The sequence below is a fragment of the Micromonospora sp. NPDC050200 genome (assembly GCF_040656135.1).
GTDB lineage: Bacteria > Actinomycetota > Actinomycetes > Mycobacteriales > Micromonosporaceae > Micromonospora.
Genome location: NZ_JBFALG010000036.1, coordinates 1 through 53,981 on the forward strand (window position 1 = coordinate 1; position 53,981 = coordinate 53,981).

Here is a 53,981-nt window from a genome sequence, read left to right on the forward strand (position 1 = left end):
GGCCGAGGTGTTCGTTGAGTACACCGAGCCGATCAAGCCTGACCGCCCGGAGCGGGTCGGGCTCCGGCGAAAACCCACCACAGATCAGCCGGTCGGGCTCCGGCGAAAACCCACCACAGATCAGAGAACCAGACGAGCCTTCTCGAAGGCTTCCTGCTCCTCGTCGCTGCCGACCTTGCCGTACATACCGACCATCAGCAGGACGAGGCTGAGCGTCAGCACCACGATGACGGTGATGATGGTGAAGTTGAGGATGTTGGCGTCGGTCTGCAGGAACGCCAGTTCGGCCAGGCCGAGCACCATCAGGCCGTACGCCAGGAACTGGTTGATCGCCACGTCGAGGTTGCGGCCGATCGCGGTGCCGGCCAGCACGACGATGCCGAGCAGGATGCTGAGCAGCGAGAATCCGAGGTTCGTCCCCTGACCCAGGACCTTGGTGCCATCCTGGGCGAGGATGTCGTTGCCGGCGTTCGCGATGATGCCGAGCACACCGAAGACCACCAGGTACAGACCAACGAGCCCGCCGATCGCCCGGTAGATCGGCCGCGCGGGGTGGTTGACGGGGGTATGGGCCATGTCTGAGTCTCCAACGCCGTGGGGATGAGAGAGGTCGACGACGATTGTCCCGCACGCCGGGATGTGACGCCGCACACGGCCCCCGTCCGCGGGTCGGACGGCGGCGCGGCGGCGGTCAGACCGGCGGGATCTCGTCGGCCAGGGTGAGCCAGGTCTCCTCGGTCCGCTCGCGCTCGGCGCGTACCTCCTTGAGCTGAGCGTCGAGTTCGGCGACCTTGGCGTAGTCGGTGGCGTGCGCGGCGAGCTGGTCGAGCAGCCCGCTCTCCTTCTGTTCCAGCTTGGCGATCTGCCGTTCCAGCCGGCTCAGCTCCTTGCGGGCCTGCCGGGCCTCGGCGGCCGACATGCCGGTGGTGGTGGGGGCGCCCGCCGGGGCGGGGCCGGTCCCGGTGCGCGCCGGGGCGGGGGCGCCGGCGGCGCGGGCGAGGTACTCGTCGACGCCGCCGGGCAGGTGCACCAGCCGGCCGTCGCCGAACATCCCGTACGCGACGTCGGTGACCCGCTCGATCAGGTAGCGGTCGTGGCTGGCCACGACGATCGTCCCGGGCCAGGAGTCGAGCAGGTCCTCCAACGCGGCGAGGGTGTCGGTGTCCAGGTCGTTGGTGGGCTCGTCGAAGAGGAGCACGTTGGGTTCGCCGGCGAGCAGCCGGAGCATCTGCAACCGGCGGCGTTCCCCGCCGGAGAGGTCGCTGACCGGGGTCCAGAGCCGCCGGTCGTCGAAGCCGAAGATCTCGGCGAGTTGGGCGGCCGAGACCTCCCGGTCGCCGAGCTGGACCCGGCGGGCGACCTCCTCGACGGCTTCCAGGACCCGCAGGTGACCGGGAAGTTCGGCCAGTTCCTGCGACAGGAACGCGGGCCGGACGGTCGAGCCGGTGTGGAAGCGGCCGCCGTCGGGGCGGGTGACGCCGGCGAGCATCCGCAGCAGGGTGGTCTTGCCGGCGCCGTTGCGGCCGAGGACGGCGATCCGGTCGCCGGGGCCGACCTGCCAGGTGGCGTCGTGCAGGATCTCCTTCGGGCCGGCGTGCAGCCGGACGTGCTCCAGGTCGTACACCTGCTTGCCGAGCCGGGCGGTGGCGAGCCGTTGCAGCGACATGGTGTCGCGCGGCGGCGGGACGTCGGCGATGAGGGCGTTGGCCGCGTCGATGCGGAAGCGCGGCTTGGAGGTGCGGGCGGGCGGGCCGCGACGCAGCCAGGCGATCTCCTTGCGGAGCAGGTTCTGCCGGCGGGCCTCGGTGGCCGCGGCGACCCGCTCGCGCTCGACGCGGGCCAGGGTCCAGGCGGCGAAGCCACCCTCGTAGGCGCGGACGGCCTGGTCGGCGACCTCCCAGGTGGTGGTGCAGACCGCGTCGAGGAACCACCGGTCGTGGGTGACCACGACCAGCGCGCCCTTGCGGCCGACCAGGTGCCGGGCCAGCCAGTCGACGCCGCCGACGTCGAGGTGGTTGGTGGGCTCGTCGAGGATGAGCAGGTCGGCGTCGCGGACCAGCAGCGCGGCGAGGGCCACCCGGCGCCGCTCGCCGCCGGACATCGGGCCGACGGGCTGGTCGAGGCCGAGGTGCGGCATGCCGAGGCCGTCGAGGATGGCCCGGACGCCGGCGTCGCCGGCCCACTCGTGCTCGGCGCCCATGCTCTGGCCGAGCCAGGCGGTGCCGAGCACCACGTCCCGGACGGTGGCGTCGGGGGCGAGGGTGAGGTTCTGCGGCAGCCAGAGGACGCGCAGGTCACGGCGGTGGGTGACCCGGCCGTCGTCCGGCTCCTCCTGCTTGGTGAGCAGCCGCAGCAGGGTGGACTTGCCGGCGCCGTTGAGGCCGACCACACCGATCCGGTCGGCGTCGTCGAGGCCGAGCGAGACGTCGGTGAGCAGCGGCCCGGCGGCGCCGTACCCCTTGGACACCCGGTCCAGGTTGACGATGTTGGCCACGACCTCACCTACCTCTCATGATGAAGGCGTCCCGGTGCCAGCGGGGCACGTGGGACGCCTGCGACGTTTCAGGGTACGCGGGCGCCGTGGCCGTGCGGCCGGGCACCGGGCCCCTGGGGGTCAACCGGCCCCGACGCCCGCTTGTTCCGTCCCGGGCCGCAGCCCGGCGTACCCGCCGGTGGGCGGCGGCCGTCCCAGGCGGGCCCGCTGACGCGGGGACGGGGGGGTGGGCCGGCCGGCTCAGGTGATGCGGGCGCCGGCGACCGGGCCGTGGGCGACCCGGGCCTCCCGGCACACCTCGGCCGCCTCCAGCTCGGCGGCGATCCGCTCGGCGTCGCCGGCGTCGGCGGCGAGGAAGACGCAGGTGGGCCCGGAGCCGGAGACGATGCCGGCGAGCGCGCCGGCCGCCTCGCCGGCCTTGAGGGTGTCGGCCAGCGACGGGCGCATCGCCAGGGCGGCGTCCTGGAGGTCGTTGCCGAGGGTGGCGGCGAGCACCCGGGGGTCGCGCTGGCGCAGCGCGGCGAGCAGCGCGTCGGTGCTGCCCAGCGGCTCACCGGCGGTGCTGGCGTCGCGGAGCCGGTCCAGCTCCCGGTAGGCCGCCGGAGTGGAGAGGCCGCCGTCGGCGACGGCGACCACCCAGTGCCAGGAGGTGGGGCGGGCCAGGACCGGGCTGACCGCCTCGCCCCGGCCGGTGCCGAGGGCGGTGCCGCCGTGAATCAGGAAGGGTACGTCCGAGCCGAGGTCGGCAGCGATGCCGGCCAGCTCGTCGCGGGACAGGCCGGTACCCCAGAGCGCGTCGCAGGCGACCAGGGCGGCGGCGGCGTCGGCGCTGCCGCCGGCCAGCCCACCGGCGAGCGGGATCTGCTTGCGCAGGTGCAGCCGGGCGTGCGGCAGCACCCCGGCGTACCCGGCGAGGGCGTGGGCGGCCCGGATGACGAGGTTGCTGTCGTCCAGGGCCAGTTCCCCGGTGCCCTCGCCCTCCATGGTCAGGGTGAGCGTGTCGCCGCGGCGGGCGGTGAGCTCGTCGTGGATGGAGATGGCGTGGTAGACGGTGTTCAGCTCGTGGTAGCCGTCGCGGCGCAGCGGCCCCACCCCGAGGTGCAGGTTGACCTTGGCCGGCACCCGGACCCGGACCGGTCCGCTGGCGCCGCGCCGCTGCTGCTCGTCGTCTTCGTCCGGTCGCCAGGCCTCGGTCACGGGGCGAGGTCCCGCAGGCGCAGGCGAATGTCGAACGGCTTCTCCACGATCAGCTCCTCGGCGGAGTCGGCGACCAGCTCGTACCGGCCGTCGACCAGGTCGTACGCGTACACGTGCACCGGATTCTGCTCGATCCGCCAGTAGTGCGGGATGCCGGCGTCGGCGTAGTCCGCCGGCATCTCCAGCCGGTCCCGGCGCCGGGTGCCGGGCGAGACCACCTCGACGGCGAGCACGACCTGCTCGGCATCGAAGTAGTGATTCTCGCCCACCACGGGACGACGAAGCAGCACCACGTCCGGTTCCAGGGTGTTTCGATGGTTGATCGCCACCCCGACGGCGGTGGCCGGCGTCAGATCGAACGGGGCGTGCTGCCGAAGCCACAGCCACAGCAGATTGCCGATGGTCTGATGGCCGAAGGTGGGGGAAGGGACCACGACGAGGACTCCGTCACCCAGCTCGACGCGGGGCGCGTCGTCGGGCAGGGCCAGCACGTCCTCGATGGTGTAGCTGGCCAGGCGCTGGCGGATCGGATCGGGGGTCCACATCCCTGCGGCGGCGGGGTCGATCGGCTGCGCGGTCACTCGTACACCTCCTCGGCGGGCACGGCGCCAGCCTACTGCGCGGCGGGCGCGGCGGCCGGAGCCGACGCGGCGATGGCGGCGAACTGCTCGACGGTGAGTGACTCCCCCCGTGCGCCGGGATCGACGCCGGCGGCGGTGAGCGCGGCGGCGGCCCGGTCGGCGCCGCCGGCCCAGCCGGCCAGCGCGGCCCGCAGGGTCTTGCGGCGCTGCGCGAACGCGGCGTCCACCACGGCGAAGACCCGCTTCCGGGTGACGTCGTCGCGGGGCGGTTCACGGCGGGTGAAGGCGACCAGGCCGGAGTCGACGTTCGGCACCGGCCAGAACACGTTCGGCGGCACCCGGCCGGCGGCGCGGGCGCGGGAGTACCAGGCCAGCTTCACCGACGGGACGCCGTACACCTTGGAGCCGGGACCGGCGACGAGCCGGTCGGCGACCTCCTTCTGCACCATCACCAGGCCGTGCCGCAGGGTGGGCAGCTCGGCCAGCAGGTGCAGCACCACCGGCACCGCGACGTTGTAGGGCAGGTTCGCCACCAGCGCGGTCGGGGCCGGGTCGGCCAGCTCGGCGGCGCGGACCCGCAGCGCGTCGGCGTGGTGCACGGTGAGCCGGGCGGCGTCCGGGCCGGCGTGCCGGGCGGCGGTCTCCGGCAGCGCGCCGGCCAACGTCCGGTCGATCTCCACAGCGTGCACGTGGGCGGCCACCGGCAGCAGGGCCAGGGTGAGCGAGCCGAGCCCCGGCCCGACCTCCAGCGCCACGTCGTCCGGGGCCAGCCCGGCGGCGGTGACGATCCGACGGACCGTGTTCGGGTCGTGCACGAAGTTCTGGCCGAGCTTCTTGGTGGGGGCGACGCCCAGGCGGGCGGCCAGTTCCCGGATCTCCGCCGGGCCGAGGAGACCGGTCACGCCCGTAGCGTAGCGGCGGGACCGCGCCCGCTCACCACGGGCCGAAGACCCGGTCGCCGGTGGCGGAGATGGCCGCGCAGAGCTCGTCGAGGTCGGCGCCGGTCGTCGCGGCCAGCGACCGGACCGTCAACGGGATCAGGTACGACGCGTTCGGCCGCCCCCGGTGCGGCATCGGGGTGAGGTACGGCGCGTCGGTCTCCACCAGGATCTGGTCGAGCGGGGTCAGCGCGGCGGCCTCGCGCAGGGCGCCGGCACTGCCGAAGGTGACGGTGCCGGCGAAGCTGAGCAGGTAGCCCCGGCGGACGCACTCGGCGGCGAACTCGGCGTCGCCGGAGAAGCAGTGCAGCACCACGATGTCCGGCGCGCCCTCGTCGTCGAGGACGCGCAGCACGTCGGCGTGCGCGTCCCGGTCGTGGATGACCAGCGCCTTGCCGTACCGCTTGGCGATGGCGATGTGCGCCCGGAAGCTCTCCTCCTGCGCGGCCCGCCCCTCGTCCCCGGTACGGAAGAAGTCCATCCCGGTCTCGCCGACGCCCCGGACCCGGTCGCGGGCGGCGAGCGCCTCGATCTCGCGCAGCGCGGCGTCCAGGTCGGCCAGCCGGGGCGCCTCGTTGGGGTGCAGCGCGACGGTGGCCAGCACCGCCGGGTACTTGTCGGCGACGTCCGCGCCCCAGCGGGAGGAGCCCACGTCGACGCCGACCTGGACCAGCCGGTCCACGCCGACCGCGGCGGCCACCTCGACCGCCGCGGCGACCGGGTCGTCGGCGGGGCCGCCGCCGGGCACCCCGGCCTCGCTGACGGTGATGTCCAGGTGGGTGTGGCTGTCGAGCACGGGGTGGGGCAGCGCCTCCGGTGCGGGCGGGAACTCCCCGGCCCGCCGGGCGGCGCGCTGCTTGCGGGTTTCGGTCGGCTCACTCATCGCGGCCAGCATCACACACCGACGGCGCGCCACGTCGCCGGGACGCCATCGACTGTTCACCGGGCTGGCATCCCGCGCGCTTAGCGTTTCCGGAATGACCCTCACCCCTCAGGCCAGCGGCACCGTTCTGCGCGTCGGGTACGAGGGCGCGGTGTACCCGGCGGAGGAGATCGCCCGGGGCGCGGCGTACGAGTTGTTCAGCGCCGACGAGGCGCGCGGCTTCGAGTGGTCGCCCCGGCCCGGGACGGCGCTGCCGTGGCGGAAGTTCGTGCACGTGACCGAGGTCGGCGCCGTGCACGGGGCGGTGGAGCCGGCCGAGGAGCCGGAGGCGCCGCTGCGGATGCCGCTGCACCGGGAGCGGGGCTGGGCGTACGTGCACCAGCTCAGCCAGCAGCCGGCGGCGGCCGGGGACCCGACGCTGACCGCGGTCCGCGCCTCGGCGGTGGTCCGGCGGGGCACCCGGATGGTGAAGGTGCTCTCCGCCCAGCAGCTCGCCGGGTACGTGCGGGGTTGGCTGCCGCACGGCTTCTGCTACCGGGAGCACGACGTGGCGCACCTGCGTACGCCGGGGGCGCTGGCGGTGCTGCGCGGTGACGGCGCGGGCGGCGGTGACGACGTGGCGTACGTGCTGCGTTGGCGGGCCGTCGACCCGGTCGACTTCGACGTGCCGGCCGGCCCGGCGCACCGGGGCCTGCTGGCGCTGCCGCCGCGGGACCGGCTCGGCCCGCCGGTGCTGGGCACCGGTTTCGTGCCGAGCAACGCGCAGCTGATCCCGGAGTTCGTCACCCGGGACTGCGCCGACCTGCCCATGCCGGCCAACGCCACCCTGCTCGCGTACACCGCGGAGGGGGTGGAGGTGGTGCTCTACAGCTACCAGGCGGAGCAGCGGGGCTGGCTGCGGATGGTCGGCCCGCAGTGGCGGCACCTGCTCGCCGCGGTGCCGGGGCTCTCCCCCGACCAGGAGTACCTGCCCACCGGCGACGCGCCCCGCTCCACCCAGTTGGTCGGCGGCTACGCCGGCACCGACTACGAGGCGGTGGCCGACCTGCCGGGCGGGTTCCGGGTGCTGGCGATGACCCGGGCCGCCCGCTATCCGGTGGAGTCGGTGGCCCGCCGGCTGCGGTACGCGCGCTGGCGGGACGTGCCGTGCCTGGTGTTGCGGGAGGAGGCGGGGTGGCTGCGGTTGCGGCTGTGCCGTCCGGATCCGGACGCGGTGGTCGGGACGGGGGCGCAGTGCCAGGAACGGGGCGTCTACGAGGCGTGGGCGCCGGGGGCCGAGGTCACCGACGACCAGGTGGTGGAGGTGCCGTACGTGCTCTGACCGGGCGCGCATAACGGGCAGCGGCCCGGGAAAGCGCGGGCGTCCGACATCCACGGATCAGGAGACCCGCATGCCTTTCATCACCGTCGGAGCGGAGAATTTCGCCCCCGTCGACCTGTACTACGAAGATCACGGCTCGGGCCAGCCGGTGGTGCTGATCCACGGCTTCCCGTTCAACGGCGCGACCTGGGAGAAGGTGTCCATCCCGCTGCTGAACGCCGGCTACCGGGTGATCACGTACGACCGGCGGGGCTTCGGCGCGTCCAGCCAGCCGACGACGGGGTACGACTACGACACCTTCGCCGCCGACCTCGACGTGATCATGACGGAGCTGGACCTGCGGGACGCGATGCTGGTGGGCCACTCGATGGGTACCGGTGAGGTGACCCGCTACCTGGGCACGTACGGGTCGAGCCGGGTGAGCAGGGCGGTGCTGCTGGCCCCGCTGGCGCCGTTCCTGCTGAAGACGGCGGACAACCCGGAGGGGGTCGACAAGAAGCTCTTCGAGGGCTTCCAGCAGGCCATCCTGGCCGATCGGTTCGCCTACCTGAGCACCTTCTGCGACGCGTTCTTCAACTACTCGGAGAACAAGGGCAGGTGGGTCAGCGAGGAGGCGTACCGGGGGCACTGGAACATCGGGGCGATGGCCTCGGCGAAGGGCACCCACGACTGCGTGGACGCGTGGCAGACCGACTTCCGGGGTGACCTGCCCCGGATCGACGTGCCGGTGCTGATCGTGCAGGGCGACAAGGACAACGTGCTGCCGTACCCGGTGACCGGGCAGCGGCTGCAGCCGATGCTGCCGAACAGCCAACTGATCACGTTGCCGGGCGCCCCGCACGGCACGCCCTGGACGCACGCCGACGAGGTCAGCAAGTCGATCTTGAACTTCTTCGGCCAGCCCAGCATGGCCCCCGCCTGACGCGACGGGCCGACGGATCGGCGACGCGGCCCCGGGGACGTTCCCGGGCCGCGCCGCCGTGCGTACGTGCGGTCAGCCGGCCAGGCGGGCCAGTTCCTCCTCGACGATGGAGGGGTCGAGCTTGCGGAAGACCGGCTTCGGCGCCGCGAGCGGCCGGCCGGCCTCCACCGGTACGGACTCCCAGCGCGCCCCGACCGTGTAGTCGCCGGTCAGCACCGGGTACGCCGGGCCGCCGTCGAGGTCGTCGACCTCCTCGATGACCGGCATCGGCGCGTGCACGCCGGTGCCGCCGAGCAGCTCGTGCACCTTCTGCGCGGAGTGCGGCAGGAACGGGGTGAGCAGCGTGTTGGCGTCGCTGACCACCTGGAGGGCGACGTGCAGGATGGTGCCCATCCGCGGCTTGTCCGCCTCGTCCTTCAGTTTCCACGGGGCTTGGTCGGAGAGGTACTTGTTGGCCTCGGCGACCACCTTCATCGCCTCGCCGATGGCCTGCTTCTGCCGGTGCCGGGCGATCAGGTCGCCCACCGTGGCGAAGCCGGCCCGGGCGGTGGCGAGCAGCGCCTCGTCGGCCTCGGTGAGCCCGGCCGGGTCGACCGGCGGGATCGCGCCGAAGTTCTTCGCCGCCATCGACACGGACCGGTTGACCAGGTTGCCCCAGCCGGCGACCAGTTCGTCGTTGTTGCGGCGGAGGAACTCAGACCAGGTGAAGTCGGTGTCGTTGCTCTCCGGGCCGGCGGCGGCGATGAAGTAGCGCAGCGCGTCGGCGTCGTAGCGCTCCAGGAAGTCCCGGACGTAGATGACGACCTTGCGGGACGAGGAGAACTTGCGTCCCTCGATGGTCAGGTATTCGCTGGAGACGACCTCGGTGGGGAGGTTGAGCCGGCCCAGCTCGCCCGGCTCGCCGTCGCTGGCGCCCTCGCCCGAGTAGCCGGAGAGCAGCGCCGGCCAGATCACCGAGTGGAAGACGATGTTGTCCTTGCCCATGAAGTAGTAGCCGCGGGCGTCCTTCCCCTCGGCGTCGGCCGACCACCACTTCCGCCAGGCCTCCGGGTCGCCGGTGCGGCGGGCCCACTCGATGGAGGCGGACAGGTAGCCGATCACCGCGTCGAACCAGACGTAGATCCGCTTGTCGCCGCGGTCGCGCCAGCCGTCGAGCGGGATCGGCACGCCCCACTCCAGGTCCCGGGTGATGGCCCGGGGCTGGAGGTCGTCGAGCAGGTTCCGGGAGAAGCGCAGCACGTTGGGGCGCCAGCCCTCCCGGGTGTCCAGCCACCGCCGCAGCACGTCGGCCAGGGCGGGCAGGTCCAGGAAGAAGTGCTCGGTCTCGACGAACTTCGGCGTCTCGCCGTTGATCTTCGACCGGGGGTCGATCAGGTCGACCGGGTCGAGCTGGTTGCCGCAGTTGTCGCACTGGTCGCCGCGGGCGCTGTCGTAGCCGCAGATCGGGCAGGTGCCCTCGATGTAGCGGTCCGGCAGGGTCCGGCCGGTGGACGGGGAGATCGCGCCGGTGGTCACCTTGGGCACGATGTAGCCGTTGCGGTGCAGCCCCTGGAAGAGGTCCTGCACCACCGCGTAGTGGTTGCGGGTCGTGGTGCGGGTGAACAGGTCGTAGGAGAGCCCCAGCGCCCGCAGGTCCTCGGCGATCACCCGGTTGTACCGGTCGGCCAGCTCGCGGGGGGTGACCCCCTCGGCGTCGGCCTGCACCTGGATCGGGGTGCCGTGCTCGTCGGTGCCGGAGACCATGAGCACGTCGTGGCCGGCCATCCGCATGTACCGGGCGAAGACGTCGGAGGGAACGCCGAAACCGGAGACGTGGCCGATGTGGCGCGGGCCGTTGGCGTACGGCCAGGCGACCGCCGCGAGAACGTGACTCATGACCAGCAAGCGTAGTGACCGCTGCCGGGTGACCGCGAACCAATAGGCCTCCCCGGGTCCGGGCCGACCCGGTTGACGGTTCCACCCACCCTCACAGTTCGTCCGATTTGTCGCCGACACGCGGCCTGAGCTGCCCGCTGCCCCCTCCGGCACGGTGTCAAATGAACGCCGTGACTGGCAGACGAGCGGCACCCGGGCACGGCGACCCGTCCCCGGGCACCAGGACGGATCCGCCGGGCGGCCCGGCCGCGCCGGCCCGGGGCGGCGCGGTCGCACCTCAGCCGCGGGTGGTGCCCGGACCGGACGGGACGCCCGTCGAGGTGGAGCCGACCACCGGGGCGCCGGTCGACGCGGTGCCGCGCCGGGTCCCGGTCCGCCAGCCGTCGGGCGGCCGCGCCGCCGACACGGGTACGGCGGACGGGGAGAACTTCTCCTGGCGGCCGATCGAGGAGGTGCACTGGGACGGCACGCCGCTGCGCGAGGAGCCGAAGCGCGGCGGGCGCCCGCCCGCCGTACCCGCCCGGCCGCGCGCGTCGCGTGCCCCGCACCCGCCGGACCCGGTGCGGGGGCTGGCCGTGCTGGTGGCGCTGAGCCTGGTCGCCGCCTTCTTCGCCTGGGTGAGCGCCGGGCCGTTCTGGCTCGCGGTGGGCCACGCCACCACCGGGACGGTGGTGATCACCGACTGCACCGGGGGCGGGGTGACCCAGCGGTGCCGGGGCATCTTCGCCGCCGACCGGGGCCGGTTCCTCGCCCACGGCGTCCGGGTCAGCGGGGTGCCGGGCGAGCGCCGCGCCACCGGTACGGCGCTGCCGGCGCGGATGACCGGGGCGGGCGACGACACCGCGTACGTCGACACCGGGGTGGGCCGGCACCTGCGCTGGCTGCTCGGGCTGCTGGTGGTGGCCGGCTGCGGCGCCGGCATCGCCCGGGGGACCGGGGCGGCGAGGCTGGCCGACAGCCGGCACCGCCGGTGGGCGACGGCCGGCGCATACGGCGGGCCGCTGCTGATCACCCTGGGCTTCCTGCTCGCCGCCTGGTGAGCGGCCGACGCCTCAGCTGTGCACGACGGTGTAGACGTCCCGGCGGCGCAGCCCGTAGCCGGCGGCGACCTCGCTGATCGCGTCCCGGCGGGACAGCCCGGCGGCCTCCCGCTCGGCGACCGCGGCGCGCAGCGTGTCGTCGTCGGGGCGTTCCGCGGGCCGCTCCGGGGCCCCGGCGACCACCAGGGTGATCTCCCCGCGCGGTTCGCCCTCGGCGGCCCACTCCGCCAGCTCGCCGAGCGGCCGGCGGACGATCTCCTCGTACGTCTTGGTCAGCTCGCGGCAGAGCGCGGCCGGGCGGTCGGCGCCGAAGGTGGCGGCGAGGTCGGCCAGCGCGCCGGCGATCCGGTGCGGGGCCTCGAAGAGGACCAGGGTCCGTTCCTCGGTCGCCAGGGCGCGCAGCCGGGACCGCCGGCCGCCGGGCGAGCGGGGCAGGAAGCCTTCGAAGCAGAACCGGTCGCAGGGCAGGCCGGAAAGTGCCAGGGCGGTGGTCACCGCGCTGGGGCCGGGCGCGGCGGTGACCGGCACGCCGGCGTCGAGCGCCGCCCGGACCAGCCGGTAGCCGGGGTCGGAGACGCTGGGCATGCCGCCGTCGGTGACCAGCGCGACCTGGTAGCCGGCGGTCAGCACCTCGACCAGCTCCGGGGTGCGCCGTTCCTCGTTGCCCTCGAAGTAGGAGACGATCCGGCCGCCGACGGTGACGTCGAGGTCACGGGCCAGCCGGGTGAGGCGGCGGGTGTCCTCGGCGGCGACCACGTCGGCGGTGGAGAGCACCTCGCGGAACCGCGCGGAGGCGTCGGCGGGGTTGCCCAGCGGCGCGCCGAGCAGGACCAGGCGCCCGAGCTCGGACATTTCACCCACGAGATGCGCTCCTTCATCGATGAGCGTGCCGAGGTCGGAGACGATGGGCGCCACCGGGCACCTTCAGAGCCTACGATCGCCGGGTGACGAGTGCGTCGACAGCACAGAGCGTGAACGCGGACCGACCCGACCAGGGGAGCCCGTCCACCGACGGTGGCGGCGTCCCGGCCGTCGTGCGTCGCCGGCTCGCCACCGTCGAGGCCCGGCTGGACGTGAACTCCTGGATCGCCACCGCCGTGGTGGTGGCGATCGCCGCGATCCTGCGCCTGCTCGGCCTGAGCGGCCCCAAAGGCAAGATCTTCGACGAGATCTACTACGCCCGCGACGCCTACGGCCTGATCGACAAGGGCGTCGAGTGGAACTACAAGGACAACGGCGCGTCGTACGTGGTGCACCCACCGCTGGGCAAGTGGCTGATCGGGCTCGGGGAGTGGGCCTTCGGCTACTCCGACCAGGAGCACAACATCTCGGTGCCGGGGCACCTGATGACCACCGCCCCGGAGTTCGGCTGGCGGATCTCCGCGGCACTGGCCGGCATCCTGTCGGTGCTGATGCTGACCCGGATCGCGCGCCGGCTGTTCCGCTCCACCACGCTCGGCTGCGCCGCCGGCCTGCTGCTCGCGCTGGACGGCTTCCACCTGGTGCTCTCCCGCACCGCGCTGCTCGACATCTTCCTGCTGCTGTTCGTGCTGGCCGCCTTCGGCGCCCTGGTGCTGGACCGGGACTCCCGGCGACGGCGCTGGGCCCGGGCGCTGGAGGGCGGGCTGGACCCGGCCGCGCCGGGGCGGGCCGGCCGACCGGCGGGCGGTTGGCGGACCTGGCCCTGGTGGCGGCTGGTCGCCGGGGTGCTGCTCGGCTGCGCGGTGGCGGTGAAGTGGAGCGCGCTGTACTTCGTGCCGGCGTTCGGGCTGCTGGCGCTCCTCTGGGAGGTCGGCGTCCGCCGCTCCGCCGGGGTACGCCGCCCGTGGCGGGACGCGCTCCTCGACGAGCTGCCCTGGCTGGTGCTCGCCGGGGTGCTGCTGGTCGTGACCTACGTGGCCACCTGGTCCGGCTGGCTGCTCGGCGACGACGGCTACTACCGGCTGGCCGAGCGCTACCCGAACACGCCCGGCCTGAGCGACACCCCGATCATCGGGGCGCTGAACAACCTGTACCAGTACCACCGGGCGGCGTTCGAGTTCCACACCGGGCTGGAGACCCCGCACAAGTACCAGTCGTGGCCGTGGCAGTGGCTGCTGCTCGGCCGGCCGGTGGCCTTCTACTGGTCGGGTGACGGGGCGTGTGGGGCGCCGAGCTGCGCCTCGGAGATCCTGCTGCTGGGCACGCCGCTGCTGTGGTGGTCGTTCCTGCCGGCGTTGGCGGCGACGGCCTGGCTGGGCCTGGCCCGGCGGGACTGGCGGGCCGGGGCGATCCTGCTCAGCGTCGCCGCCGGCCTGCTGCCCTGGTTCTGGTTCGCCCTGGACGGCCGGACGATGTTCTCGTTCTACGCCGCCCCGGCGCTGCCGTTCCTGGTGCTGGCGGTGGTCTACGTGCTGGGCGCGATCGTCACCCCGACCGGCCGGCAGGGCGCCCCGGCCACCGACGCCGACGTGGAGCGGGGCAGGGACCAACGCCTGATCGGCGGGGTGATCGTCGGCGCGTACGTGCTGCTGGTGGCGCTCTGTTTCGCGTACTTCTATCCGATCTTCGTGGGCAACCTGCTGCCGTACGACGACTGGTCGGCCCGGATGTGGCTGGACGGCCGCTGGATCTGACCCGGCGCACCGGAGGCGGGCACGATCGACTGGCGGTGTGCGGGGTGATCCGGACGCCGCCACGTTCGTCGGCAGTGGCGTAACTCCTGGGAGTTGCGGCGCGGGCCGGGCGGGAAACACCGGACGGAGGGCAGCGCACAAATAGCGCGCGCCCCGATCGCCTGCCACGGGGGAAGCGGGCGATTGGGGCGCGCAAGACAAAGCTTAACCACCCTTCGTCACCGACACAACGGGTCGAGTTGGGTCAGATTTCCGAGGGATGCCTGGCCGGGCGAAAGGTTTACATCCGGCAGTTAACGGATGGTCACCCGGCGATCGACGATCCGCCGGGGCTGCCGGGCCGGTCCGTACCGGTTCCTGCCCGATCACCGGGATCGCGACCGGGACGGACGGTGGAGGAGGCGGCACCGGGACGGCTCGGGGAATCGCACGGAAGATCACCAGATCCCACCCGGACGGGACCGGGCGATTCACCGGCGGCTCACCGCCCTGCCGCCGGTGGCGACCCGGGGCCCGCACGGGACACCCTATGCCCCGGACGATCATCCAGAGTGGACCGCAGTACACTCCGCCCGATGATCAACAAGAGACGACCGACGGCCGTCCTGATCGGACTGCTGGCGGCCACCGTGCTGACCGGTCCGGCACCGGCCCTGGCCGACGACGAGACCCCCGCCGAGCCGCCGAAGGTCGAGCTGGTGCTCGACGTCAGCGGCTCGATGCGGGCCCGGGACATCGACGGCCGCAGCCGGATCTCGGTGGCCCAGCAGGCGTTCAACGAGGTGGTCGACGCCCTGCCCGAGGAGACCCAGCTGGGCATCCGGGTGCTCGGCGCGACCTACCGGGGCAAGGACAAGAAGCAGGGCTGCCTGGACACCCAGCAGATCGTGCCGGTCGGGCCGGTCGACCGGGCGCAGGCGAAGGCGGCCGTGGCGACCCTGCGGCCGACCGGCTTCACCCCGGTCGGGCTGGCCCTGCGCTCGGCCGCCCAGGACCTCGGCACCGGCGCCACCGCCCGCCGAATCGTGCTGATCACCGACGGCGAGGACACCTGCGCCCCACCGGACCCCTGCGAGGTGGCCCGCGAACTGGCCGCCCAGGGCACGAAGCTGGTGGTCGACACCCTCGGCCTAGCCCCCGACGAGAAGGTGCGCAAGCAACTGCTCTGCATCGCCGGCGCGACCGGCGGGACGTACACCGCGGCGCAGAGCGCCGACGAGCTGACCGGCCGGATCAAGCAGCTGGTGGACCGGGCGAAGGAGACGTACACCGCCACGCCCACCGTGGTCGACGGCACGGCGGAGTGCGCGAACGCACCGCTGCTCGCCCCCGGCGTCTACAGCGACCGGGAGGCGTTCTCCGAGCACCGCTGGTACCGGGTGCCGGTCCGGCCGGGGCAGGAGCTGCGCGCCTCGGTCAGCTTGGCGCTGGACCGGCCGGTGAACCCGGACTACGGGGTGCTGCTGCGGGCCACCGCCACCGACGGCCGGGAACTGGTGCGCGGGGTGGACGCCGGCAGCGGGCGTACCGACGTGGTCTCGGCCGGCCTGCGCTGGTCGGCGACGGAGGACGGGGCCACGCCGACGCCCGAGGCCAGCGCCGCGCCCGTCCCCGCCACAACGGTGTGCCTGGTGGTGAGCAACTCCTTCGCACCCCGGCCGGGCACCCAGGCCGCACCGGGGATGCCGGTCGAGCTGACCGTCGACGTGGTGGCCTCCTCCCCCGCCCCGGCCGCGCCCGACCTCGGTCGGGGCTGGGTGCTGCTCGCCCTGCTCACCCTGGCCGGCCTGCTCACCGGCCTGGTCGCCGGGCTGCTCACCCGCTGGTGGGTCGCCACCTGGAGGGAGAACTGAGATGCGTACCCCGATGATCCTGGCGGGTGGGGCGCTCGCCGCCGGGCTGGCCCTGCCGGCCGTCCCCGCCGCGGCGGCCGCCCCCACCCCGTCCCCCGGCGCCACCCCGGTCACCCGGGCCGGCACGTCCTTCCTCACCGCCACCGGCATCGCCGCCGGCCAGCCGGTACGGATGAGCGCCTCCACCGGCGACCACCTCTACTGGTCGTTCCCCGCCTCGGCCGGGCAGCGGCACGAGATCAGCGCGACGGTGTCCTTGCCGAAGGCCCGCACCGGGGCGTCCACCTGGACGGTCGAGGTCTTCGACGGGCTGCGCCGCCGGCAGTCCTGCACCGCCGGGGCGCAGACCCCGACGGTCGACGCCTCCGCCGGCAGCGTGTCGCTCGGCTGCACCCTGCGCCAGGTGCGCTCCTGGGCCGAGCCCTGGTCGGCCGACCCGCTGCCCGGCACCTACTACGTCCGGCTGTCGGTGACCGAGCTGCCCGAGCCCGACCTCGGGCTCCCGGTCGACGTCGACCTTCTGGTCAGCGCGGACGGCGAGGGCTCCCGCGACGACGGCGAGCTGAAGGCGCCCCTGGTGCCGAACACGAAGGCCGGCGCGGTGCTCACCGGGGAGCCGGCGGCGGCCCCGGCCGAGGAGGAGGACGCCGGGTTCGGCGACTGGCTGCCCGATCTCGGCTCGCGGTGGATCTGGAGCACGGTCGGCGGGGTCCTCGCCGCCGTGGCCGGCGTGGTCGGCTTCGCGCTGACCCGCCGCCCCCGCCGGCCCTGACTCCGAGACGGTGGCCGCCCCGACCGGGCGGCCACCGCCGGGCTCAGGGCGTCACCGGTCCCCGGGGGACCCAGCCGATGAACCGGTCCCGCAGGGACGCCACCGGCGAGGCGCGCAGGTCGACGGTGGCGGCGGCGAGACACGAGCCCAGGTAGACGCTGAGCGAGGCGCGGTCCACCTGGTACTCCCTCAGCAGCCGGACGCGTTTGGTCGGACACGGCCACTCCTCCCCGCAGGAGTCGCAGGTCCACGCCGGTGTCACCGGTACGTGTTCGTCCGGCCGGGAACCCGAGGGCGTCGGGACACCGGTCATCGCCACTTCCTCTCCGGATGGTCGTACCTGGTCACCGGCCTGCGGCGTCGACGGCACGGACGCCGGGTGATCCCCCGCGACGCTCCAACAGCGACACGGGACTCTCCGGCGTTACATGGTTGCGGTACGTTCACCGTCGATGGCCGTCACGAACCTATCCGCCGATCGGGTGCGGGCCCGGCGGGCGCGCCGGCACCTGCCGCACCGCCCGGCAGGGCACGACGCGGTCGCCGTGGTCGGCCGCCTGACCGGGGTGCAGGCTCAGGTGGCCTCCGCCGCCGAGCAGGCCGTCGCCGACCGGCCAGACTGTCGTCGTCCCTGAAGGGGGTGGGTGGTGATGCGTGACCTGCTGCCGCCGACCGTCTCGGTCGTGGTGGCCGGGCCGGCGGACTGGGCGGGCGAGCTGCTCCCCGCCGAGCGGACCGGCCTCGGCGCGCGGGCCGTGGAGAGCCGGCGGCGGGACTTCACCGCCGGCCGGGTCTGCGCCCGGCGGGCGATGGCCGGGCTGGGGCTGCCCGAGCTGGCGGTCCCGGCGGCGGCCGACCGCTCCCCCGCCTGGCCGGCGGGGGTGGTCGGCACCATCACCCACACCCGCGGCTACTGCGCCGCCGCGGTCGCCCGGGCGACCGACGTGCGGTCCGTCGGCATGGACGCCGAGCGGCTCCGGGAGCTCAACGCGGGGGTACGCCGATTGATCTGCCGCCCCGAGGAGGAGGAGCGCTGCGCCCGGCTGCCGGCCGGCACGTCCTGGTCGCTGGTGCTGTTCAGCGCGAAGGAGACCGTCTACAAGGTCTGGCACCCGGTGGTCGGGTCGTGGCTGGACTTCCAGGACGCCACGGTCGAACTGGACCCGGACGCCGGGACGTTCACCGCGCGGATCGATCCCGCCCGGCTGCGGGCGGCGACCGTGGCCGACCCGCCCTCCGTCGTCACCGGGCGCTTCGTCGTCGAAGGCGACCTGGTCCGCACGGCGGCCGTGCTGACGTATTGACCGTTCGGTCCGCCCGGAGCACCGAACGGCGGGTCGGACCCGAGACAATTCCACGTTGCCGGCACCGACTAGCGTCGAAGAGTTCGCGACGCAGCCGAAGTGCCGAGGAGTACGGTGAGCCAGCCCCAGCCCCCTTACGGGCCGCAGGACCCCAACCAGCCGCCCGTGGACCCGTTCCCCACGGCGCCGGTGCCGCAGTACCCCGCCGACCCGACCGCGCCGCTGCCGCCGGTCTCCGGGGCGCCGCACTACCCGACCGCACCCCAGCCGCCGTACGCGCCGATCGACCCGACCGCCGCGCAGCCGCCGACCTCGGGTGCGCCGTACCCGCCGGTGTCCGGCGCGCCGTACCCGCCGGTGTCCGGCACCCCGTACCCGCCGTACGACCCGAACGCGTCGATGCCGCCGGTCTCCGGCGCGCCGTACCCGCCGGTCTCCGGCGGTGGCTACCCGCCGGCGCCGGGCCAGCCGCTCGGCCCGCCGGTGCAGTCCGGCTCGAAGAAGAAGACCTGGGTCATCGTCGGCATCATCGTGGCGGTGCTGCTGCTGCTCTGCTGCGGTGGAGGCATCGTCGCCCTGGTGGCGGGCGGCAAGAGGGCCGCCGACAAGGCGGAGGAGATCGAGCGGTCGCTGCCCACCCCGCGGACCACCGCCGCCCCGGCCCTCCCCGGCGGCAAGCCGTCGGCCACCGCCACAAACGGCGAGACGTTCAACATGGAGCCCGGCGACACCCTGGTGATCGAGGACGACGAGGGCACCATCGAGATCACCATCCGCAAGTTCTCCACCTCCACCAAGGGCTGCCGCTCGTACGCCCCCGCCCCGGACAAGGGCCTCTACCTGATCGCCGACGTGACCGCGACGGTCACCAAGGGCAAGGCGTCGATCAACCCGTTCTACTTCGAGTGGGTGGCCGAGGACGGCACCACCGTCAACGGCCTGGCCGGCGCGCTCTCCGGCTGCGGCGGCGACAGCCTCGACTCCGGCAGCGGCATCCGGGCGGGCAGCAAGCGGTCCGGTGCGGTGGTCTTCGACGTCAAGGACAAGAACGGCGTCGTGGAGTACCAGCACAAGTTCGAGGCCGCCGGCTCCTGGAAGCCGTGACCTCTCTGGTCTTTTGGCGGGCCGGCTCCCTCGGTGGGGCCGGCCCGTCTCTTTGTTGACGACGCTTCCTGGCCTGACCGCGGCGGGAAATGGTGCTGCACCGGCCGTGGAGAATTGGCATCCTCGGCGGATGCCACCGATCGATGATCTCGCCGCATCCCGCTACGCCCGCATGCGGTGGAACACCCCGCTGTCGGAGGAGCACGCCGACCTGCTCCTGCGACGGCTCGACGTGCACCCCGGCACACACGTGCTCGACGTCGGCTGCGGTTGGGGCGAGTTGCTGCTCCGGGCGGTCGCTGTCGGTGGCGTCGGCACGACGGGTGTCGGGGTCGACACGGACGACGCCGCGCTCGCCCGCGCCCGGACGCTGGCCGCGGACCGGTCGCTGGACGAGCGGGTCACCTTCGCCCACGGGGAAGCGGCGGACTGGCGGGAGACCGCCGACCGGGTCCTGTGCGTCGGCTCCACGCATGCCTACGGTGGCACGACCGAGGCCCTGACAGCGCTCGCCGACCTGGTCCGCCCCGGTGGCCGCCTCCTCCTCGGTGACGGCTACTGGGAGCGTCCACCCACGCGTGAGGCGCTGGACGTCTTCGGGGAAGGGACCATGCCTCTCGCGGATCTCGTCGAGCGGGCGCAGGCGCTGGGCTGGCGGGTGCTGCACCTCAGCACAGCCGACCAGCGGGAGTGGGACGACTTCGAATCCACCTGGCTCGCCGGCCGGCAGGAGTGGCTGTTGGCCAATCCGGAGGATCCCCGCGCCGCAGAGGTCCGCAAGGAACTCGACGGCCGGCTGCGCGAGTACGTGGAGGTCTACCGCGGGGTGCTCGGTCTCGGATACCTCGTACTCGGTCGCTGACGGCTTGCCGGTGGAGATGAGCTTCTTCCTTCGACGTAGCGACTGATCGGCGTCGGGCGGCCGACGGGTCATGCCGGCCGGCCCGGCGGATCCCTCCGCTGGTGACTCGGGCAGCTTCTCCTGGTCGAACTGCGGCGCCCTTCCTGATGAGGCGGGCCCGGCACAGCGAACCGGGCCAGATGCTGTCGGAGTTTCTGGAGAGCGCCTACGTGGCAGCGGCGGAGCTGGGAGGCTGGGACCGCGCGGCGTTGAAACCGGTGGTTACCACCCGCGTCGGCAGGACCGGACAACCGTGAGGAGACACCGATGGTGGACCGCGACGACCTTCCCGCGCCACAGCATGGGCTGGTTGTCACGCATTTCCTGACTGTGCGCGACATCGCGGTCTCGCGGAAGTTCTACGCCGACATCTTCGGCGGGCAGGTCGTCTTGGCCGAAAACCCCACGATCGTCCGGATCGCCAATAGCTGGATCATCATGAACCCCGGCGGGGGACCCACCCCCGACAAGCCCGACATCACCCTGACCCCACCCGAGCCGGGTGACCCGGTGTCTGCATTCCTGAATGTTCGGGTTGCCGATATCGCTGCGTTCTACGCCGACGCCCAGGCGAAAGGCGGGCACTTTCTGACCGAACCCCTCGACCGCAAGGCCGAGCTGCGCTGCTACCTACGCGACCCGGACGGCTATCTCGTCGAAGTCGGGCAGGCCACCGGAATGCTGCAGGGCGTCTTCGCCAACCCGCCCGCCAGTTCGAGCTGATTCCCTTCCCACCCGGCGGCCCGCACGGTAGCCGCTCCGGCGCCGTCGTCCGTCGAGCCCGCAAGCGTCCATGACACCTGCGGGTGTCGCACGGTGGAGGTGAGTGGACTGAGCCGGCTTGCCGAACTCGGCGCGGATCGGAAATCGAAAGTTGGGCGAGGCCTCCGCCAGGTGGTTGATCGATCAGGAAGAACCTGACACCGGAGACGCCTAGCGGTAACGCGGAACCAGAGGGTGTGCCGTTCGTCAGAATCAGGGCATGAGCGATGAGTCCGCCGGCGCCGGCCCACGGCAGCGCCCCGACGTCCACCAGCGCCGTGAGCGTACGCTGCAGCGGATCACCGCGTTCACCGACGCGGGTGTTGCGATCGCCCTGACCCTGCTGGTGCTTCCGCTGGTCGACTTCGCCGATCAGAGCACGGCCGGGCAGTCGGTGGCGCAACTGTTCGCCGAGCACCTCGGGGATGTTCTCTCCTTCGCGGTGTCATTCCTGGTCATCGCGTTGTTCTGGCGAACACACCGGCACCTCTACGAACAGCTCATCGATTACGACGAGCGCCTCCTCATCCTCAACACGATGTGGCTGATGGCGGTGGTCTTCCTGCCGTTTCCCACCGCGCGGCTCTTCGTCGAGACGCACCTGCGTACCGACTCCGCGGTCCTCTATCTCGGCAACATGCTGGTCATCAGCCTCCTTGCGCTCGCTCAGGCCTGGTGGGTCGTCCGCCGTCCCGAACTGCGTGCGCCGCCGATTCCGGGAACGTCCTGGGCGCTGGTGCCGCCGGTCGCGCTGTCAGTGACCTTTGCCGTCGCAACCCTGGCCGCGCTCGCATCGCCGGCCGCTGGGCTGCTGGTACTCGTCTGCCTGCCGCCGGCGCAATTCCTCGCTGTCCGACTCACCAGATCGCCCAGCCAGTAACTGCCGGCCCCCGTCACCTTTTGATCGTCTCCAGCCGGGGACGCCACGAACGTTACCGGGCGATATCCCAGCGCGTCAGCCGTCCAGGGTGGGCTGTTCACAGAGCGCTCATAGCTTTGGCGAGTCAGCCTCACGATCACCCATAGGAGACCATGCATGCGCCGCACCCTGAGTGCTGCTTTCGCGCTGGGCCTGGGCCTGCCCCTCGGCCTGGCCGCCGCCGCTCCGGCCGTCGCCGCCACCGGACCGATGGCGTTCGAGCCGATCGCGGGCTCGGCCTACAGCCAGATGTCGACCAACTGGAGTGAGCCGCTCGTCGCTCCTGAGGGCTTCACCCAGGACCTCGTCGCCGACGAGACCGTGCTCAACATCTACGGCGGCACCACCGACGACCTCACCGACATGAACACCGTCAATGAGACCGGACCGCAGGCTGGCCGGTACCTCTACCGCACCCAAGAGGTCGGATCAAACGGATCTCTGTCGGTCATCGACCTCAAAACCGGCGAGGCGAAGGTCATCGCCCAGCGTGCGGACTGGCGCCGGCTCGACGGCCTACGCTGGACCTCCTGGGGCACCCTCCTCTTCGCCGAGGAGACCGGCGGTGGCCGCCTCTTCGAGGCGTTCCTCGACCCGAAGGACCTCACGACCGTCACCCGGATCGAGGAGCGCCGCGAGGTCGGCATCCTGGCTCACGAGGGCATCGAAGCGCTCGCCGACGGCACCGTCTTCGTCATCGACGAGCTCAACGGCGGCTCGATCTACAAGTTCGAGCCGACCACCCGCGGGGATCTTTCTGACGGTCAGCTCTATGCGCTCAAGCTCACCGGCCTCACCGACGCCGAGCAGAAGTGGAACCAGGCGACCTACAGCAGCAAGGTCGGCGCCTTCGAATGGGTCGCGCTCGACATGAACCAGGTCGTCGTTGACGCCGACGCCGCATCCAACGCAGTGAACGCCACCGAATTCGGCCGCCCCGAGGACGTCGAGGTCATCGGCAGCACGCTCTACGTGGCCAACACCAGCGAGGACCGCGTCGTCGCGATCGACCTGAACAAGGACGTTCTTACGAGCTTCGTCGAGGCCGGCGTGAACGTGCCCGTCGAGAGCCGCAGCGCCGGTGTCACCGGCTTCAACAGCCCGGACAACCTCGCCCAGGGCCCTGACGGCCGGCTGTGGATGGTTGAGGACAACTTCGCCAGCGACATCTTCGTTGCCGGCAACGACACCGACCAGGACGGAACCGCGGACAAGGTCGAGCTTTTCGCCTCGCTCAAGGACCCGGGCGCGGAGATCAGCGGCATCTACTTCGGCAAGGACCCGAGGACCCTCTTCTTCAACGTCCAGCACCCCGACAAGCCGTACGCGGACGGCACGTGGATGATCAGCCAGCGCTGATGCGTCGATAATGCCGCCCGTGAGGGGCCCCGTCCACGCGGCGGGGCCCCTCACTACATCTACCGCGAGGCGCCGTCGGAGGCGACCCAGACCGCACTCAAGCGCCTCGGTGACCAGTTCGGGAGTTCAGCGGGGTTTTATCCACGGACGGGCGGGGACGCGGGCCAGGAGGGGCGGACAGCGCCCAGGTCCGCGAACGACAGGGAGGCGACATGAGCTTGGAGAGGGCGAAGGACAAGGTCGAGCGGGTGGCCGGTGCTGCCAGGGCGCGGATGGGCGACATGGCCCAGAACGAGCGGTCGCAGTCGGAGCGGGTGATGCAGCGGGATGAGGCCCAGGGCAGGCAGCCCGGCGAGCACGTCCAGGAGGACGCTCGGAACGCGGGGGAGAACTTCACGACCTGACCCGGCACGTCGCGGCGCCCCCGGCCTTCGTGCCGGGGGCGGTGCTGAACTTCCGCTGCTGCACAAGATCGAAAAAGGCCGTCTCCCACTGGGAAACGGCCTTTGACCTGAGGTGGAGCTGAGGGGATTTGAACCCCTGACCCCCTCGATGCGAACGAGGTGCGCTACCGGTCTGCGCCACAGCCCCTCCGCCGGCGAACCGGCTTCGGTCCCACCTGGCTTTCACCAGGCGGGCCGGCGACAAGGCTAACAGGTAGACCGCCTCCGCCGCGAATCACCCCCGGCGCTCCCGCGTCAGCCCCTCGAAGATCGACTCGGGATGCGGCATGTCGGGGTGTCCGGGCGGCGGGCCGCCACGACATGCCGCACAGTGCCGACCCCGACGGACTCAGGCGGGATGGGAGCCGCGGCCGGACTGGTACGCCCGGCCGCGCAGCCCTCCGGCGCGCCGGTAGGAGACCGAGCCGCCCCCGCTGGACGCCGCCGGCAGGTCGCCCGACCGGTCCAGGCCCATCGCGCTGCGGCGTACCGCCTCGCGCTGGGCCGCCAGGCGGCGCTGCGCCTCCCGGCGGGCCGCCGCCCGGCGGGCCTGCTCCCGCCGCACCTCGGCCTGCCGGGCGGCCAGCCACGCCGCCTCGCGGGCCTGGATCCGCCGCCGCCGGCGCTCCGCCACCGCCCGCTTCCGCAGGTGTACGACGTACGCCACGAGCAGCGTCGCGGTGACCGAGAAGCTGATCCAGAACCCGGGGCTGACCACGATCACGCCGACCAGTTCGACGAAGTTGAGCAGCAGCAGCGCGGCGAGCACCCGGCGACGCCGGTAGACGGCCGGGGTGTGGCGGCGCCGGGGCGGGGGTCGACGGCGGGCTCGGCGCGGGGCCGGCGGGACGGCGCGCAGCCGGCCCGACCGGCGGGACGGCGCGGGGGGCGCGGAGATCGGGGCGCTCAGACCTCCCGTGTTCGCATCTTCACTGAGGGTGACCATAAGGGTGCGGGACGGGTTGACGGGCCGCCGTCCCGGGACAGTACGACGCCGCCGGCGGCGCTGGAGCACCCGCGCCGTCGACTGCGCCCGCTCCGCCACCAGCCGCTCGGTGGCGTCGTACCGGCGGACCAGCGCCGGCGCGAGGGCGAGCAGGCCGGCGGCGGCGAGGACGGCGAGGAGCACCGAGGTCGGCACCCTCACCCCTCCCGTCACCGAATTCGGGGCAACCGCACGACGACCGCAGGATCTTCCCCGGATGGTCGTCCACGGCGCAGATCGTACGGGCGGGCAGCGCTTGCCACAGCTTGCAGTTACTTGAGGTTACGGGCCGTCGACCGTGATGCCGGCACGCCGCGCCGATCCCACCCGTGGGACGGCTCACCCGTTGCGGTCGCGCACCTGGTGCCAGCGGGCCAGCAGACCGCCCTCGGCGGCCACCTCCTCGCTGGTCATCGCGTATCCGATGTGGTCGCGCCACGCCCCGTCGATGTGCATGTAGCGCACGTGGTACGCCTCCTCGCGGAAGCCCAGCTTCTCCACCACCCGCCGGGACGGCCGGTTCTCCGGCCGGATGTTCACCTCGACCCGGTGCAGCCCGCCCGGACCGAACGCGTGGTCCACGGCGAGCGCCATCGCGGTGGGGATCACCCCGCGGCCGGCCACCCGGGAGTCCACCCAGTACCCGACGTACCCTGAGCAGAAGGCCCGCCGGACGATGCTGCCCACGTTGAGGTGCCCGACCAGCCGGTCCCGGCCGTCCTCGCGGAGGCAGACCGCGAACGGCATCCCCTCGCCGGTCCGCGCCGAGCGTCGCAGGTCCCGGTGGACGAAGCGGAACGCCGCCGGCGAGTTGGTCTCGTCCCAACTTCCCGGCAGGTGCGACTCCCACGGTGCCAGCCAGGCCCGGTTGGCGCGCCGCACCTCGGACCAGGCGGCCGCGTCCGAGCGCCGGTACGGCCGCAGCACCACCGGTCCGTCGGCCAGCACCACCGGCCAGCCGGGCGTCCGACCGAAGCCGAAAAGACTCACCGGCGCCGATCCAGCAGGAGCACGTCGACGGTGGAGCCGGCGGCGGCGGTGGTGACCCGCTCGCCGAGCACCATCAGTCCGTTCGCCTCGGCCAGCCCGGACAGCGTGAACGGCCCGCCCGGCAGCGGCTGGACGGTGTAGCCGCCGCCGCGCCGCTCGGCGACGTGCGCGGGCCGGAACTCGCGCAGCCCGCCCGGCGAGGTGATGGTCTCCAGCAGGTGCGCGCGGACGCTCGGCCGGAACACCGGCTCCGCCCCGGCCAGCAGGTTGATGGCGGGGCGGGCCAGCACCTCGAAGCCGATCAGCGCGGCGCCGGGGTCACCGGGAAGACACACCACGGGCACCTCCTCGGCGCCGACCGTACCGAATCCGAGTGCGGTGCCGGGATAGAGCGCCACCTCGGTGAAGGTGACCGGCCCGGCCCGGCCACCCTCCCTCCTGGACAGGATGCGGCGGACCATGTCGCCGGGGCCGGTGCCGGTGCCGCCGGTGGTGATGATCAGGTCGGCCCGCAGGGTCTGGTCCTCCAGCAGGCCGCGCAACCCCTCCGGGTCGTCGTCGCAGATGCCCACCCGGTACGCCAGCGCGCCCACCTCGGCCGCGGCGGCGGTCAGCGCGTGCGAGTTGGCGTCCACCACCTGGCCGGGCTGGCTGCCGCGGCCGACGTCGACGAGTTCGTCGCCGGTGGCCACGATGACCACCCGGGGGCTGGGCCGGACCACCACGTGCCCGATCCCGGTGGCGGCGAGGACGGCGACCAGCGCCGGCGAGACGTACGTGCCGGCGCGGGCGAGCAGGGTGCCGGCGGGCAGTTCCTCACCGGCGCGGCGGAGGCCGTACCCGCGCTTGGGGGTCCGGAAGACCTCCACCGCGGCCATGCCCTGGTCGGTCCACTCCACGGGGACGACCACGTCCGCGGCCACCGGCAGGGGCGCCCCGGCGGCGACGGAGAAGCACGAGCCGGGGGTGAGCCGGACCGGCCGCCAGCTCGCCGCCCCCAGGTCGCCGACCACGTTGAGCCGCACGGTACGGCCCGACCCCCCGGAGGGGGCCGGGCCGTAGCCGACGAGGTCCTCCCAGCGGGCCGCGTACCCGTCCACCGCCGCCTGGTCGAAGGCGGGGAAGGAGTGCGGCGCGACGACGTCCTCGGCGAGGACGTTGCCGTACGCCTGGGTGAGGTCGAGGTCGAGCGGAGGCAGCGCGCGCAACCTGCGCAGCACACTGCCCAGGTAGTCGGCGAGCGGCGTCAACTCGTTCGCGGCCGCCTCGGCGTCGGCCGTCGCTGTCATGTATTAGGACCGCCCGACGCGTCGGAGTTGACGAACTCGGCCAGCCACTTGCGGAACTCACCGCCGAGGTCGTCGCGCTCGGCGGCGATCTGCACCACGGTCTGGAGGTAGCCCAGGGGCATGCCGGTGTCGTAGCGGGTGCCCCGGTAGACGATCGCGTGCACCGGCACGCCCTCGTTGCGCAGCAGTTCCATGGCGTCGGTCAGCTGGATCTCGCCGCCGCTGCCCGGCTCCGTCCGGCGGATCGCGTCGAAGATCCGGCCCGGCAGCACGTACCGGCCGAGGACGGCGAGGTTGCTCGGCGCGTCCTCCGGCTTCGGCTTCTCCACCAGGCCGGTGACCTTGACGACCTCGCCGATGTCGGTCAGCTCCGGCTCGGCCGGATCGACCGAGGCGATGCCGTACCGCTTGGTATCCGCGGGGTCGACCTCGAAGAAGGCGAGCACCACGCCGCCGGTGCGGGCCTGGAGTTCCAGCATGGCCGGCAGCAGCGGCTGGTCGAGCTTGACGAACTCGTCGCCGAGCAGCACCGCGAAGGGCTGGTCGCCGACGTGCGACTCGGCGTACCCGACGGCGTGACCGAGGCCGAGCTGCTCGGGCTGGCGGCAGGTGTAGATCTCGGCGAGCTCGCTGGGGCGGCGCACGGCGGCGAGGGTCTTCTCGTCGCCCTTCTCCTCCAGCCGGGCCTCCAGGTCGGGACGGCGGTCGAAGTGGTCCACCATCGACGTCTTGCCGCGCCCGGTGATCAGCAGGACGTCACCGATGCCGGCCTGGGTGGCCTCCTCGACGATGTACTGCAGGACCGGACGGTCGACCACCGGCAGCAGCTCCTTGGGCACCGCCTTCGTCGCGGGCAAAAACCGGGTGGCCAGGCCGGCGGCCGGGATGACAGCCTTGACCGCACGGGGACGGCCGGTTGCGGCGGCCGTTGAGGGGTTCGCTGAGTGCTCCGACATGTCGCGAGACTATCGGCCACGGCTCTGCCGCGGCGGGTGAGGACCGGAAGACGCGCCGCCCGTAGCCGGCTGTGTCACACCCGCAGCGGGCCCCGACAGGCTGGCGGGGTGCCGGCCGGAGCCCTCCGCCGCCCTGGTTGCCGCCGGGCCGGCACGTGGCAGCCCGTCGTCCGGGCTGACCGCCCCGGCCGGCACCGGGATCTCCTCCGCCACCGCGTCGGCACGCTGCCCGGTCACCCGGTACCCGTCGCGCCCGGCCGCCTTGGCCGCGTAGAGCGCCTCGTCCGCGGCGTCGAGCACCTGCTGGCCGGTGGTGGCGTGGTCGGGGTAGACGGCGATGCCGATGGAAACGGTCACCGGGATCGCCACGTGCTCGTCCACCACCATCGGGGTGTCCCGCACGGCCGCGCCGAGCCGCTCGGCGACGATCGCGGCACCCCGGGCATCGGTCTCCGGCAGCAGCACCACGAACTCCTCGCCGCCCTGCCGGAACGCCAGGTCGACCTCGCGGATCTCGCCGCGTACCCGGCGGGCGAACTCGGCCAGCACGACGTCCCCGGCGCTGTGGCCGTACGTGTCGTTGACCCGCTTGAACCGGTCCACATCCAGGGCGAGGATGCTCAGCATCCGCCCGAACCGGCTGGCCCGCTCCACCTCGCGGCGCAGCGACTCACGCAGGTAGCGATAGTTCCACAGCCCGGTCAGCGGGTCGGTCAGCGAGAGCCGTTGCGCCTCCTCGTGCACCCGTACGTTCTCCACCGCCACTGCCGCGTGCCCGGCGAAGGTGCGCAGGGTGGCCAGGTCGTCGTCGTCGAACTCCTCGCCGCCCGGCCGGTCGTAGAGGGCCAGCACCCCGACCGCCGGGTCGCGTCCGGCCGGGTCGGCGCCGGCGGGTGCCGCGAAGGGCACCGCCACGTACGTCTCGCAGCGCGGCTCCCCCGCCGGCGTCTCGGCCGGGTCGACCCGGCCGCGCTGCGGCTCCCCGGTGGCCGCGACCGCGCCGATCACCCCGGCCCCGACCGGCACCCGCAGCGGCTCGGCCTCGGGCACCCGGCCCGCCAGGCCTTCGGCGCACTGCCCGACCAGCACGCCGTCGGGGTCGAGCAGCAGCACCGCGCCGGCCCGCGCCCCGGTCGCCGCGAGGGCGCTGCGCAGGATCACCCGCAGGATGCGTTGCAGATCATGGGTACTGGCCAGGGTGTCGCCGAGCACCGCGAGGTGCCCCCGCAGCTGGTCCCGGCTGCTGGTCAGCGCCGCCACGTAGCTGGCGGTCTCCCGGGTCATCCGGTTGAACGCGCCGGCCAGCCGGCCGATCTCGTCCCGGCTGCGCACCGGCACCCGGGCGGTCAGGTCACCGCGGGCCACCCGGTCCACCGCGCCGGCCAGCTCGACCAGCGGCCGGGTGGTCACCCGGGCCAGCCGCCAGGCCGCGAGCACGGCCAGCACGGCGGCGAAGAGCACCGCGCCGACCAGCACGGCGGGCAGCCCGGCCGGCTGCTCCCCGGGAACGGAGAGGACCAGCGGCAGGGGCTGCCCCGGCCCCGGGCCGAGGCGGCGCACGTACCGGCCGTCGGGGGTCTGGGTGACCCGGTCGCCGTCGGCGCTGCTCGCGGCGGCGAGCACCGCCTCGCGTACCCGGTTGGACTCGGTGGTGTGGGCGACCCGGCCGGGGGCGGCGGGACCGTCGAGCAGGGTGACCGCGACGCCGGTGGCGGCGGCCAGCCGGGCCACGAACGCCGGGTCGACCACCTGGGCGGCGGCGACGGTGCCGAGCGCGACGCCGGCCGGGTCGCGCAGGTCGACCCGGGCGCTGAGCGCCCGCACCGGCCCGACGACGGCCCGGTCGCCGGAGCAGTCCTGCCAGGGCGTCGGGGGCGCGCCGGGGGTGGCGTACGTCGTCGTGCCGGCCACGTCGGTGACCAGCACCGCCCCGGCCAGGCCCCGGCTGACCACCTGGGCGGCCGCGCCGGCGCGGGCGGCGGGGTCGGTGCGCAGCGCGACCGCGTCGGCGGCGGCCCGCAGCTGCTGACAGAGGGCGTCCACCGAGGTGCGGACGGTCGAGGCGGCGAGCCCGAGCCGTTCGGTGGAGCGACTGCGGTCGACGGCCGCGAGGGTGGTGCCGACGAAGACCGCCCCGAGCAGCACCGGGCCGAGCACCACCGCGAGGAAGGCTGCCGTCAACCGCCCGCGTAGCGTCAAGCTTCCCCCCGGAAGTTCCGCACCCGTTCCTGCGATGCTGACACAGAGCGACCGGTAGACGAGGTTTGCGTCAGGGAGTGTTGCGTGCCGGAATTTTCTGATGAAGCCCACGAGGCGAAACGCGAAAGGCGAGCCGCGCTGCTCGCCCACCGCCGGGCGCTGACCGCGCCGCGGCGGGCCGAAGCCGCGGCGCGCGTCCGGGCCGAGCTGGTCGAGCTGGTACGCCGGCTGCGCCCGCGCCGGATGACCGGGTACGTGCCGGTGGGCTCCGAGCCGGGCGGGCCGGAACTGCCGGACGCGCTCCGCGCGGCACTGCCCCGCCGGGCCGAGCTGCTGCTGCCGGTGCTCGGGGACGACCTGGACCTCGACTGGGCGGCGTACGACGGGCCGGGCTCGCTGGTGGCGGCCGGGCGCGGGATGCGGGAGCCGGACAGACCCCGGCTGGGCCGGGCGGCGATCGGCGACGCGGAGCTGGTGGTGGTGCCGGCGCTGGCGGTGGACCGGCGTGGCCTGCGCCTGGGGCGCGGCGGCGGCTCGTACGACCGGGCGCTGGCCCGGGTGCCGGAGACGGTGTTGACCGTGGCGCTGCTGCACGACGGTGAGCTGGTCGAGGCGCTGCCCGCCCAGCCGCACGATCGCCCGGTACGCGCCGTCATCACCCCGTCGGGCGGTCTGCGTACGCTGACCGGCGCGCCCGGTGTCGATCCCCCCACGTCCGCTGGACGAACCCGGGTCCCATGACGCACCATTGGCACTCGAAACCGTCGAGTGCCAACCGGCCGTGCCAGATCCGGAGGAGAACGTGCCCACGTACCAGTACGCCTGCACCGCGTGCGGCCACCAACTCGAGGCGGTGCAGTCCTTCTCCGACGAGCCGCTGACCGAGTGCCCCACGTGCGAGGGGCGGCTGCGCAAGGTCTTCAACTCGGTCGGCATCGTGTTCAAGGGTTCCGGCTTCTACCGCACCGACTCCCGCTCCTCCGGCTCGGAGAGCACGACCGGCGGCACCACCCCGAAGCCGGCGAAGTCGGACAGCGGCTCCTCTTCTGGCGAGTCGTCTTCTGGCGAGTCGTCGTCGACGAGCTCGTCGGCTAGCGGCAGCACGTCCGGCTCGTCCAACGGCGGGTCGGCCAAGGCCCCGGCCGCCAGCACCTCCGCCTCCTCCTGATCTCGAACGCCACCGCCCCCGCCGCCCCATCAGGCTGCGGGGGCGTTCGGCGTACCCGCCGTCCGGGCCTTGGCTTTCGTGCCCCGACTTCCGTGCCCGGGCTTCCGTGCCCCGGCTTTCGGGCTTTGTGCCGCTCGGGCCGGCGCGGGATCGACCGGGCCTCGGGGGCGGGTTCTGCCGGGGTGGGGTGGTCGCGAGTCCCGGGTTGATCTGGCGGGTCTGCCGACCCTGGTGGGTGGCGCTTTGGAGCTGATGGCGTGAACGATTCAGTCGGGCGGCGCCGCGACGTCGGTGACGAGGTGGATTCAGCCGCCCGGACCGTCGGGCCCGGCCGCCCGTCTGGGGCTGATCTTCGATAGCAGGTCGGGCGCCACTTCGGGCGTTGTCCACAGGCCCGCCGGTTGTCCACAGGCTGGTGCGCACGGCGCCCCGCGGCCGACCCCGCCGCCTAGCGTGCTGTCGACCGCCACGACGGCGGCCGGAGGGCGAGGGCGGGGGTGGGCGGCATGGCGGGTGGTGGCCCGGACGGGACGGGCTCGCTGCGCCCGGTGCGCTGGCTACACCGGCCCGGTGGCGGCACGCTGCTGCGCCTCGGGCTGGTCGCCGCCCTGCTGGGCCTCGCGGTGGTGGTCCTCGACTCGTCCGGCGGCTGCCCCACGCCGGTGCCGTCGTCGCCGGGTGCCTCGGCTGGGGGCGCGACCGCCGGGGGCACCCCGGCCACAGCAGCGGCCGGGGTCGGGCCGGCAGGTGGCCCGTCGGCCGGGAGCCGATCGGACGACGGGCCGCCAGGTGCGGGGCCTTCGGCCGGAGGTGGTCGGCCGGGAGCGCTGCCGCTGCCGAACGGGGCGGTGGGCGTACCGGTGCGGTTGGCCGAGCCCGCCGCGCTCGCCGTGCTCCGGCCGGGAGCCCGGGTCGACCTGCTGGTCGTACCGGCCGGCCGGGCACCGGCCGAAGCCGGCCTGCTGGCCCCAGGGGCGCTGGTGCTCGACGTGCTGGGCGGCGACGCCACCGACGGATCCTCGGCGCTCTACCTGGCGCTCCGGCCGGACCAGGCGCAACGCGCCGTCGGCCAGCCGGAGGGGAGCCGCTTCGCCGTCGTGGTACGCGGCTGACCCCGGCCCGCTACCGCGCGCCCACCACCGACCCCGCCGACGTCCCCACTTGCCCCTCTCCGCCGCCGCTGAGGCGTTACCGGACGAGTGCCGCTCCACCGGGCGGCCGCCGTGATCGCGGCTCGGCGCTCGGCGTCCAAGCCCGTGACGGGGCGGGACTGGACGGGGGAGGATTGGTCAGTCCCAGTGCGGCGGGCGCTCGGCGAGCAGCCAGTCGTCGTTGCCGCCGGTGCGTTCACCCCAGCCGTGGTCGGTGTCGTCCACTGTCTGCTCGGGCAGCACCACGAAATCCTCGCTGAGATCGACGGCGCGGTCGTCGTCGCGCACGCCCGGGTCCTCGATGCTCACGAGCGGCAACACTAGCCCAGCCCGGACCCATCCTGACGGCACCGCACCCAGCCACCGCACCCCGCGCCCCACCCGACGGCACGCCCAGCCCACCGCAGCCCGTACCCCGTCCGACGGCACGGCGAACCCGGCTGGGCGGTAGGGGGCACCTCGACGGCGGCGACCCGACCGGGGCGACCGATCTGACCGGAGACGGCGGGCCGCCGCGTCGGGCGGCCGACCGCTCGCGGCGTTGGTAGCGTCGGACGGCGTGACGACGCCCAGCGGTGCCAGCTCTGAGGACGAGTTCTGGCGACGGCCGCCCGAGCACACCGGCCCGACGGCGCCCGACGGCGCCCGCACGGCCCCCGACGCCGAAGCTGCGATGGTCGCCGAGCCAGCACCCGGTGCCACGTCGACAGCCGGGCCACACCCCGGCGGGCAGGCGACCGCCGGCCCGACGGCGACGACCAGGACGGCCCCGGGCGGGGTGGCGGGTGCGGTCACCCCCATCGCGCCGACCTCCCCGTCACCGTGGGCGGCTCCGACGGACGTACCGCCGGCACCGGTCCCTCGGCCGGCGGCCACGCGGCCCGGCGGTGGCTACGCCGGGCCGCCGCCGACCACTCCGCCGCCGCCCGGTTGGCGGCCGCCGGTGCGTCTCCGGGCCACCCCGCCCCGGGCGCTGCCGCCGCAGGACATGGAGGCCATCGACGCGGCGGAGCAGCGCGCGCAGCGGGTCACCTACGCGGTCGGCGGGGTGGCCGGGGCGGTGTTGCTGGTGCTGCTCTGCCTGCTCTGCTCCCGGGCGATCTTCTGAGTCGGCTGACCGGTCAGAGGGTGTTGCCCCAGACGGACGCGGCACCCGAGTCACCGGTCAGGTAGATGTAGATCAGCACGAACACCGCCAGCACCACGATGATGGCCGTGAGCAGCCAGTTGACCCAGGACGGCAGGCGCGGGGTACGCACCCGGCCGCTGGTCAGCGCCAGCAGCACCAGGGCCGCCACGGCGATCCCCACGGTGAGCCGGAACGTCGTCTCGCCGTACTCGGAATGCTCCTTGATCTTGGCGAGCAGCTCGGGCGGGTAGTGCTTGCCCTCCAGGAACTCCTGGAACGCCTCGCCGGACTCGGTCGCCATCCAGGCGATCACCGGCGTCACCACGGCGAGGATCGCCACCGCCCAGTCGAGCCGGGGACGCCACCGGGGCACCAACCCGTACGCGGAGGCCAGCAGCGCCAGCAGCGGGACGAGCACCACCGCGGCGTGGATCACCAGAATGTGGCCCGGCAGGCCATTGATCTCCTTGAACACCGACACCTCCGACGATGGATGCGGTTCGCCGCAGAAGCGTACGACGGTCCATACGTCGCGGCACGTCCGTCGATCGGTCACACGCGGCGCCGGCCGGCACGGTTCAACCTGCTCGACAACCGTCCTGAGCTGTGGCCGGGGCCACGTGCCCGCCGGGTTCGCTTGTCGACCCGGTGACCCCGTGCTGTCATTGCCTCATGTCCAGTGGCGAGGAGTTGCTCCGGTCGAGGGGCCTGCGGGTCACCCGGCCGCGCCTCGCCGTCCTGGACGTGCTGGCCGCCGGCGGCCACCTGGAGGTCGACGAGATCACCCGCCGGGTACGCGAACGCCTCGACTCCGTCTCCACCCAGGCGGTGTACGACGTCCTCGGCGCGCTCTCCCGCGCCGGCCTGTCCCGCCGGATCGAGCCGGCCGGCAGCCCGGCCCGGTACGAGGCCCGGGCCGGCGACAACCACCACCACGTGGTGTGCCGGGGCTGCGGTGAGATCGCCGACATCGACTGCGCCGTCGGTGGCGCCCCCTGCCTCGACCCGAGCACCGCCCACGGCTACGAGGTCGACGAGGCGGAAGTGACCTTCTGGGGGCTCTGCCCCACCTGCCAGGCCCGCCGCTCCGTCGACGAGTGAGCGGGGTCGGTGATCCGACGACCGGGTCGAGCCGGCGGGGCCCGTGGCACTCTTGGGCGGTGGACTCCGACGACATCGGCCTCTTCGGTCCGGGATCGGTCACCTGGAAGGTGCACGACGAGCCGGTCCTGATCGTCGCCGGCCTGCGTTCCCTCTACCTCCAGGCGCTGCACCCCCGGGCGATGGCCGGGGTGGCGCAGAACAGCAACTACCGCACCGACGCCTGGGGCCGGCTGGTCCGGACCGCCACGTACGTCGGCACCGTCGTCTACGGCACGACCGCCGAGGCGGAGGCGGCCGGTCGGCGGCTGTGCGGCCTGCACGCCCGGATGCGGGCCACCGACCCGTCCACCGGCGAGGAGTTCCGGATCGACGATCCGGAGCTGCTGCGCTGGGTGCACGTCACCGAGGTCGAGTCGTTCGTCAGCACCGCCCGCCGGGCCGGGCTGTCGCTGACCGACACCGAGGTGGACGGCTACTACGCCGAGCAGCGGCGCGCCGCCGCGCTGGTCGGGCTCGACCCGGCCGAGGTGCCGGGCAGCGCCGCCGAGGTGGCCGCCTACTACCGGGCGGTCCGGCCCGAGCTGCGGATGACGAAGGAGGCGGCCGAGACGGCCCTCTTCCTGACCGCGCCGCCGATCCCGTGGAAGCTGAGCCTGCCGGCCCGGCTGGGGCTGAATCTCGGACCGCCCCGCTGGGCGTACCTGGGGATCGCCGGCACCGCGCTCGGGCTGCTGCCGCCCTGGGCGCTACGGCTGTACGGCGGGCTGGGGCTGCCCACCACCGCGCTCTCGGCCGACCTGAGCGTCCGCGCGCTGCGCCTCGCTCTGGCCGCGCTGCCCCGCAACTGGCGGGAGGGGCCGATGCAGCAGGCGGCCAAGGAACGGGCCACCCGGCTCACCGCGCCGGCCGTCTGACCCGCCAGGCCGCGGCCGACGGGCCGTCGCCCAAGCCGACACAGGGCACCTGATCCGCCACGCCGTGCCTGGCCGCCGCGCGTCGCCCGAGCCGGCCCCGAGCGCCTGATCCGCGATGCCGTGCCCGCGGCGTCACACCCGCGACGCCGTGCCCGCCTGCGGCGAAGCCGGCACCCGCCCTCGTCGGCGATATTCCTGGCAGGAATATTCATGCCTGGCAGGCATATCACTCGTTCCCATACCCGTGGCCACGGGCGTCACGCTGGGTGAACAGGTGGAAGCCAGACGGGCGCCGGCGGGTTCAGCTTCCGCTGCCGGCGACGGCGGAGGAGTCGGCGTCGGGTGCGGCGGGGCGGTCCATCGCGGCCCAGGGGTCGCGGCCGGGGGTCTGCGCGCCGACCGGGCAGGTGCGGCGGTAGTCGCACCAGCCGCAGCGCGGCCCGGCCACCGGCGGGAACGCCTCGTCGGGGTCGGCCCCGTCGGCGACGGCCCGCTCGGCGACCATGATGTCGCGCGCGGTGTCCTCAGCACGGGAGAGCTGCCGGGCCAGCGACTCGGTGGTGTGGTCGTGCGCGGCGACCGTCCCGGTGGGCAGGTGGTGCAGCTCCACCCGGCGGCACGGCCGGCGGAACGTCCGCTCGGCGGCGTACGCGTACAGCGCCAGGGCCTGCGAGCCCCGGGCGTCGTCGCCGTCCAGGCCGGTGCGGCCGGTCTTGTAGTCGACGATGACCAGCTCGGGCCCGTCCGGGCCGGGTCGGGAGTCGATCCGGTCGGCGCGGCCGTTGAAGGCCAGCACCGCCGTGCGGACCGCGACCACCCGCTCCACGCCGAGCGGGTCGACGCCCGGCTCCAGCGTGTCGACGTACGCCTCCAGCCAGCCGAGCGCCCGCCGGTAGGCCTGCCGCTCCTGCTCGTCGTCGCGGTAGCCCTCACGCACCCAGGTGCCCTTGAGCAGCCCGGCCAGCGCCTCCGGCCGGCGTCGCTCCGGGGCGAGCGCGTACCAGTTCTTCAGGGCGGTGTGCACGCTGGCACCGAGCGAGTTGTGCGCCCACGGCGGCCCCTTCGGCGGGGCGGGCCGGTCGACGTAGGAGTAGCGGTAGCGGCGGGGGCAGTCCTCGTACGCGCCGAGTCTGCTGGGGGTGCAGACGAAGAGCCGCTCCGGCATGCCCTCGAAGCCCAACTGCTCGGCACGGGGTCGGGGCGCGCCCGCGGATCGTCCAGCGGAGGAGGCTCGTCGCACGGGTCCGATCCTGCCACCCGGGTACGACAGCGCCCCGCCGGCACCGCCCAAAAAAGGTCAGGCCATGTTCATGTACTGCGTGACGAAGGCGGCCACCGCGTCGGCGATGAGCTGCACGGCGATGGCGGCCAGCAGCAGGCCGGCGATCCGGGTCAGCACCTCGATGCCGCCGGGGCGCAGGATCTTGACGATGCCGCCGGAGAAGCGCAGCACGATCCAGACCGTGACCATCACCGCGACGATCGCGGCGGCGATCGCCGCAGTGTCGCCGAGCCCGTTGGCCTGCTGCACGAAGAGCATGGTCGCCACGATGGCGCCGGGACCGGCCAGCAGCGGGGTACCCAGCGGCACCAGCGCGATGTTGGAGGTGACCTGCTGGCTGGGGTCGTCGGCCTTGCCGGTCAGCAGCTCCAGCGCGACCAGCACCAGCAGCAGGCCGCCGGCGGCCTGCAACGCCGGCAGGTCCACGTGCAGGTAGGCGAGGAGCGTCTGGCCGGCCACCGCGAAGACCACGATGACACCGAGCGCCAACGCGACCGCCTGCCAGGCGGCCCGGTTTCGGTCGCGGGCGGCCAGCGGCCCGGTCAGGGCGAGGAAGATGGGCATCATGCCCGGCGGGTCGACGATCACCAGCAGGGTCACGAAGACCTCACCGAAGAGCTTGAGATCCACCGGCCAACGGTAGCCGCGCCCCCGGGGACCGAAAAGCGGATCAGCCGGAAGCGACCGGGGTCACCCCGCGGGCCTGCCCGACGATCCGCTCGTACGCCTCGGGGGCGGTGGTGTGCGCGCCCAGCCGGACGGTCTTGTGCGTGCCGTGGAAGTCCGACGAGCCGGTCACCAGCAGGCCCGACTCGGCGGCGAGCGCGTGGACGTGCGCGGCCTCGGCCGGCGAGTGGTCCTCGTGGTCGGCCTCCAGGCCGGCCAGCCCGGCGGCGGCCAGTTCGACGATCAGCTCGTCCGGCACGATCCGGCCCCGCCGGGTCGCCCGGGGATGGGCGAAGACCGGTACGCCCCCGGCCGCCCGCACCAGCTCGACCGCCCGGAACACGTCGATGTCCTCCTTCGGCAGTCGGTAGCGTTCGCCCAGCCAGTCCGCCCCGAACGCCTCGGTCGTGGTGGCGACCAGGCCGGCCCGGATGAGTGCCGCCGCGATGTGCGGCCGGCCGACGGTCCCGCCGCCGGCCGCGGCCATGATCTGCGGCCAGCTGACGTCGATCCCGTCGGCGCGCAGCAGCTCGACGATCCGTTCGCCACGCACCTCCCGGGCGAGCCGCACCCGGGCCAGTTCGGCGACGAGCTCCGGGTGGTCGGGGTCGAAGAGGTACGCGAGCAGGTGCAGCGGGACCGCCGGCTCGACGCCGTGCCACCGGCAGGAGATCTCCGCACCCCGGATCAGGGTCAGGCCGGGCGGCAGGGCCCGTACCGCGGCGTCCCAGCCGGCGGTGGTGTCGTGGTCGGTGATCGCGACGACGTCCAGCCCGGCGTCGGCGGCGGCCCGGACCAGCTCGGCCGGGCTCAGCGTGCCGTCGCTGGCGGTGGAGTGGGTGTGCAGGTCGATCGCCGGGCGCGAGATCACGCTCCGACGCTACCGCTCACCCGGGCCGGGCCGGTGGTCAGGAGGCGCCGCCGACCACCACCGGGGGCTCGTCTGAGGTGACTCCGCCCAGCGTCATCATGGAGGCCCGTTCGCCGACCGACACCCGGTCGGGGCGTACCCGGGCCACGGCCCCGCCCCGGTCGACGTACGCGGCGACGGCCGCACCGCTCCACGCCACCTCGCCGCTGATCGTCGGGCCGGCGGCCCGGGCGGCGCCGCCCAGCCCGGGGGCGGCGAGGTCGACCAGCAGCGCTCCGTCCGTACCGCCGGTGCGGCCGTTGACCAGCAGCCAGCGGCCGTCGGCGGAGACGGCCCCCAGGCCGTCGTCGGCCAGGCTCGCGCCGCAGCCGGTGCTGGTCGGGGCGAGATCCACCGGGTCGAGCACGGCCAGGCAGGACCGGTGCGGGTCGCCGGGGGCGGGCACCCGCCCGACTGGCCGTCCGTCGGGCAGCACGCCGTAGACGTCGAGGACCCGGCGGTCGCCGTCGGGCAGCGGGCCCGCCGCCGGCCGCCACAGCAGGTGGCCGCCGGCGCGGGTGCGTACCAGGAGGCGGTCGCCGACGAAGCGGGCGGGGGTGGCGCCGTGCGCGGCCGTCGTACCGACGGTGGCGACGAGTCGGTTGGCGACGAGGCCGGCCGCGAAGAGGCCGTCGCCGTCACGCCAGGCGATCTGGCGGCCGTCCGGGCTCAGGGCGACGTCCTCGGCGCCGGCCAGCAGCACCTGCGGGGCCTGGCCGGACGGCACGACCCAGAGGGTGCGTCCGGCCGGGGTGGGTGCCCCGACCACCAGCCAGCCGCCGTGGTCGGGGAGCCGCTGGGCCCGTTCGACCGGGCCGATGCCCAGGTCGTACCGCTCGCCCTCCGGGGTGACCAGGGCACCGCCGACGATCAGTTCGATCTGCCCGTCGGCGGGCGATGCCTCCGGGGCTGGGGCGACTGGCCAGGCGTTCGCGGTGGCCGCGCCGCGCGGGTCGCCGAGCACCACGGTGGGGGTGGTGGAGCGGCCGGGATGGCCGTCGAGCTGCGCCATTCCGGCGATGGCCGCCGCCGTGGCGACCACGGCCAGCGAGAGCCCGGTCAGCGCCCGCCGGTGCCGGACCCGCCGGGCCCGGCCGATGGCCAGCCCGGCCGGGTCGGCGGCCAACGGCGGGGGTACGGCGACCCGGCGGGAGAAGGTCTCCCGCAGCGCCCGCTCCAGGTCGTCCTGCGTCACAGCCACTGGACGCTCCGGGCCGCCGGTCTGGTTGTCGGGAGCGGCGGGGGTCGGCTTCATCGGGTCTCCGCCGGGACGGCCGCCCGGGGGCGGACGGGACCGGTCACGGGCAGCTCGGGTCGCCGGCCCGCCCCGGCGGCCGCGTCCCGACCGGGGATGTGGCCGCCGTCCTGGGCCGGGCGCGGCGGGGGCGTGGTCCTGCCGCTGCCGGCCGGGCGGCGCGACCGGCCGGGTTCCGTTGGTACGACCGCAGCCGCCCCGGCCGGCGCGGGCCGCCCTCCGGCCGGGGTCGCCGCCTCCGGCAGTTCCCGGGCCGCCTCCTCGCCGAGTCGGCGGCGCAGGGTGGCCAGGGCGCGGGAGGTCTGGCTCTTCACCGTGCCCGGCGAGATCTCCAGCAGGGCGGCGGTCTGCGCCTCCGACATGTCCTCGTAGAAGCGGAGCACCAGCACGGCCCGCTGCCGGGCGGGCAGCGCGGTCAGGTGGCGCCAGAGCACGTCCCGGTCGAGCTGCTGCTCGATCTCGTCGACCCCGGCCCGCTCGGGCAGCACCTCGGTGGGGCGTTCACCGTGCCAGCGCCGGCGCCACCAACTGGTCGACGTGTTGACCATGACCCGCCGGGCATACGGCTCGATCGCCTCGATCCCGCCGAGCCGCTTGCAGGCCAGGTACGTCTTGGTCAGCGCGGTCTGGAGCAGGTCCTCGGCGGTGGCCCAGTCTCCAGATAGCAGATACGCGGTGCGCAACAGGGCACTGGAGCGGGCCGCGACGAACTCGCGGAACTCCTCCTCCAGCGGATCCCGCTCGACCACCCGTCACCTCCGCACCCCGTCCCTGCTGGCAGGCTGCCATGGCCGGGGCGGTCGGGTCGACGGCGAAAGGTTCGCAGTTCCTCCGATGAACGGACGAAAAGCTTCAGGCGCCGTCGTCGGCCTTGGCCTCGTCGGCCTCCTTGCCCAGCCGCGCCTCGACCGCCTGCGGCTCGTACATCTCCTCGACCACACGCAGGTAGAGCTCGTTCGGATTGGGCAGGTTCTTGATCTCCCGCAGCGCCTGCTCCTGGCCCGCCGACTCCAGCACGAAGGTGCCGTAGTTGAGCGCGCGCCCGGTCGGGGTCTGCTCGTACTTCATGTCGGTGACCCGGACCAGCGGCATCATGGCCACCCGGCGGGTGATGATGCCGTTGACCACCATGACCCGCTTGTTGGTGAGGATGAAACGGTCGTACCACCAGTCGGCGACCCGCCAGGCGACCCAGCCCATCACCGCGAACCAGAGCAGCACGGCGATGGTGGTGAGGGCGCCGACGTTCTGCCCGGCGAGGAAGCCGGAGAGGTAGCCGAGGACGAAGGTCGCGGCGATGCCGATGACGATGGGGGTGGCGAGGTGGATCCAGTGCCGCTTCCACTCGCCCCGGTAACGCTCGGTGGGGAAGAGGTAGCGGGCGACCAGGGAGCTGGGCTCGTCCTCCAGGGGCAGCACCCGCCGGGGACCCATCGGCATGCCGGAGGCGTCCACCCGCAGCCCGGCCAACTCCTCCTCCGAGAAGGTGGTCTGCTGGTGCCCGGCCTCCGGGTCGCGCACCCAGGACCGCCCGGAGCGGCCCTCACCGGCGTACCCGGGGCCGTCGCCGTAGCCGATGTCGTCCGAAAGAGACGGCCCGTCGGAGAGGCCGGGGCCGGAACCGAAGCCTGGCCCGTCGTCGGGACGGAACCTGGGGATCGGCTCGGTGTCCCGCTCCCGACGCTCCCGGTCGGGATCGTCGGGATCGAAGGGGGGTCCGGAGGGGCTGCCCATGGGCGGTCAGGCGACGAGGCTGGTGAAGAAGTCGCCGAAGCCCTGGGCGATGTCCATGATGCCGCCGCCGAGCGACTTGAAGACGTCCGCGGCGGAGTTCGGCCGGTAGGCGACGAAGAAGATCAGGAATGCGACGCCGGCCCAGGTGAGGACCTTCTTGACCATAGCGGGCCATCCTCTCGCGCGGGGCCGGGTCCGTTTACCGCAGCGGCACCCAGAGTATCAGTATGGTGTCGTACAGTGAATATCTGCGTCCGTTCCCTGACAAGTCCGTCAGGGCGGTCAGGCCCTGCCGTGCAGATGAGGAGACGGCGCGCCGTACACGAGCTCGGGCGGTGTCCACTCGGAAAGGTCGTGCAGGACGACGTCTTCCGCGAGGAGATGACCCGCGCTCGCCGGCCAGGCTATCGCATGGAGCCACATTCCCCGAGCCTCGCCTGCGTACGCGCTTCGATCCGTCGCGGAAGTCACCAGCCACAGTGGAGTGGGGTGGCCACCGACCTTGATCCGGGCCGGCTCGACGTGCTCGGGGTGACCGGGCCCGGGGCCGGGGCCGGTGAGCGCCTCCGCCAGTTCCGGCCCCGGGTCGGGCCCGGACACCCCGGCGAAGCGGGCGCCCAGCCCGACGCCCGGCTCCTCGGCCACCAGCAGGAGTTCGGCCGGTCCCCCGCCCAGCGGCGCGGGCCCGGCGCAGGCCACCGCCGTGGCCCGTACGCCGGAGGCGTCGTCCCCGGCCCAGCCGACCCCGGTGACCGTCCACCCCGACGGCAGCGGCCACGGGCACCACAGCGGCACGGCGGGCCGCTCCGCCTTCTCGTCGGCGACGACGCGGTCGACCACGCTCGCCAGGATCTCGGCTCCGATGTGTTGCGGAATGTGCAGCGGCGCGACCGGCCCGCACCGCACGCACCGCGACTCGGGATGCATCAGGTCGGGGGGCCGGACCTGACCGGCGCACCTCGGACAACTCACCACGACACTCACATCCCCACGGTGGCCCCCCGCCATCGGCCCGTCAAGCGGAGCGGCCGTTTCCCCGCCGTCCGGCCGCTGACTCAGGCGGGCGGCGGGCCGGCGTGGGCCCGGATCCAGGCGTGCATGGCGATGCCGCTGGCCACGCCGGCGTTGATCGACCGGGTCGAGCCGTACTGGGCGATCGAGAAGAGCTGGTCGCAGGCCGCGCGGGCCGGGTCGGACAGGCCGGGTCCCTCCTGGCCGAAGAGGAGCACGCACCGGCGGGGCAGGGTGGTGGTCTCCAGCGGCCGGGAGCCGGGCAGGTTGTCGATGCCCACCACCGGCAGATCCCGCCCGGCGGCCCAGGCGACGAACTCCTCGATCGTCGGGTGGTGCCGGACGTGCTGGTAGCGGTCGGTCACCATGGCGCCGCGCCGGTTCCATCGGCGCAGCCCGACGATGTGCACCTCGGCGGCGAGGAAGGCGTTGGCGTTGCGGACCACCGTGCCGATGTTGAAGTCGTGCTGCCAGTTCTCGATCGCCACGTGGAAGTCGTGCCGGCGCTCGTCCAGGTCGGCGACGACGGCCTCGCGCCGCCAGTACCGGTAGCGGTCGACGACATTGCGCCGGTCGCCGGCGGCGAGCAGCTCCGAGTCGTACCGCGGGTCGTCCGGCGGGTCGCCGGGCCACGGTCCGACACCCACGTCGAGCTGGTCCTCGGTCACGGTCACAAGAGGGTACGGCCGGCCGCGAGGCCGCCGACGGCCACCCCGGTCACCGCAGCCCCAGGGCACCGCCGAGCCGGTCCAGCAACCGTCGGTCGGCGGGTGCGGGCGGGTCGCCGGCCCGGCAGACGCGGGCGGCCACCGACTCCACCCACTGCCGGTACGCGGCCGAGTCGGCCGGGTCCGCCCGCCGGTGCAGCACGCGTACCGCGGCCCGGCAGGCGGCCAGCAGGTCCACCAGGTCGGTGAGCCGGTCGGCCGGGGTCGGCGCGCCGTCGTGGCGGGCGTAGATCGCCGCGACGACGGCGCGTACCAGGTCGCTGTCGGAGGCCCGGCCGGCGGCCACGGCGTCGAGCCCGGCGAGCCCGGCGGCCACGCCGCGGGGCGGGCGGCCGGGGGCGGGCGAGGCGGCGGCCACGAGCACCCGGCCGGGCAGGGTGGTGAGCAGGTCCCACTCGGCGGCGGAGTAGACGGCGGTGGTCAGCGGTGCGGCACGACGTCCGGCAGAGGGCGGCTCTCCGGCGAGGGAGTGGCTCATCAGGACCTCCGGCGCCAGCATATGCCCCCGGATTGCGAAAAGAGCCCCTTCCCGACCAGACACGGCGGGAAGGGGCCCCTACGGGGCGGCGGTCAGCGGGGCTCGGGAAAGCTCGGCCGCTCCGGGTCGACGCCGTCGGGCACCGCCGCGGCGGCGTACTCCTTCTTGGGAACCATGACCTTGCGGCGGAAGACGCAGACCAGGGTGCCGTCCTGGTTGTAGCCGCGGGTCTCCACCGCCACGACGCCCCGGTCCGGCTTCGACCCGGACTCGCGCTTGTCCAGCACGGTGGTCTCGCCGTAGATGGTGTCGCCGTGGAAGGTCGGGGCGACGTGCCGCAGCGACTCGACCTCCAGGTTGGCGATCGCCTTGCCGCTGACGTCGGGCACGGACATGCCGAGCAGCAGCGAGTAGATGTAGTTGCCGACCACGACGTTGCGCTTGAACTGGCTCGCCGACTCGGCGTAGTGCGCGTCCATGTGCAGCGGATGGTGGTTCATGGTGAGCAGGCAGAAGAGGTGGTCGTCGTACTCGGTCACGGTCTTGCCCGGCCAGTGCCGGTAGACCGCGCCGACCTCGAACTCCTCGAAGTAGCGGCCGAACTGCATCCTTGTCCCCTTCGACGGGCGGCGATGGAGTTCGGCACAGCATGCCTTACCGGTGGTTAAGGCGGCGCCAGGGGCAGAGGCGGAGTGGAAATTCACACCAGCCGCATCCAGGGGGAGACGCAATGAGCGGCGGGGCCCTCCCCGGCACCCGCCGCCCACGCTCTGATGGGGAGGATTCTGCCGCACGCCAGGCACACATCGACAGAGACGGACGTCACATTTACCTTTTTGTAACATCACCGTGCGTGACCGACCGTGCGGTGCTGCGCGATCTCTACTGGCGGGATCACACCTTGTCAAGGCTCAAGTTACCGATTCGTAGTGCCAGCTCACGCCAACCTCCTTGGAAACGCTCCCATCACGACAGGTGACGCAAGTGCGCGTTGCATTTGCGTTCCGCAGCACCGGATCGACACCTGCCGTCCGTGGCGCACCCCACCCGCCCCACCCCGCCCCGGTTTCGGCCCGTCCGGGCCGGGAATTCCACCAGGGCTGCCCTGGTTCTACGGGACGAAAAAGCAATCCGCTGATCGGAGAGTGCAATGGCAACGGTTGAGCTGACCACGGCCAACTTCGACGAGGTGACCGAGAGCGACGGCATCGTCCTGGTCGACTTCTGGGCCGATTGGTGCGGCCCGTGCAAGCGGTTCGCCCCGGTCTACGAGCGCTCCTCGGAGAAGCACCCGGACATCGTCTTCGGCAAGGTCGACACCGAGGCGCAGCAGGAACTCGGCGCCAAGTTCGACATCCGCTCCATCCCGACGATCATGGCGATCCGGGACGGCGTGATCGTCTTCGCCCAGCCGGGCGCCCTGCCCGAGTCGGCCCTGGAGAACCTGATCGAGCAGGTCCAGGCCCTCGACATGGACGACGTACGCAAGCAGCTGGCCGACCACAAGCACTGAGCGCCACCCGCCGACGGCCGGGCTCCCACCAGGGGGCCCGGCCGTCGGCGTACCCCCGCAGCGCCACCGACACGCAACGCCAGAAACGGACCGCGTGAGTACACCGTGGCGACGTCCCGATCCCGTATCGTCACGATCCGATGGAGACGTTGACCACCCGCGGCCGTGCGGTCCGGCTGGGCGCCACCGCGCTCGGCCTGGCCCTGCTGCTCGTCGGCACCGTCTGGGGGGTCGACGACGACTTCCCGTTCGGGCCGTTCCGGATGTACTCGACGTCGGAGCCGCCGAACGCGCCCGCCCCCGACACCCGCGTCGAGGGCGTCGACCGCACCGGCGCGGTCGTCGCGCTCGGTCAGGAGGCCACCGGCATCCGCCGCGCCGAGATCGAGGGCCAGCAGGACCGCTACGCCGCCGACCCGACGCTGCTACGGCAGGTCGCCGACGCGTACGCCGAACGCCACCCCGGCGCGCCGGAGCTGGTCGAGGTCCGCATCGTGATCCGCTGGTACGGCATCCAGCAGGGCCGGCCCACCGGACGGTGGACCGACGAGACGACAGTGCGCTGGCAGGCGTCCCGATGATCCGCTGGCTGACCGAGCAGGTCCCCCGTGGCCGGGTGGCCGCCTTCCGCACCCTGGTCTACCTCTTCGTCGCCGCCGACCTGGTGATCTTCACCCCCTGGGTACGCACCCGGGCCGACGTCCCGGGCGAGCTCTACCAGCCGCTGCTGATCGGCCGGCTGCTCCCGCTGCCCACCCCGACCCCCACCGTGGTCGCGGCGATCTTCTGGGTACTGCTGCCGCTGGCCCTGCTCGCCGCGACCAGCCGCGCGCCGCGGCTGCTCGGCTGGTCGGTCCTCGCGCTCTACTTCGAGTGGATGATCATCGCGATGAGCTACGGGAAGGTCGACCACGACCGGATCGGCCTCCTCGTCGCGCTGGCCGCCCTGCCCACCGCCGGCCGCGCCCGGCACGGTGACCCGACCCGCACCGAGGCCGGCGGCTGGGCGCTGCGGGTCACCCAGATCGCCGTCATCTGCACGTACTTTTTGGCCGCCTGGGCCAAGCTGCGCTTCGGCGGGCTGGACTGGGCGACCGGCTCGGTGCTCGCCCGGGCCATCATCCGGCGCGGCACGGACCTCGCCGACCTGATCGCCCAGGTGCCGTACCTGCTGATCGTCGCCCAGTTCGGCATCCTCGCCTTCGAACTCCTCAGCCCCGTGGTGTTCCTGCTGCCCGAGCGGTGGCGGCTGGCCATGGTCGGCTTCTTCTACTCGTTCCACCTGGCGACCGTCGCGACGATCACCATCTCGTTCGCCCCGCACCTGGTGGCGATGACGAGCTTCCTGCCGCTGGAGCGGGTCCGACCGGTGGTGTGGGCGCGCCGCCTGGTCACCCGTCGCCGCGGCGGCGCCGCGCCGACCCCGGACGACGGCGTATCCACTGCGGTGCCGCCACTGACCGGCCCGGCACCGGCGGTCGGGTCCGCGACGCCGTAGCCGATCGGCGCCCGGAGGGATGCCGGAGCGGCGGGTCCGGCGGCGGTCAGGCCCCGGGGGTGGGGCGGCCGCTCGGGCCGTAGAGGCGCTCCCGGGCCTCCTGGGGCAGGGAGCAGGCGGCGGTGCCGCCGGGGAGCCGGTGCCGGTTGCGGGCCACCCAGCGGTACGCGGGCCACGCGGCGAGGCGGACCGGCGGGACGCGCAGCCCCGCGCCGGCCACCCGCCAGAGCGGACCGCTGTCGCCGAGCAGCCTCGCGATGGCGTCGGGCCCGGCGGCGCGGGAGCCGTCGGCGCCGACCCACTGCACCGCCTCCTCGCACTCGGCCTCCGTCAGCCCGAGGGCGTCGAGGTCGGCGAACTGCCACGGCACCACGCGCACGCCGGTCGGGATCCGCCGCTCGATGAACTCGGCGCACCGGGTGCAGAACGCGCAGTCCCCGTCGTAGACGAAGGTCGACCTCTCCATACCCCCATCCTCCACCCGCCGGGCCGTACGGCGGGAGCCGGTGTCCGGCGGGTCACTTGCACTCCTCTCGTACACATGTTCGAATGAGGTCATGCGCTGGGAGAACCTCTCCGCTCCCCCGGACGAGGGGCATCCCGACGGGTCGGCGCCAGCGACTCCACCCCTGCCGCTGGCGCTGCCCGGCGCAGTCGCCCGCACCTTCGACGCCCCCGGCTTCGCCGGGATGACCTTCTACGAGGTGCAGGCCAAGTCGATCATCAACAAGGTGCCGGGCGCATCCCGCGTCCCCTTCCAGTGGACGATCAACCCGTACCGGGGGTGCTCCCATGCTTGTGTTTACTGTTTCGCGAGAAATACTCACACTTATCTGGATCTCGACGCCGGGGCGGACTTCGACCGGAAGGTGATCGTCAAGGTCAACGCGGGTGAGCTGGTCCGACGGGAACTGGCCGCCCCGCGCTGGCGGGGCGCGCACATCGCGATGGGCACCAACGTGGACTGCTACCAGCGGGCCGAGGGGCGTTACCGCTTGATGCCGCCGATCATCGAGGCGCTGCGCGACTTCGCCAACCCGTTCTCGATCCTCACCAAGGGCACGCTGATCCTGCGGGACCTGCCGCTGCTGCGCCAGGCCGCCGAGGTGACCCGGGTCAGCGTGTCGTACTCGGTGGGGTTCGTCGACGAGGCGCTGTGGCGGACGGTCGAGCCGGGCACCCCGAGCCCGCGCCGCCGGCTCGACGCGGTGCGCGCGCTCACCGAAGCCGGCTTCGAGGTGGGGGTGCTGATGGCGCCGATCCTGCCCGGGCTCAGCGACACCGACGAGTCGATCGAGGCGACCGTGTCGGCGGTCGCCGCGGCCGGGGCGGCCAGCGTGACGCCGATGGCGCTGCATCTGCGCCCCGGCGCCCGGGAGTGGTACGCGCACTGGCTGGCCCGGGAGTTCCCGCACCTGGTGCCCCGCTACCGCGAGCTCTACCGCTCCGGTGCGCACGCGCCGCAGGCGTACCAGCGGGAGTTGACCGCACGGGTGCGGATCGCGGCCCGCCGGCACGGGTTGCACCGGGGCGAGCGGGGCGACAACCGGCGGCTGCGGGCCCCTGAGGCGCCGCCCGCCGCCGAGCAGCTGTCGCTGCTGTAGGCGGTGCACGCAGCCGGCGGCGGCGCCTCGTCGGTGGCGTTAGGCTCAGCGGGTGCGTACCGCTCAGCAGATCCTCGCGGACTCGGCCGTGATCGCCGTCGTTGGCGCGTCCCGCGACCCGCGCAAGGCCGCGCACAGCGTGCCGTTGCAGATGCAGCGGTACGGCTGGCGGATCATCCCGGTCAACCCGACGATGGACGAACTCTTCGGCGAGCAGGCGTATCCGTCGCTGGCCGACATTCCGCACCCGGTCGACCTGGTGGACGTGTTCCGGCCGGCGGAGGACGCCGTGCAGGTGGTCCGGGACGCGGCGGCGATCGGCGCGCCGGCGGTCTGGCTGCAACTGGGCATCGTCTCGGCGCAGGCCCGGCGGATCGCCGAGGAGGCCGGCATGGACTACGTCGAGGACCGCTGTCTGATCGTGGAGCGGGCCGCGGCCGGCCTGACCCGGCTGGGCTGAGCGGCCGGTTCAGCCCACCGGCCCGTCGGGTCCGAAGATCAGGTCAAGCTGGGCGTCGAGCGCGGCGAGCGCGATCGCCGGCGGGAAGTGCCCGCCGAGCAGGTATACGCCGAGCCCTTCCATGAGCGCCAGCAGGCCCACCGCCGCGCGGTCCGGGTCGACGTCGTGGCGGGCCGCGCCCGCCGCCTGCGCGGCCCGGACCTGGCCGGCGATGAAGGCCAGCAGCCCGGCGGTGTCCTGGTGCAGGGCGGCGGCGACGGCGGGGCGTACGGCGGTGTAGGCCAGGAATGCCAGAGCGACCCGGCCGTCCGCACTCCGGGGGGCGTCGAGGGGCAGCAGCTCGCCGAGCATGGTCCGCAGGAGGGCACGCGGGGCGGGGGTCGCGCCGAGCGCGGTGACGGCCGCGGTCACCCGAGCCTCGTTGTGCTCGCGGACGACCGACAGCGCGAAGGCCATCATCTCGTCCTTGGTCCGGAAGTAGTGCTGCACCATCCCGGCGGAGACCCCGGCCTCGGCCGCCACGTGCCGGAGGCTGACGGCTTCCAGCCCGTGCTCCGCGGCCACCCGCATCAGGGCGTCGGCGATGAGGCTGCGGCGCTCCCGGTGGTCCACCCGCTTCGGCATGAACCAATGCTTTCACAGTGCGACTGCATTGACACGTCACGGAGTCGCCGTTTACAGTGCAGCTGCATTGTTAAAACGGTGGAGGGCGGGCGATCATGCGGAAGCACGACCGGCCGGGCGTACCCGTGCTGCTGCGCCGCGCGGTCGCGTACGAGATCGGCATGTGGCGCAGCCTCCACCGCTGGCTCCTGCGCCGGCCTCTCACGCTGCCACCGGGAGCGGAGGCGTTCAGCTACGTGGGGGTGGTGAAGCCGATCCTGGGCGTCTTCATCGGCCTCTCCGCGATCGAGGTCCCCATCTTCGACCTGATCCTCAGCCGCACCGTGCCGTGGCAGTGGGTACGGCAGGTCGTGCTCGGGCTCGGGATCTGGGGCCTGCTCTGGATGATCGGCCTCTTCGCCAGCCTGCGGGTCCACCCGCACGTCCTCGACGCCGACGGGCTGCGCGTCCGCAACGGTGCCTCGGTCGACATCGCGCTGCCCTGGACGGCCGTCGCCGCCGTCGCGGCCCGCTACCGCTCGCTGCCGTCCAGCCGGACCGTCCAGGTCGAGCAGGGCGACGCCGGGCCGATCCTGCACGTCGCCACCGGCAGCCAGACCAGCGTCGATGTCGTGCTCCGCGAGCCGCTCACCGTTGCGCTGCCGAAGGGCCCGAGCGCACCGGTCAGCGAGATCCGCCTCTACGCCGACGATCCGGACGCGCTGGTCGCCCTGGCCCGCCGGCATCTCGGGGTGGGCATCTCCGGCTAGGAGCGCCAGGCGAGCCCGACGGCCAAGCGTTGCCTGGACCCGGCGGGGTGTGCGGCCGACATGTACGCGTCGTCGCGCAAGGCCGCGCACCCAGTGCCATCCCTCGCCGCAGCGAGAAGCGCCAGCTCATCGCGGCGCCACCAGCGCCGCTCGCGCCGGCACTGCCCGCAGGCCCACGGTATCGGCCAGGTCCGGCCGCAGATCCAGCACCGCCAAGGGCTCACCGAGCCGTCAGGCTGCTTCCGCTACGGCAAGCGGCCAAACGATCCGACACCCCTTGGGGCGACCCGCGGACGCCCGGCGGCCACGGGCCTGGCCGCCGGGCGTCGCCGGGGAGGGGTTACTTGGTGCCGGTCAGGGCGACCAGGGCGCTGGCGGTGCGAAAGTACGGGTTGCGGCCGAGGTCGCCGATCGTGACGATGCCGAGCGCCTCCTTGAGCAGCTTGGCGCCGCCGTCGCTGACCCCGGCGAGGGCGGACACCGGGGCGTCGACCAGCTCGTCGAGGGTCTTGTCCTGGAAGGCCTTGTCGACCAGCTTGGTGAGGTCGGCGGTGACGGGCATGCACTCTCCTTCGAAACACCGGCCGGTTAATCCAACCGGAAACGGAAGAACCTGACGAATTAGATCATCCGGCGCGCGGACCGTCCACTATGGGTGAAGCGGTGGGGCTCAGCCCTCGTCGTCGCCGCCTTCCTCGTCGTCGCCGAAGGAGTCGAAGACCTCGTCGGCGATCATGCCGCCGGCGAAGCCGAGCGCCGCGCCGCCGACCACGCCCGCGGCCACGGCGCCCATGCCGGGGCCACGCCGCTCGTGGTGCTCCTCGTAGTGGCCGCCATGGTGGCCGTAGGTGGCGTGGCCGTATCCGGGCGGAGGTGGGGGCGGCGGATATCCGCCGGACGTACCGTGGCCGTGGACGGGCTGGCCGTAGGTGGGCTGGCCGTAGGCGTGGCCGGCGTGCGGGCTCTGGTACTGGTCGAGGGCCTGGCGGACCCAGGTGTCGACCCGGGCGGCCCAGTCGACGCGGTCGGCGTCGGTGTGGGCGGCGTGGTACCGGCCGATGGAGTCGTGGCCGCCAGTGAACATGCCGCGCTTGTCGAACTCCAGGACGATGTCCACGCCGTGCTCGTTCGCGACGAAGGTCAGCTCAACCTCGTTGACGCCGTGGGCGTACTGCGGCGCCGCGAAGTATTCGATCTCCTGGTAGAGCGGCAGGCGCTGGTGCAGGCCGGAGATGTGCCCGCGCTCGAGGTCGGCGCCCTTGAACTGAAAGCCGAGCCGGCCGAACGCGTCCAGGATGCGCTCCTGCACCGGCAGGGGGTGCACGTACACGGGGTCGAGGTCGCCCTTGTCGACCGCGCCGCGGACGGCCACCTCGGTGCGCAGGCCCATGGTCATGCCGTGCAGGTGCTGCCCGTACACGCTGGTCACCGGGGTCTCCCACGGGACCGGGATCTGGAACGGCAGCGACAGGTGCTGCCCCTCGCGCAGGTGCAGGCCACCGGCGACCTGGACGCGGTGGAACTCGACGAAGGCGTCGTACTCCTCCTCCGCACCCTCCATCTCCACCCGGGCGACCAGGCCGACGGTGATGTCGTCGATTGCCACCTCGTGGCTGCCGCCGGTCAGGTTCACCTGCCCGCCCAGCGTCAACCCTGGGCGAGTGTTCGGATTGGACAGGACCGCGTCGACGCCGGGACCGCCCACCCCGAACGCGCCCAGCATCTTCTTGAACACCACGAACGTCTCCCTCGGCAGCCATCGGACGCACGACACCAGGCCGGGTGTGGAACTTCCACCCCGAACCCCTTGCGCCGCAACGAGATCAGCGGCGTCCATAATGGATGCCGCTGGTCGGAAACCTAGCAACGCAACCTGAAAAGTAGCTGAGTGCGTTCACTCAGTCACTGTGAGGCATCGTTGTGTTCGCGTTGGCGCGCCGGCCGGCCTCGTCAGCGGTGAGGCCGGAATCGACGAGCAGCATCCACCAGGGCGGCAGCACCACATCATCGCCGGCATGCCAGCTCGCACGGTGGGCGGACACCGCCTGCCGGACCGCCTATCGCCCGGCGCGACGCGTGCGCGTGACCCCGACCAGTCCCACGGCGACCAGGCCCAACCCGACGACCCCGGCGACCACGATCACCGAGGTGATGTCCCCGAGGTCAGCGCGGTCATCGGTGGCGCGGGCGGCTGTCGGCGCCGGGGTGGCTGTGCGGGTGGTGGCGGGCGCCGCCGCGGTGAGGGTGTAGCGCAGGATCGTGGGTCTCGTGCCCGGTGGCTGGTCCGCGGTTTCGGACACCGTGAGCAGCGACCGGCCGTCGCGGCTGTAGGTGATCGACTCGCCCTGGGGTTCGTCCGGCAGCGGAGTGATCCGCGGCCTACCCGTGGTCAACGCGGCGACCACGTCGCCGCCGGTGACGTCGAACTCGAACGCGTCGGCGTAGGTGCGCAGCACCACCCGGCGCCCGTCCGGCGCGGTCGCGCCGCCGGTGACCACGGCCCGGCCGAGGAAAGAGAACGGGTTGCTGGTCGTGGTATCCGGCAGCCGCACCTGTCCCACCTTCGCCAGCGGCACCGTCTCACCCGGCCGCAGAGCCGTGGCCGGGGCGTACAGGCCGGCGGCGCCGCCCTGTTTCGTCACGATCACCGGCCGGCCGTCGCCAGCGAGCAGGAGCGCCTCGGCGTCGTGCGGGCCGTCCGGGTACGCCAAGCGGTGCAGCGCCGGCCTGCCCCCTCCCGGCGCGAGTTTCCACACCGCGATCGTCTGCCGGGAGCGGTCGTTGTCGCCGATGTCGGCCACCCAGATCGTGCCGTCCGCGCCGAGCGCCAGGTCCTCGGTATCCCTCGGCCGCGAGGGGTAGGGCACGGTTCGGACGACCACGCAGGCGCCGTCGAGGAAGAAGATCCGGCGACGAGGCTCCTCGTCGGCGCTGTCGTTGACCACGACGAACCCGGCGTCGGTGGCGACCATCCCGGAGATCTCGGTCAGCCGGCCGTCGCGCACCTGACACACCGACGTCCCTCGCGCTGGCGCCGGGGCGGGAGACGGGCCTGCCACAGCCACGCCCGGAGCCACGGCGAGGGTGAAGACGGCGACCAGAGCCGCTCCCGCCGCGGTCCGCCGCCCCCAGGCCACCTCATCGCCTTCCCACATCGCCCGCCCTCCTCCTCGCCGCCGCGCGGATTCCACCTCGCCCGCCGCGCGGGCACGTGCGTGGCCGCCGAGGTCAGGACCTTGTCTGGTCCTCGTCCGCGCCGTCATCGTCGCGGACTGCGGCGGGGGTGGTGCCTGTTCCAGCCCCTCGCCCGGACCATCCGGAACATAACCGTAGCCACTCCCACACCACCCGACCCGTCGCAGGAGCCTGCTCGCCATCCCCGCCGCCCGCTCGCCTGGCGGGGAGGCGTGCAGCGGTCTCGGCGTCGAAGAGGTCCGGTTCAGCGGACGGCTGGCGCTCACGGCCGGCATGATCGACACGGTCGCCGGAGGTACGGCGCCGGTCGGTGACCGGTCAGAGCTTGTACTCCTTGAGCAGGCCCCGGGAGATGATGGTCTTCTGGATCTCCGAGGTGCCCTCGCCGATGAGCAGGAACGGGGCTTCCCGCATCAGCCGCTCGATCTCGTACTCCTTCGAGTAGCCGTAGCCGCCGTGGATGCGGAACGCCTCCTGGACGACCTCGGCGCAGTACTCGGAGGCGAGCAGCTTGGCCATGCCGGCCTCGACGTCGTTGCGCTGGCCGGCGTCCTTGAGCCGGGCGGCGTTGACCATGAGGGCGTGCGCGGCCTCGATCTTGGTGCCCATCTCGGCGAGCTTGAAGGCGATGGCCTGGTGCTTGGCGAGCGGCTGGCCGAAGGTGCGGCGCTGCTGGGCGTACGCGACGGCCAACTCGAAGGCGCGGATGGAGATGCCGCAGGCGCGGGCGGCGACGTTGACCCGGCCGACCTCGATGCCGTCCATCATCTGGTAGAAGCCGCGGCCGAGCCGGTCGGCGCCGCCGAGGATGGCGGACTCGGGGACGGTGACGCCGTCGAGCACCATCTCGGTGGTCTCGACGCCCTTGTAGCCCATCTTGTCGATCTTGCCGGGGATGGTCAGGCCGGGGGCGGTCTCGCCGAAGCCGGGCTCCTTCTCCAGCAGGAAGGTGCTCATGTTGGCGTAGACCGAGTCGGCGCCGGTGTCGGTTCTGACCAGGGTGGCCACCACCGAGGAGTACGCCCCGTTGGTCAGCCACATCTTCTGGCCGTTGAGGACGTAGTTGTCGCCGTCGCGGACCGCCTTCGACTTGATCGCCGAGACGT

General features: G+C 73.4%; 60 protein-coding genes and 1 tRNA gene (1 of these 61 running past the window's edge). 27 read left to right on the plus strand and 34 right to left on the minus strand.

Annotated features, from left to right (window positions below; all coding sequences use genetic code 11):
- Positions 1–120: 120 nt before the first annotated feature.
- The 6 genes from AB0I41_RS22435 to AB0I41_RS22460 all read right to left on the minus strand — a co-directional run bounded on the left by AB0I41_RS22435 (position 121) and on the right by AB0I41_RS22460 (position 6,105).
- Positions 121–576: a DUF4383 domain-containing protein gene (locus AB0I41_RS22435; protein ID WP_357110712.1), complete on the minus strand. Its 456-nt coding sequence runs from the start codon at positions 574–576 to the stop codon at positions 121–123.
- Positions 577–691: 115 nt separating this feature from the next.
- Positions 692–2,494: an ABC-F family ATP-binding cassette domain-containing protein gene (locus AB0I41_RS22440; protein ID WP_357110715.1), complete on the minus strand. Its 1,803-nt coding sequence runs from the start codon at positions 2,492–2,494 to the stop codon at positions 692–694.
- Between the two features lie 240 nt (positions 2,495–2,734).
- A complete protein-coding gene (locus tag AB0I41_RS22445; protein ID WP_357110718.1) occupies positions 2,735–3,691 on the minus strand; it encodes a 4-(cytidine 5'-diphospho)-2-C-methyl-D-erythritol kinase in 957 nt (318 codons plus the stop codon).
- Positions 3,688–4,272 carry a Uma2 family endonuclease gene (locus AB0I41_RS22450; RefSeq protein WP_357110721.1) on the minus strand — a complete coding sequence of 195 codons (585 nt, stop codon included), beginning with the start codon at positions 4,270–4,272 and terminating at the stop codon, positions 3,688–3,690. The genes AB0I41_RS22445 and AB0I41_RS22450 overlap by 4 nt, the downstream gene beginning before the upstream one ends.
- Positions 4,273–4,304: 32 nt before the next feature.
- A complete protein-coding gene (gene rsmA / locus AB0I41_RS22455) occupies positions 4,305–5,174 on the minus strand; it encodes a 16S rRNA (adenine(1518)-N(6)/adenine(1519)-N(6))-dimethyltransferase RsmA (protein WP_357110723.1) in 870 nt (289 codons plus the stop codon).
- 31 nt (positions 5,175–5,205) lie between these two features.
- Complete coding sequence (locus AB0I41_RS22460; RefSeq protein WP_357110909.1) at positions 5,206–6,105, minus strand: TatD family hydrolase; 900 nt, start codon at positions 6,103–6,105, stop codon at positions 5,206–5,208.
- A gap of 82 nt (positions 6,106–6,187) precedes the next feature.
- Between AB0I41_RS22460 and AB0I41_RS22465 the strand changes: the two genes are divergently transcribed.
- Together AB0I41_RS22465 and AB0I41_RS22470 are read left to right on the plus strand one after the other, a co-directional pair.
- Positions 6,188–7,414, plus strand: a complete 1,227-nt coding sequence (locus AB0I41_RS22465; RefSeq protein ID WP_357110725.1) for a hypothetical protein — start codon at positions 6,188–6,190, stop codon at positions 7,412–7,414.
- Positions 7,415–7,484: 70 nt separating this feature from the next.
- A complete protein-coding gene (locus AB0I41_RS22470) occupies positions 7,485–8,336 on the plus strand; it encodes an alpha/beta hydrolase (RefSeq protein WP_357110727.1) in 852 nt (283 codons plus the stop codon).
- A gap of 72 nt (positions 8,337–8,408) precedes the next feature.
- On the opposite strand, the gene metG is transcribed toward AB0I41_RS22470, so the two are convergent.
- Positions 8,409–10,211, minus strand: a complete 1,803-nt coding sequence (metG, locus tag AB0I41_RS22475) for a methionine--tRNA ligase (protein WP_357110731.1) — start codon at positions 10,209–10,211, stop codon at positions 8,409–8,411.
- Positions 10,212–10,372: 161 nt separating this feature from the next.
- Here metG and AB0I41_RS22480 point away from each other — a divergent pair, with 161 nt between their 5' ends.
- The gene (locus tag AB0I41_RS22480) at positions 10,373–11,251 is read left to right on the plus strand and encodes a hypothetical protein (RefSeq protein WP_357110734.1); all 879 of its coding nucleotides are present in this window, start codon (positions 10,373–10,375) and stop codon (positions 11,249–11,251) included.
- A gap of 12 nt (positions 11,252–11,263) precedes the next feature.
- Here the strand turns inward: AB0I41_RS22480 and rsmI are convergent, their stop codons facing one another.
- Entirely contained in the window at positions 11,264–12,112 is an 849-nt protein-coding gene (gene rsmI / locus AB0I41_RS22485; protein WP_357110736.1) for a 16S rRNA (cytidine(1402)-2'-O)-methyltransferase, read from the minus strand.
- Positions 12,113–12,222: 110 nt separating this feature from the next.
- Here rsmI and AB0I41_RS22490 point away from each other — a divergent pair, with 110 nt between their 5' ends.
- The 3 genes from AB0I41_RS22490 to AB0I41_RS22500 all read left to right on the plus strand — a co-directional run bounded on the left by AB0I41_RS22490 (position 12,223) and on the right by AB0I41_RS22500 (position 16,491).
- Complete coding sequence (locus AB0I41_RS22490) at positions 12,223–13,866, plus strand: phospholipid carrier-dependent glycosyltransferase (RefSeq protein ID WP_357110912.1); 1,644 nt, start codon at positions 12,223–12,225, stop codon at positions 13,864–13,866.
- Positions 13,867–14,441: 575 nt separating this feature from the next.
- Positions 14,442–15,719 carry a VWA domain-containing protein gene (locus AB0I41_RS22495; RefSeq protein ID WP_357110739.1) on the plus strand — a complete coding sequence of 426 codons (1,278 nt, stop codon included), beginning with the start codon at positions 14,442–14,444 and terminating at the stop codon, positions 15,717–15,719.
- 1 nt (position 15,720) lies between these two features.
- Positions 15,721–16,491, plus strand: a complete 771-nt coding sequence (locus AB0I41_RS22500; RefSeq protein ID WP_357110742.1) for a peptidase — start codon at positions 15,721–15,723, stop codon at positions 16,489–16,491.
- 43 nt (positions 16,492–16,534) lie between these two features.
- On the opposite strand, the gene AB0I41_RS22505 is transcribed toward AB0I41_RS22500, so the two are convergent.
- Positions 16,535–16,804 carry a hypothetical protein gene (locus tag AB0I41_RS22505; protein WP_357110745.1) on the minus strand — a complete coding sequence of 90 codons (270 nt, stop codon included), beginning with the start codon at positions 16,802–16,804 and terminating at the stop codon, positions 16,535–16,537.
- Between the two features lie 139 nt (positions 16,805–16,943).
- Between AB0I41_RS22505 and AB0I41_RS22510 the strand changes: the two genes are divergently transcribed.
- The 9 genes from AB0I41_RS22510 (at position 16,944) to AB0I41_RS22550 (ending at position 23,244) form a co-directional block, all read left to right on the plus strand.
- Positions 16,944–17,126 carry a hypothetical protein gene (locus AB0I41_RS22510; RefSeq protein WP_357110749.1) on the plus strand — a complete coding sequence of 61 codons (183 nt, stop codon included), beginning with the start codon at positions 16,944–16,946 and terminating at the stop codon, positions 17,124–17,126.
- A gap of 15 nt (positions 17,127–17,141) precedes the next feature.
- Positions 17,142–17,795 carry a 4'-phosphopantetheinyl transferase superfamily protein gene (locus tag AB0I41_RS22515; RefSeq protein ID WP_357110751.1) on the plus strand — a complete coding sequence of 218 codons (654 nt, stop codon included), beginning with the start codon at positions 17,142–17,144 and terminating at the stop codon, positions 17,793–17,795.
- A 114-nt stretch (positions 17,796–17,909) separates the two neighbouring features.
- The gene (locus tag AB0I41_RS22520) at positions 17,910–18,899 is read left to right on the plus strand and encodes a hypothetical protein (protein WP_357110754.1); all 990 of its coding nucleotides are present in this window, start codon (positions 17,910–17,912) and stop codon (positions 18,897–18,899) included.
- 130 nt (positions 18,900–19,029) lie between these two features.
- The gene (locus AB0I41_RS22525) at positions 19,030–19,761 is read left to right on the plus strand and encodes a class I SAM-dependent methyltransferase (RefSeq protein ID WP_357110757.1); all 732 of its coding nucleotides are present in this window, start codon (positions 19,030–19,032) and stop codon (positions 19,759–19,761) included.
- Positions 19,762–19,907: 146 nt separating this feature from the next.
- Positions 19,908–20,057, plus strand: a complete 150-nt coding sequence (locus tag AB0I41_RS22530) for a DUF5996 family protein (protein WP_357110759.1) — start codon at positions 19,908–19,910, stop codon at positions 20,055–20,057.
- A 10-nt stretch (positions 20,058–20,067) separates the two neighbouring features.
- On the plus strand, positions 20,068–20,523 hold the full coding sequence (locus AB0I41_RS22535) for a VOC family protein (protein ID WP_357110763.1): 456 nt from the start codon (positions 20,068–20,070) through the stop codon (positions 20,521–20,523).
- Positions 20,524–20,782: 259 nt separating this feature from the next.
- A complete protein-coding gene (locus AB0I41_RS22540) occupies positions 20,783–21,442 on the plus strand; it encodes a TMEM175 family protein (RefSeq protein ID WP_357110766.1) in 660 nt (219 codons plus the stop codon).
- Between the two features lie 156 nt (positions 21,443–21,598).
- Entirely contained in the window at positions 21,599–22,840 is a 1,242-nt protein-coding gene (locus AB0I41_RS22545) for an alkaline phosphatase PhoX (protein ID WP_357110769.1), read from the plus strand.
- 212 nt (positions 22,841–23,052) lie between these two features.
- The gene (locus tag AB0I41_RS22550; RefSeq protein ID WP_357110772.1) at positions 23,053–23,244 is read left to right on the plus strand and encodes a general stress protein CsbD; all 192 of its coding nucleotides are present in this window, start codon (positions 23,053–23,055) and stop codon (positions 23,242–23,244) included.
- Between the two features lie 113 nt (positions 23,245–23,357).
- Here the strand turns inward: AB0I41_RS22550 and AB0I41_RS22555 are convergent.
- The 6 genes from AB0I41_RS22555 to AB0I41_RS22580 all read right to left on the minus strand — a co-directional run bounded on the left by AB0I41_RS22555 (position 23,358) and on the right by AB0I41_RS22580 (position 29,702).
- Positions 23,358–23,431: transfer RNA gene (locus tag AB0I41_RS22555), tRNA-Ala, on the minus strand.
- A 201-nt stretch (positions 23,432–23,632) separates the two neighbouring features.
- Positions 23,633–24,430: a hypothetical protein gene (locus AB0I41_RS22560; protein ID WP_357110775.1), complete on the minus strand. Its 798-nt coding sequence runs from the start codon at positions 24,428–24,430 to the stop codon at positions 23,633–23,635.
- A 177-nt stretch (positions 24,431–24,607) separates the two neighbouring features.
- Positions 24,608–25,258, minus strand: a complete 651-nt coding sequence (locus tag AB0I41_RS22565) for a GNAT family protein (protein WP_357110777.1) — start codon at positions 25,256–25,258, stop codon at positions 24,608–24,610.
- Positions 25,255–26,547 carry a gephyrin-like molybdotransferase Glp gene (gene glp / locus AB0I41_RS22570; protein WP_357110780.1) on the minus strand — a complete coding sequence of 431 codons (1,293 nt, stop codon included), beginning with the start codon at positions 26,545–26,547 and terminating at the stop codon, positions 25,255–25,257. Before glp ends, AB0I41_RS22565 begins: the two co-directional genes overlap by 4 nt.
- Complete coding sequence (locus tag AB0I41_RS22575) at positions 26,544–27,503, minus strand: UTP--glucose-1-phosphate uridylyltransferase (RefSeq protein WP_357110782.1); 960 nt, start codon at positions 27,501–27,503, stop codon at positions 26,544–26,546. The genes glp and AB0I41_RS22575 overlap by 4 nt, the downstream gene beginning before the upstream one ends.
- A 9-nt stretch (positions 27,504–27,512) precedes the next feature.
- Positions 27,513–29,702 (minus strand): diguanylate cyclase, encoded by a 2,190-nt coding sequence (locus AB0I41_RS22580; protein ID WP_357110785.1) that lies wholly within the window; start codon positions 29,700–29,702, stop codon positions 27,513–27,515.
- Positions 29,703–29,786: 84 nt separating this feature from the next.
- Between AB0I41_RS22580 and AB0I41_RS22585 the strand changes: the two genes are divergently transcribed.
- From AB0I41_RS22585 to AB0I41_RS22595, 3 genes are all read left to right on the plus strand, one after another.
- Positions 29,787–30,443: a 5-formyltetrahydrofolate cyclo-ligase gene (locus AB0I41_RS22585; RefSeq protein WP_357110788.1), complete on the plus strand. Its 657-nt coding sequence runs from the start codon at positions 29,787–29,789 to the stop codon at positions 30,441–30,443.
- Between the two features lie 61 nt (positions 30,444–30,504).
- Positions 30,505–30,870, plus strand: coding sequence for an FmdB family zinc ribbon protein (locus AB0I41_RS22590; protein ID WP_357110915.1), 366 nt, complete (start codon positions 30,505–30,507; stop codon positions 30,868–30,870).
- Positions 30,871–31,376: 506 nt separating this feature from the next.
- Complete coding sequence (locus AB0I41_RS22595) at positions 31,377–31,982, plus strand: flagellar biosynthesis protein FlgA (RefSeq protein ID WP_357110792.1); 606 nt, start codon at positions 31,377–31,379, stop codon at positions 31,980–31,982.
- A 177-nt stretch (positions 31,983–32,159) separates the two neighbouring features.
- On the opposite strand, the gene AB0I41_RS22600 is transcribed toward AB0I41_RS22595, so the two are convergent.
- Positions 32,160–32,330: a hypothetical protein gene (locus AB0I41_RS22600; RefSeq protein ID WP_357110795.1), complete on the minus strand. Its 171-nt coding sequence runs from the start codon at positions 32,328–32,330 to the stop codon at positions 32,160–32,162.
- A 250-nt stretch (positions 32,331–32,580) separates the two neighbouring features.
- Between AB0I41_RS22600 and AB0I41_RS22605 the strand changes: the two genes are divergently transcribed.
- Complete coding sequence (locus tag AB0I41_RS22605; protein ID WP_357110798.1) at positions 32,581–33,129, plus strand: hypothetical protein; 549 nt, start codon at positions 32,581–32,583, stop codon at positions 33,127–33,129.
- 13 nt (positions 33,130–33,142) lie between these two features.
- Here the strand turns inward: AB0I41_RS22605 and AB0I41_RS22610 are convergent, their stop codons facing one another.
- Complete coding sequence (locus AB0I41_RS22610; protein ID WP_357110801.1) at positions 33,143–33,625, minus strand: hypothetical protein; 483 nt, start codon at positions 33,623–33,625, stop codon at positions 33,143–33,145.
- Between the two features lie 197 nt (positions 33,626–33,822).
- Between AB0I41_RS22610 and AB0I41_RS22615 the strand changes: the two genes are divergently transcribed.
- Both AB0I41_RS22615 and AB0I41_RS22620 read left to right on the plus strand, forming a co-directional pair.
- Entirely contained in the window at positions 33,823–34,251 is a 429-nt protein-coding gene (locus tag AB0I41_RS22615; RefSeq protein WP_357110804.1) for a Fur family transcriptional regulator, read from the plus strand.
- A 59-nt stretch (positions 34,252–34,310) separates the two neighbouring features.
- The gene (locus AB0I41_RS22620) at positions 34,311–35,168 is read left to right on the plus strand and encodes an oxygenase MpaB family protein (RefSeq protein ID WP_357110806.1); all 858 of its coding nucleotides are present in this window, start codon (positions 34,311–34,313) and stop codon (positions 35,166–35,168) included.
- A gap of 301 nt (positions 35,169–35,469) precedes the next feature.
- On the opposite strand, the gene AB0I41_RS22625 is transcribed toward AB0I41_RS22620, so the two are convergent.
- The 11 genes from AB0I41_RS22625 to AB0I41_RS22675 form a co-directional block, all read right to left on the minus strand.
- Complete coding sequence (locus tag AB0I41_RS22625; protein WP_357110809.1) at positions 35,470–36,408, minus strand: PD-(D/E)XK nuclease family protein; 939 nt, start codon at positions 36,406–36,408, stop codon at positions 35,470–35,472.
- Between the two features lie 57 nt (positions 36,409–36,465).
- Positions 36,466–37,080 (minus strand): MarC family protein, encoded by a 615-nt coding sequence (locus AB0I41_RS22630; protein WP_357110812.1) that lies wholly within the window; start codon positions 37,078–37,080, stop codon positions 36,466–36,468.
- 40 nt (positions 37,081–37,120) lie between these two features.
- On the minus strand, positions 37,121–37,984 hold the full coding sequence (locus tag AB0I41_RS22635) for a PHP domain-containing protein (protein WP_357110918.1): 864 nt from the start codon (positions 37,982–37,984) through the stop codon (positions 37,121–37,123).
- 40 nt (positions 37,985–38,024) lie between these two features.
- Positions 38,025–39,281 (minus strand): hypothetical protein, encoded by a 1,257-nt coding sequence (locus AB0I41_RS22640; RefSeq protein WP_357110814.1) that lies wholly within the window; start codon positions 39,279–39,281, stop codon positions 38,025–38,027.
- A complete protein-coding gene (locus AB0I41_RS22645; RefSeq protein WP_357110817.1) occupies positions 39,278–40,030 on the minus strand; it encodes a SigE family RNA polymerase sigma factor in 753 nt (250 codons plus the stop codon). Before AB0I41_RS22645 ends, AB0I41_RS22640 begins: the two co-directional genes overlap by 4 nt.
- Positions 40,031–40,133: 103 nt before the next feature.
- Entirely contained in the window at positions 40,134–41,015 is an 882-nt protein-coding gene (locus AB0I41_RS22650) for a PH domain-containing protein (protein WP_357110821.1), read from the minus strand.
- Between the two features lie 6 nt (positions 41,016–41,021).
- Positions 41,022–41,180, minus strand: a complete 159-nt coding sequence (locus AB0I41_RS22655) for a hypothetical protein (protein ID WP_170285364.1) — start codon at positions 41,178–41,180, stop codon at positions 41,022–41,024.
- A gap of 117 nt (positions 41,181–41,297) precedes the next feature.
- Entirely contained in the window at positions 41,298–42,023 is a 726-nt protein-coding gene (locus AB0I41_RS22660) for a DUF6758 family protein (protein ID WP_357110824.1), read from the minus strand.
- Positions 42,024–42,070: 47 nt separating this feature from the next.
- The gene (locus tag AB0I41_RS22665; protein ID WP_357110827.1) at positions 42,071–42,694 is read right to left on the minus strand and encodes an RNA methyltransferase; all 624 of its coding nucleotides are present in this window, start codon (positions 42,692–42,694) and stop codon (positions 42,071–42,073) included.
- Positions 42,695–42,743: 49 nt separating this feature from the next.
- The gene (locus AB0I41_RS22670) at positions 42,744–43,253 is read right to left on the minus strand and encodes a hypothetical protein (protein ID WP_357110830.1); all 510 of its coding nucleotides are present in this window, start codon (positions 43,251–43,253) and stop codon (positions 42,744–42,746) included.
- Positions 43,254–43,324: 71 nt separating this feature from the next.
- Positions 43,325–43,840 carry a MaoC family dehydratase gene (locus AB0I41_RS22675; RefSeq protein ID WP_179802973.1) on the minus strand — a complete coding sequence of 172 codons (516 nt, stop codon included), beginning with the start codon at positions 43,838–43,840 and terminating at the stop codon, positions 43,325–43,327.
- A gap of 542 nt (positions 43,841–44,382) precedes the next feature.
- Between AB0I41_RS22675 and trxA the strand changes: the two genes are divergently transcribed.
- The 3 genes from trxA (at position 44,383) to AB0I41_RS22690 (ending at position 46,243) form a co-directional block, all read left to right on the plus strand.
- Entirely contained in the window at positions 44,383–44,745 is a 363-nt protein-coding gene (gene trxA, locus AB0I41_RS22680; RefSeq protein WP_357110834.1) for a thioredoxin, read from the plus strand.
- A gap of 140 nt (positions 44,746–44,885) precedes the next feature.
- Positions 44,886–45,326, plus strand: a complete 441-nt coding sequence (locus AB0I41_RS22685; protein WP_357110837.1) for a hypothetical protein — start codon at positions 44,886–44,888, stop codon at positions 45,324–45,326.
- Positions 45,323–46,243 (plus strand): HTTM domain-containing protein, encoded by a 921-nt coding sequence (locus AB0I41_RS22690; protein ID WP_357110839.1) that lies wholly within the window; start codon positions 45,323–45,325, stop codon positions 46,241–46,243. The genes AB0I41_RS22685 and AB0I41_RS22690 overlap by 4 nt, the downstream gene beginning before the upstream one ends.
- A 46-nt stretch (positions 46,244–46,289) precedes the next feature.
- On the opposite strand, the gene AB0I41_RS22695 is transcribed toward AB0I41_RS22690, so the two are convergent.
- Positions 46,290–46,709: a DUF393 domain-containing protein gene (locus AB0I41_RS22695; protein ID WP_357110842.1), complete on the minus strand. Its 420-nt coding sequence runs from the start codon at positions 46,707–46,709 to the stop codon at positions 46,290–46,292.
- Positions 46,710–46,800: 91 nt separating this feature from the next.
- Here AB0I41_RS22695 and AB0I41_RS22700 point away from each other — a divergent pair, with 91 nt between their 5' ends.
- Positions 46,801–47,847, plus strand: coding sequence for an Rv2578c family radical SAM protein (locus tag AB0I41_RS22700; RefSeq protein ID WP_357110845.1), 1,047 nt, complete (start codon positions 46,801–46,803; stop codon positions 47,845–47,847).
- 52 nt (positions 47,848–47,899) lie between these two features.
- A complete protein-coding gene (locus tag AB0I41_RS22705; protein ID WP_357110847.1) occupies positions 47,900–48,307 on the plus strand; it encodes a CoA-binding protein in 408 nt (135 codons plus the stop codon).
- Positions 48,308–48,316: 9 nt separating this feature from the next.
- Here the strand turns inward: AB0I41_RS22705 and AB0I41_RS22710 are convergent, their stop codons facing one another.
- A complete protein-coding gene (locus AB0I41_RS22710) occupies positions 48,317–48,931 on the minus strand; it encodes a TetR family transcriptional regulator C-terminal domain-containing protein (protein ID WP_357110850.1) in 615 nt (204 codons plus the stop codon).
- A gap of 95 nt (positions 48,932–49,026) precedes the next feature.
- Between AB0I41_RS22710 and AB0I41_RS22715 the strand changes: the two genes are divergently transcribed.
- Positions 49,027–49,680, plus strand: coding sequence for a hypothetical protein (locus AB0I41_RS22715; RefSeq protein WP_357110853.1), 654 nt, complete (start codon positions 49,027–49,029; stop codon positions 49,678–49,680).
- 340 nt (positions 49,681–50,020) lie between these two features.
- On the opposite strand, the gene AB0I41_RS22720 is transcribed toward AB0I41_RS22715, so the two are convergent.
- The 4 genes from AB0I41_RS22720 to AB0I41_RS22735 all read right to left on the minus strand — a co-directional run.
- Entirely contained in the window at positions 50,021–50,242 is a 222-nt protein-coding gene (locus AB0I41_RS22720) for a hypothetical protein (RefSeq protein WP_357110855.1), read from the minus strand.
- Positions 50,243–50,350: 108 nt separating this feature from the next.
- Positions 50,351–51,418 (minus strand): sporulation protein, encoded by a 1,068-nt coding sequence (locus AB0I41_RS22725; RefSeq protein ID WP_357110858.1) that lies wholly within the window; start codon positions 51,416–51,418, stop codon positions 50,351–50,353.
- 319 nt (positions 51,419–51,737) lie between these two features.
- On the minus strand, positions 51,738–52,835 hold the full coding sequence (locus tag AB0I41_RS22730; protein WP_357110861.1) for a hypothetical protein: 1,098 nt from the start codon (positions 52,833–52,835) through the stop codon (positions 51,738–51,740).
- A 358-nt stretch (positions 52,836–53,193) separates the two neighbouring features.
- Positions 53,194–53,981 carry the 3' portion of an acyl-CoA dehydrogenase family protein gene (locus tag AB0I41_RS22735; protein WP_357110863.1) on the minus strand. 409 nt of this gene lie beyond the right edge of the window, so 788 of the gene's 1,197 nt are visible here — the last part of the coding sequence; the start codon falls outside the window, past its right edge; its stop codon occupies positions 53,194–53,196.

What these genes read in the sequence shown, in the direction of transcription:
- glp (WP_357110780.1), bottom strand. Translation starts at nt 26,547, where the DNA reads ATGACAGCGACGGCCGACGCCGAGGCGGCCGCGAACGAGTTGACGCCG.
- AB0I41_RS22515 (WP_357110751.1), top strand. Translation starts at nt 17,142, where the DNA reads ATGCGTGACCTGCTGCCGCCGACCGTCTCGGTCGTGGTGGCCGGGCCG.
- AB0I41_RS22720 (WP_357110855.1), bottom strand. Translation starts at nt 50,242, where the DNA reads ATGCCCGTCACCGCCGACCTCACCAAGCTGGTCGACAAGGCCTTCCAG.
- AB0I41_RS22650 (WP_357110821.1), bottom strand. Translation starts at nt 41,015, where the DNA reads ATGGGCAGCCCCTCCGGACCCCCCTTCGATCCCGACGATCCCGACCGG.
- AB0I41_RS22685 (WP_357110837.1), top strand. Translation starts at nt 44,886, where the DNA reads ATGGAGACGTTGACCACCCGCGGCCGTGCGGTCCGGCTGGGCGCCACC.
- AB0I41_RS22540 (WP_357110766.1), top strand. Translation starts at nt 20,783, where the DNA reads ATGAGCGATGAGTCCGCCGGCGCCGGCCCACGGCAGCGCCCCGACGTC.
- metG (WP_357110731.1), bottom strand. Translation starts at nt 10,211, where the DNA reads ATGAGTCACGTTCTCGCGGCGGTCGCCTGGCCGTACGCCAACGGCCCG.
- AB0I41_RS22435 (WP_357110712.1), bottom strand. Translation starts at nt 576, where the DNA reads ATGGCCCATACCCCCGTCAACCACCCCGCGCGGCCGATCTACCGGGCG.
- AB0I41_RS22510 (WP_357110749.1), top strand. Translation starts at nt 16,944, where the DNA reads ATGGCCGTCACGAACCTATCCGCCGATCGGGTGCGGGCCCGGCGGGCG.
- AB0I41_RS22730 (WP_357110861.1), bottom strand. Translation starts at nt 52,835, where the DNA reads ATGTGGGAAGGCGATGAGGTGGCCTGGGGGCGGCGGACCGCGGCGGGA.
- AB0I41_RS22505 (WP_357110745.1), bottom strand. Translation starts at nt 16,804, where the DNA reads ATGACCGGTGTCCCGACGCCCTCGGGTTCCCGGCCGGACGAACACGTA.
- AB0I41_RS22480 (WP_357110734.1), top strand. Translation starts at nt 10,373, where the DNA reads ATGAACGCCGTGACTGGCAGACGAGCGGCACCCGGGCACGGCGACCCG.
- AB0I41_RS22695 (WP_357110842.1), bottom strand. Translation starts at nt 46,709, where the DNA reads ATGGAGAGGTCGACCTTCGTCTACGACGGGGACTGCGCGTTCTGCACC.
- AB0I41_RS22660 (WP_357110824.1), bottom strand. Translation starts at nt 42,023, where the DNA reads ATGGCGGGGGGCCACCGTGGGGATGTGAGTGTCGTGGTGAGTTGTCCG.
- AB0I41_RS22500 (WP_357110742.1), top strand. Translation starts at nt 15,721, where the DNA reads ATGCGTACCCCGATGATCCTGGCGGGTGGGGCGCTCGCCGCCGGGCTG.
- AB0I41_RS22595 (WP_357110792.1), top strand. Translation starts at nt 31,377, where the DNA reads ATGGCGGGTGGTGGCCCGGACGGGACGGGCTCGCTGCGCCCGGTGCGC.
- AB0I41_RS22640 (WP_357110814.1), bottom strand. Translation starts at nt 39,281, where the DNA reads ATGAAGCCGACCCCCGCCGCTCCCGACAACCAGACCGGCGGCCCGGAG.
- AB0I41_RS22465 (WP_357110725.1), top strand. Translation starts at nt 6,188, where the DNA reads ATGACCCTCACCCCTCAGGCCAGCGGCACCGTTCTGCGCGTCGGGTAC.
- AB0I41_RS22460 (WP_357110909.1), bottom strand. Translation starts at nt 6,105, where the DNA reads ATGCTGGCCGCGATGAGTGAGCCGACCGAAACCCGCAAGCAGCGCGCC.
- AB0I41_RS22690 (WP_357110839.1), top strand. Translation starts at nt 45,323, where the DNA reads ATGATCCGCTGGCTGACCGAGCAGGTCCCCCGTGGCCGGGTGGCCGCC.
- AB0I41_RS22715 (WP_357110853.1), top strand. Translation starts at nt 49,027, where the DNA reads ATGCGGAAGCACGACCGGCCGGGCGTACCCGTGCTGCTGCGCCGCGCG.
- AB0I41_RS22470 (WP_357110727.1), top strand. Translation starts at nt 7,485, where the DNA reads ATGCCTTTCATCACCGTCGGAGCGGAGAATTTCGCCCCCGTCGACCTG.
- AB0I41_RS22700 (WP_357110845.1), top strand. Translation starts at nt 46,801, where the DNA reads ATGCGCTGGGAGAACCTCTCCGCTCCCCCGGACGAGGGGCATCCCGAC.
- AB0I41_RS22710 (WP_357110850.1), bottom strand. Translation starts at nt 48,931, where the DNA reads ATGCCGAAGCGGGTGGACCACCGGGAGCGCCGCAGCCTCATCGCCGAC.
- AB0I41_RS22525 (WP_357110757.1), top strand. Translation starts at nt 19,030, where the DNA reads ATGCCACCGATCGATGATCTCGCCGCATCCCGCTACGCCCGCATGCGG.
- AB0I41_RS22530 (WP_357110759.1), top strand. Translation starts at nt 19,908, where the DNA reads ATGAGGCGGGCCCGGCACAGCGAACCGGGCCAGATGCTGTCGGAGTTT.
- AB0I41_RS22655 (WP_170285364.1), bottom strand. Translation starts at nt 41,180, where the DNA reads ATGGTCAAGAAGGTCCTCACCTGGGCCGGCGTCGCATTCCTGATCTTC.
- AB0I41_RS22575 (WP_357110782.1), bottom strand. Translation starts at nt 27,503, where the DNA reads ATGTCGGAGCACTCAGCGAACCCCTCAACGGCCGCCGCAACCGGCCGT.
- AB0I41_RS22615 (WP_357110804.1), top strand. Translation starts at nt 33,823, where the DNA reads ATGTCCAGTGGCGAGGAGTTGCTCCGGTCGAGGGGCCTGCGGGTCACC.
- AB0I41_RS22545 (WP_357110769.1), top strand. Translation starts at nt 21,599, where the DNA reads ATGCGCCGCACCCTGAGTGCTGCTTTCGCGCTGGGCCTGGGCCTGCCC.
- trxA (WP_357110834.1), top strand. Translation starts at nt 44,383, where the DNA reads ATGGCAACGGTTGAGCTGACCACGGCCAACTTCGACGAGGTGACCGAG.
- AB0I41_RS22675 (WP_179802973.1), bottom strand. Translation starts at nt 43,840, where the DNA reads ATGCAGTTCGGCCGCTACTTCGAGGAGTTCGAGGTCGGCGCGGTCTAC.
- AB0I41_RS22670 (WP_357110830.1), bottom strand. Translation starts at nt 43,253, where the DNA reads ATGCTGGCGCCGGAGGTCCTGATGAGCCACTCCCTCGCCGGAGAGCCG.
- AB0I41_RS22495 (WP_357110739.1), top strand. Translation starts at nt 14,442, where the DNA reads ATGATCAACAAGAGACGACCGACGGCCGTCCTGATCGGACTGCTGGCG.
- AB0I41_RS22550 (WP_357110772.1), top strand. Translation starts at nt 23,053, where the DNA reads ATGAGCTTGGAGAGGGCGAAGGACAAGGTCGAGCGGGTGGCCGGTGCT.
- AB0I41_RS22535 (WP_357110763.1), top strand. Translation starts at nt 20,068, where the DNA reads ATGGTGGACCGCGACGACCTTCCCGCGCCACAGCATGGGCTGGTTGTC.